Source organism: Acidimicrobiia bacterium (assembly GCA_016650365.1).
GTDB lineage: Bacteria > Actinomycetota > Acidimicrobiia > Spongiisociales > JAENVV01 > JAENVV01.
Genome location: JAENVV010000313.1, coordinates 1 through 55,920, shown reverse-complemented (window position 1 = coordinate 55,920; position 55,920 = coordinate 1). Strand labels below are relative to the sequence as shown.

66 protein-coding genes (1 of these 66 only partly in view) are annotated in these 55,920 nt (G+C 59.8%); 60 read left to right on the top strand and 6 right to left on the bottom strand.

What is annotated here, in order from left to right:
• Both JJE47_17330 and JJE47_17325 read right to left on the bottom strand, forming a co-directional pair.
• Positions 1-734, bottom strand: the 5' portion of a protein-coding gene (locus JJE47_17330) for a zinc-dependent metalloprotease (protein ID MBK5269188.1). The gene continues 358 nt to the left of window position 1, outside the view; 734 of the gene's 1,092 nt are visible here — the first part of the coding sequence; it begins with the start codon at positions 732-734; its stop codon lies beyond the left edge, outside the window.
• Positions 735-740: 6 nt separating this feature from the next.
• Entirely contained in the window at positions 741-1,886 is a 1,146-nt protein-coding gene (locus JJE47_17325) for a trypsin-like peptidase domain-containing protein (protein MBK5269187.1), read from the bottom strand.
• An 11-nt stretch (positions 1,887-1,897) separates the two neighbouring features.
• On the opposite strand from JJE47_17325, the gene JJE47_17320 reads away from it, so the two are divergent.
• The 7 genes from JJE47_17320 to JJE47_17290 all read left to right on the top strand — a co-directional run bounded on the left by JJE47_17320 (position 1,898) and on the right by JJE47_17290 (position 9,359).
• On the top strand, positions 1,898-2,332 hold the full coding sequence (locus JJE47_17320; GenBank protein MBK5269186.1) for a molybdenum cofactor biosynthesis protein MoaE: 435 nt from the start codon (positions 1,898-1,900) through the stop codon (positions 2,330-2,332).
• A 115-nt stretch (positions 2,333-2,447) separates the two neighbouring features.
• Positions 2,448-3,236, top strand: a complete 789-nt coding sequence (locus JJE47_17315; GenBank protein ID MBK5269185.1) for an ABC transporter ATP-binding protein — start codon at positions 2,448-2,450, stop codon at positions 3,234-3,236.
• Complete coding sequence (locus JJE47_17310; protein ID MBK5269184.1) at positions 3,224-4,051, top strand: ABC transporter ATP-binding protein; 828 nt, start codon at positions 3,224-3,226, stop codon at positions 4,049-4,051. Before JJE47_17315 ends, JJE47_17310 begins: the two co-directional genes overlap by 13 nt.
• A gap of 38 nt (positions 4,052-4,089) precedes the next feature.
• Positions 4,090-5,898 carry an AMP-binding protein gene (locus JJE47_17305; GenBank protein MBK5269183.1) on the top strand — a complete coding sequence of 603 codons (1,809 nt, stop codon included), beginning with the start codon at positions 4,090-4,092 and terminating at the stop codon, positions 5,896-5,898.
• Positions 5,898-6,794, top strand: coding sequence for a branched-chain amino acid ABC transporter permease (locus tag JJE47_17300; protein MBK5269182.1), 897 nt, complete (start codon positions 5,898-5,900; stop codon positions 6,792-6,794). The genes JJE47_17305 and JJE47_17300 overlap by 1 nt, the downstream gene beginning before the upstream one ends.
• Positions 6,791-7,900, top strand: a complete 1,110-nt coding sequence (locus JJE47_17295; protein ID MBK5269181.1) for a branched-chain amino acid ABC transporter permease — start codon at positions 6,791-6,793, stop codon at positions 7,898-7,900. The genes JJE47_17300 and JJE47_17295 overlap by 4 nt, the downstream gene beginning before the upstream one ends.
• A 52-nt stretch (positions 7,901-7,952) precedes the next feature.
• A complete protein-coding gene (locus JJE47_17290) occupies positions 7,953-9,359 on the top strand; it encodes an ABC transporter substrate-binding protein (protein MBK5269180.1) in 1,407 nt (468 codons plus the stop codon).
• A gap of 92 nt (positions 9,360-9,451) precedes the next feature.
• Here the strand turns inward: JJE47_17290 and JJE47_17285 are convergent, their stop codons facing one another.
• Complete coding sequence (locus JJE47_17285; protein MBK5269179.1) at positions 9,452-10,030, bottom strand: biotin transporter BioY; 579 nt, start codon at positions 10,028-10,030, stop codon at positions 9,452-9,454.
• A gap of 312 nt (positions 10,031-10,342) precedes the next feature.
• Between JJE47_17285 and rpoB the strand changes: the two genes are divergently transcribed.
• Positions 10,343-13,720 carry a DNA-directed RNA polymerase subunit beta gene (rpoB, locus tag JJE47_17280; protein MBK5269178.1) on the top strand — a complete coding sequence of 1,126 codons (3,378 nt, stop codon included), beginning with the start codon at positions 10,343-10,345 and terminating at the stop codon, positions 13,718-13,720.
• Positions 13,721-13,737: 17 nt separating this feature from the next.
• The gene (locus JJE47_17275) at positions 13,738-17,646 is read left to right on the top strand and encodes a DNA-directed RNA polymerase subunit beta' (GenBank protein MBK5269177.1); all 3,909 of its coding nucleotides are present in this window, start codon (positions 13,738-13,740) and stop codon (positions 17,644-17,646) included.
• Positions 17,647-17,767: 121 nt separating this feature from the next.
• Here the strand turns inward: JJE47_17275 and JJE47_17270 are convergent, their stop codons facing one another.
• Complete coding sequence (locus JJE47_17270; GenBank protein ID MBK5269176.1) at positions 17,768-19,087, bottom strand: amidohydrolase family protein; 1,320 nt, start codon at positions 19,085-19,087, stop codon at positions 17,768-17,770.
• Positions 19,088-19,139: 52 nt separating this feature from the next.
• Positions 19,140-19,736, bottom strand: coding sequence for a hypothetical protein (locus JJE47_17265; GenBank protein MBK5269175.1), 597 nt, complete (start codon positions 19,734-19,736; stop codon positions 19,140-19,142).
• 631 nt (positions 19,737-20,367) lie between these two features.
• Here JJE47_17265 and JJE47_17260 point away from each other — a divergent pair.
• The 51 genes from JJE47_17260 (at position 20,368) to tsaD (ending at position 54,710) form a co-directional block, all read left to right on the top strand.
• Positions 20,368-20,736: a 30S ribosomal protein S12 gene (locus JJE47_17260; protein ID MBK5269174.1), complete on the top strand. Its 369-nt coding sequence runs from the start codon at positions 20,368-20,370 to the stop codon at positions 20,734-20,736.
• Positions 20,737-20,738: 2 nt separating this feature from the next.
• Positions 20,739-21,209 carry a 30S ribosomal protein S7 gene (rpsG, locus tag JJE47_17255; GenBank protein MBK5269173.1) on the top strand — a complete coding sequence of 157 codons (471 nt, stop codon included), beginning with the start codon at positions 20,739-20,741 and terminating at the stop codon, positions 21,207-21,209.
• A 145-nt stretch (positions 21,210-21,354) separates the two neighbouring features.
• Positions 21,355-23,445, top strand: a complete 2,091-nt coding sequence (gene fusA / locus JJE47_17250; protein MBK5269172.1) for an elongation factor G — start codon at positions 21,355-21,357, stop codon at positions 23,443-23,445.
• A 122-nt stretch (positions 23,446-23,567) separates the two neighbouring features.
• Positions 23,568-23,984 (top strand): hypothetical protein, encoded by a 417-nt coding sequence (locus tag JJE47_17245; protein ID MBK5269171.1) that lies wholly within the window; start codon positions 23,568-23,570, stop codon positions 23,982-23,984.
• 184 nt (positions 23,985-24,168) lie between these two features.
• Positions 24,169-24,552 (top strand): 30S ribosomal protein S10, encoded by a 384-nt coding sequence (rpsJ, locus tag JJE47_17240; GenBank protein MBK5269170.1) that lies wholly within the window; start codon positions 24,169-24,171, stop codon positions 24,550-24,552.
• Positions 24,549-25,181, top strand: a complete 633-nt coding sequence (gene rplC / locus JJE47_17235; protein MBK5269169.1) for a 50S ribosomal protein L3 — start codon at positions 24,549-24,551, stop codon at positions 25,179-25,181. The genes rpsJ and rplC overlap by 4 nt, the downstream gene beginning before the upstream one ends.
• The gene (rplD, locus tag JJE47_17230; protein MBK5269168.1) at positions 25,181-25,861 is read left to right on the top strand and encodes a 50S ribosomal protein L4; all 681 of its coding nucleotides are present in this window, start codon (positions 25,181-25,183) and stop codon (positions 25,859-25,861) included. Before rplC ends, rplD begins: the two co-directional genes overlap by 1 nt.
• A complete protein-coding gene (gene rplW, locus JJE47_17225; GenBank protein MBK5269167.1) occupies positions 25,858-26,145 on the top strand; it encodes a 50S ribosomal protein L23 in 288 nt (95 codons plus the stop codon). Before rplD ends, rplW begins: the two co-directional genes overlap by 4 nt.
• A 4-nt stretch (positions 26,146-26,149) precedes the next feature.
• On the top strand, positions 26,150-26,986 hold the full coding sequence (gene rplB / locus JJE47_17220; GenBank protein MBK5269166.1) for a 50S ribosomal protein L2: 837 nt from the start codon (positions 26,150-26,152) through the stop codon (positions 26,984-26,986).
• A 96-nt stretch (positions 26,987-27,082) separates the two neighbouring features.
• Positions 27,083-27,361, top strand: coding sequence for a 30S ribosomal protein S19 (gene rpsS, locus JJE47_17215; GenBank protein MBK5269165.1), 279 nt, complete (start codon positions 27,083-27,085; stop codon positions 27,359-27,361).
• Positions 27,358-27,699, top strand: a complete 342-nt coding sequence (gene rplV / locus JJE47_17210; GenBank protein ID MBK5269164.1) for a 50S ribosomal protein L22 — start codon at positions 27,358-27,360, stop codon at positions 27,697-27,699. The genes rpsS and rplV overlap by 4 nt, the downstream gene beginning before the upstream one ends.
• A gap of 2 nt (positions 27,700-27,701) precedes the next feature.
• Positions 27,702-28,811 carry a 30S ribosomal protein S3 gene (gene rpsC / locus JJE47_17205; GenBank protein ID MBK5269163.1) on the top strand — a complete coding sequence of 370 codons (1,110 nt, stop codon included), beginning with the start codon at positions 27,702-27,704 and terminating at the stop codon, positions 28,809-28,811.
• Positions 28,812-28,814: 3 nt separating this feature from the next.
• Positions 28,815-29,228 (top strand): 50S ribosomal protein L16, encoded by a 414-nt coding sequence (rplP, locus tag JJE47_17200; protein ID MBK5269162.1) that lies wholly within the window; start codon positions 28,815-28,817, stop codon positions 29,226-29,228.
• Positions 29,225-29,452, top strand: a complete 228-nt coding sequence (gene rpmC, locus JJE47_17195; GenBank protein ID MBK5269161.1) for a 50S ribosomal protein L29 — start codon at positions 29,225-29,227, stop codon at positions 29,450-29,452. The genes rplP and rpmC overlap by 4 nt, the downstream gene beginning before the upstream one ends.
• Positions 29,452-29,709 carry a 30S ribosomal protein S17 gene (rpsQ, locus tag JJE47_17190; GenBank protein ID MBK5269160.1) on the top strand — a complete coding sequence of 86 codons (258 nt, stop codon included), beginning with the start codon at positions 29,452-29,454 and terminating at the stop codon, positions 29,707-29,709. Before rpmC ends, rpsQ begins: the two co-directional genes overlap by 1 nt.
• Positions 29,706-30,074, top strand: coding sequence for a 50S ribosomal protein L14 (rplN, locus tag JJE47_17185; GenBank protein MBK5269159.1), 369 nt, complete (start codon positions 29,706-29,708; stop codon positions 30,072-30,074). Before rpsQ ends, rplN begins: the two co-directional genes overlap by 4 nt.
• The gene (locus tag JJE47_17180) at positions 30,075-30,380 is read left to right on the top strand and encodes a 50S ribosomal protein L24 (GenBank protein MBK5269158.1); all 306 of its coding nucleotides are present in this window, start codon (positions 30,075-30,077) and stop codon (positions 30,378-30,380) included.
• Entirely contained in the window at positions 30,353-30,934 is a 582-nt protein-coding gene (rplE, locus tag JJE47_17175; protein MBK5269157.1) for a 50S ribosomal protein L5, read from the top strand. Before JJE47_17180 ends, rplE begins: the two co-directional genes overlap by 28 nt.
• A gap of 12 nt (positions 30,935-30,946) precedes the next feature.
• Positions 30,947-31,132 (top strand): type Z 30S ribosomal protein S14, encoded by a 186-nt coding sequence (locus tag JJE47_17170; GenBank protein ID MBK5269156.1) that lies wholly within the window; start codon positions 30,947-30,949, stop codon positions 31,130-31,132.
• Complete coding sequence (rpsH, locus tag JJE47_17165) at positions 31,133-31,531, top strand: 30S ribosomal protein S8 (protein ID MBK5269155.1); 399 nt, start codon at positions 31,133-31,135, stop codon at positions 31,529-31,531.
• A gap of 1 nt (position 31,532) precedes the next feature.
• Positions 31,533-32,075: a 50S ribosomal protein L6 gene (rplF, locus tag JJE47_17160; GenBank protein ID MBK5269154.1), complete on the top strand. Its 543-nt coding sequence runs from the start codon at positions 31,533-31,535 to the stop codon at positions 32,073-32,075.
• On the top strand, positions 32,072-32,431 hold the full coding sequence (gene rplR / locus JJE47_17155; protein MBK5269153.1) for a 50S ribosomal protein L18: 360 nt from the start codon (positions 32,072-32,074) through the stop codon (positions 32,429-32,431). The genes rplF and rplR overlap by 4 nt, the downstream gene beginning before the upstream one ends.
• A 2-nt stretch (positions 32,432-32,433) precedes the next feature.
• On the top strand, positions 32,434-32,985 hold the full coding sequence (rpsE, locus tag JJE47_17150) for a 30S ribosomal protein S5 (protein MBK5269152.1): 552 nt from the start codon (positions 32,434-32,436) through the stop codon (positions 32,983-32,985).
• Positions 32,986-32,988: 3 nt separating this feature from the next.
• Positions 32,989-33,171: a 50S ribosomal protein L30 gene (rpmD, locus tag JJE47_17145; GenBank protein ID MBK5269151.1), complete on the top strand. Its 183-nt coding sequence runs from the start codon at positions 32,989-32,991 to the stop codon at positions 33,169-33,171.
• Between the two features lie 8 nt (positions 33,172-33,179).
• On the top strand, positions 33,180-33,626 hold the full coding sequence (rplO, locus tag JJE47_17140; GenBank protein MBK5269150.1) for a 50S ribosomal protein L15: 447 nt from the start codon (positions 33,180-33,182) through the stop codon (positions 33,624-33,626).
• A 47-nt stretch (positions 33,627-33,673) separates the two neighbouring features.
• On the top strand, positions 33,674-35,002 hold the full coding sequence (gene secY, locus JJE47_17135) for a preprotein translocase subunit SecY (protein MBK5269149.1): 1,329 nt from the start codon (positions 33,674-33,676) through the stop codon (positions 35,000-35,002).
• Complete coding sequence (locus JJE47_17130; protein MBK5269148.1) at positions 35,002-35,640, top strand: adenylate kinase; 639 nt, start codon at positions 35,002-35,004, stop codon at positions 35,638-35,640. The genes secY and JJE47_17130 overlap by 1 nt, the downstream gene beginning before the upstream one ends.
• Positions 35,640-36,419, top strand: a complete 780-nt coding sequence (gene map / locus JJE47_17125; protein MBK5269147.1) for a type I methionyl aminopeptidase — start codon at positions 35,640-35,642, stop codon at positions 36,417-36,419. The genes JJE47_17130 and map overlap by 1 nt, the downstream gene beginning before the upstream one ends.
• Before the next feature lie 171 nt (positions 36,420-36,590).
• Positions 36,591-36,704, top strand: a complete 114-nt coding sequence (gene rpmJ, locus JJE47_17120; protein ID MBK5269146.1) for a 50S ribosomal protein L36 — start codon at positions 36,591-36,593, stop codon at positions 36,702-36,704.
• A 6-nt stretch (positions 36,705-36,710) separates the two neighbouring features.
• Entirely contained in the window at positions 36,711-37,088 is a 378-nt protein-coding gene (gene rpsM / locus JJE47_17115) for a 30S ribosomal protein S13 (GenBank protein ID MBK5269145.1), read from the top strand.
• Between the two features lie 18 nt (positions 37,089-37,106).
• Positions 37,107-37,496 carry a 30S ribosomal protein S11 gene (gene rpsK / locus JJE47_17110; protein ID MBK5269144.1) on the top strand — a complete coding sequence of 130 codons (390 nt, stop codon included), beginning with the start codon at positions 37,107-37,109 and terminating at the stop codon, positions 37,494-37,496.
• Positions 37,496-38,101, top strand: a complete 606-nt coding sequence (gene rpsD / locus JJE47_17105) for a 30S ribosomal protein S4 (GenBank protein MBK5269143.1) — start codon at positions 37,496-37,498, stop codon at positions 38,099-38,101. Before rpsK ends, rpsD begins: the two co-directional genes overlap by 1 nt.
• Before the next feature lie 12 nt (positions 38,102-38,113).
• On the top strand, positions 38,114-39,061 hold the full coding sequence (locus JJE47_17100) for a DNA-directed RNA polymerase subunit alpha (protein ID MBK5269142.1): 948 nt from the start codon (positions 38,114-38,116) through the stop codon (positions 39,059-39,061).
• Positions 39,061-39,411: a 50S ribosomal protein L17 gene (gene rplQ / locus JJE47_17095; protein ID MBK5269141.1), complete on the top strand. Its 351-nt coding sequence runs from the start codon at positions 39,061-39,063 to the stop codon at positions 39,409-39,411. Before JJE47_17100 ends, rplQ begins: the two co-directional genes overlap by 1 nt.
• 135 nt (positions 39,412-39,546) lie before the next feature.
• Positions 39,547-40,461 (top strand): type I pantothenate kinase, encoded by a 915-nt coding sequence (locus JJE47_17090; GenBank protein ID MBK5269140.1) that lies wholly within the window; start codon positions 39,547-39,549, stop codon positions 40,459-40,461.
• Positions 40,462-40,523: 62 nt separating this feature from the next.
• On the top strand, positions 40,524-41,006 hold the full coding sequence (locus JJE47_17085) for an NUDIX hydrolase (protein MBK5269139.1): 483 nt from the start codon (positions 40,524-40,526) through the stop codon (positions 41,004-41,006).
• On the top strand, positions 41,007-41,732 hold the full coding sequence (gene truA / locus JJE47_17080; GenBank protein ID MBK5269138.1) for a tRNA pseudouridine(38-40) synthase TruA: 726 nt from the start codon (positions 41,007-41,009) through the stop codon (positions 41,730-41,732).
• A gap of 84 nt (positions 41,733-41,816) precedes the next feature.
• Entirely contained in the window at positions 41,817-43,766 is a 1,950-nt protein-coding gene (gene acs / locus JJE47_17075) for an acetate--CoA ligase (GenBank protein MBK5269137.1), read from the top strand.
• Positions 43,767-43,791: 25 nt separating this feature from the next.
• A complete protein-coding gene (locus JJE47_17070; protein MBK5269136.1) occupies positions 43,792-44,466 on the top strand; it encodes an LppX_LprAFG lipoprotein in 675 nt (224 codons plus the stop codon).
• Positions 44,463-45,884, top strand: a complete 1,422-nt coding sequence (locus JJE47_17065) for an MFS transporter (GenBank protein MBK5269135.1) — start codon at positions 44,463-44,465, stop codon at positions 45,882-45,884. The genes JJE47_17070 and JJE47_17065 overlap by 4 nt, the downstream gene beginning before the upstream one ends.
• A gap of 24 nt (positions 45,885-45,908) precedes the next feature.
• On the top strand, positions 45,909-46,442 hold the full coding sequence (gene rplM / locus JJE47_17060) for a 50S ribosomal protein L13 (GenBank protein ID MBK5269134.1): 534 nt from the start codon (positions 45,909-45,911) through the stop codon (positions 46,440-46,442).
• Positions 46,442-46,840, top strand: coding sequence for a 30S ribosomal protein S9 (gene rpsI / locus JJE47_17055; GenBank protein ID MBK5269133.1), 399 nt, complete (start codon positions 46,442-46,444; stop codon positions 46,838-46,840). The genes rplM and rpsI overlap by 1 nt, the downstream gene beginning before the upstream one ends.
• Positions 46,841-46,846: 6 nt before the next feature.
• Positions 46,847-48,178: a phosphoglucosamine mutase gene (gene glmM / locus JJE47_17050; protein ID MBK5269132.1), complete on the top strand. Its 1,332-nt coding sequence runs from the start codon at positions 46,847-46,849 to the stop codon at positions 48,176-48,178.
• A gap of 21 nt (positions 48,179-48,199) precedes the next feature.
• On the top strand, positions 48,200-48,574 hold the full coding sequence (locus tag JJE47_17045) for a holo-ACP synthase (protein MBK5269131.1): 375 nt from the start codon (positions 48,200-48,202) through the stop codon (positions 48,572-48,574).
• A 61-nt stretch (positions 48,575-48,635) separates the two neighbouring features.
• Positions 48,636-50,057: an NAD(P)H-hydrate dehydratase gene (locus JJE47_17040; GenBank protein MBK5269130.1), complete on the top strand. Its 1,422-nt coding sequence runs from the start codon at positions 48,636-48,638 to the stop codon at positions 50,055-50,057.
• Positions 50,054-51,145, top strand: a complete 1,092-nt coding sequence (gene alr, locus JJE47_17035) for an alanine racemase (GenBank protein MBK5269129.1) — start codon at positions 50,054-50,056, stop codon at positions 51,143-51,145. Before JJE47_17040 ends, alr begins: the two co-directional genes overlap by 4 nt.
• Positions 51,142-52,029: a P1 family peptidase gene (locus JJE47_17030; protein ID MBK5269128.1), complete on the top strand. Its 888-nt coding sequence runs from the start codon at positions 51,142-51,144 to the stop codon at positions 52,027-52,029. The genes alr and JJE47_17030 overlap by 4 nt, the downstream gene beginning before the upstream one ends.
• 30 nt (positions 52,030-52,059) lie before the next feature.
• Positions 52,060-52,521, top strand: coding sequence for a tRNA (adenosine(37)-N6)-threonylcarbamoyltransferase complex ATPase subunit type 1 TsaE (gene tsaE, locus JJE47_17025; GenBank protein ID MBK5269127.1), 462 nt, complete (start codon positions 52,060-52,062; stop codon positions 52,519-52,521).
• Positions 52,518-53,231, top strand: a complete 714-nt coding sequence (tsaB, locus tag JJE47_17020; protein ID MBK5269126.1) for a tRNA (adenosine(37)-N6)-threonylcarbamoyltransferase complex dimerization subunit type 1 TsaB — start codon at positions 52,518-52,520, stop codon at positions 53,229-53,231. The genes tsaE and tsaB overlap by 4 nt, the downstream gene beginning before the upstream one ends.
• A gap of 11 nt (positions 53,232-53,242) precedes the next feature.
• Positions 53,243-53,713, top strand: coding sequence for a ribosomal protein S18-alanine N-acetyltransferase (gene rimI, locus JJE47_17015; protein MBK5269125.1), 471 nt, complete (start codon positions 53,243-53,245; stop codon positions 53,711-53,713).
• On the top strand, positions 53,706-54,710 hold the full coding sequence (tsaD, locus tag JJE47_17010; protein MBK5269124.1) for a tRNA (adenosine(37)-N6)-threonylcarbamoyltransferase complex transferase subunit TsaD: 1,005 nt from the start codon (positions 53,706-53,708) through the stop codon (positions 54,708-54,710). Before rimI ends, tsaD begins: the two co-directional genes overlap by 8 nt.
• A 302-nt stretch (positions 54,711-55,012) precedes the next feature.
• On the opposite strand, the gene JJE47_17005 is transcribed toward tsaD, so the two are convergent.
• Complete coding sequence (locus JJE47_17005) at positions 55,013-55,894, bottom strand: HNH endonuclease (protein MBK5269123.1); 882 nt, start codon at positions 55,892-55,894, stop codon at positions 55,013-55,015.
• Positions 55,895-55,920 lie beyond the last annotated feature (26 nt).

The window sequence follows — 55,920 nt, the reverse complement described above, 5'->3', positions numbered from 1 at the left end:
GAGGTTGGGGAGAGAAAGCCACTGAGGCCATCTGCGTCGGCCATCATCTGCTGGATGTTGTTCGGATCGCTCAGATTTTGCAGCGTCTCCATGAGATGGGATGTGTCGAAGGTGACACCGGCCAGGTGCTCCTCAACCAGGTCGATGACGTATTGCCGTAACCAAGGCCCTGCGAAGGCCGCGTCGTGGATACCGTTTCGCAGGGCCACCCACAATCGGACCTGCCGAGGTTCCAGTTGGTAGTCCGAGGCGAAATCTTCGACGTTGTCGACGATGACATAACGGGCCCCCGCCGGGTTGGCCGGTAGGCCGATATCGAACTGGCCGATCGCCCGGTGTGCAAGGAATCCGATCGTTGACCCGATCTGCATGCCGAGTAGTGCAGGGCCGAGTGGTTTGAGCAACTGACTCATCGGATCCGAACCGCCGCCGAGGTCGTCGTACTGGCTGGCGAGCGGCTCGACGAGGTATGAGAACGCTTGCAGTCGCTGAGTTGCCCAGTCGTGGCGGTCGGTCGGAACGACATCGAGTGAGTCGGGCGCCCGGAGGTGAGTGGCGGCTTGGATCTGAAGTTGGGCGAGTCGGCCCAGTTCGATGTACTCATCAGCCAACCAGGGGTCGATCGGCTCCCGGTCACCGGCTAATTGAACGGCGACCTCCCGGGCCAATTTCCAATTCACCGGGCCCGGCTGGTTGAACAGTTCGATAAGTTGGGAAAAGATGTCATCTGCCATGTGCAATCACGATTCCGGATGGCGGTCAAGGGTCACTTCGATTGCGATCGTTTCGAACTCTCGCAGAATGTCAACTGTGACGTTGTCACCTTCACGATAGGTCCGTAGCAGCGCTACTAGTTCGGCTGTTGACGTAATTTCGTTTGCGTCGATGCCGACGATGACGTCCCCTTCGCGGGCGCCGCCAGCTCGCAGCGGTGAACCGGCGGGTAACGCGAAAACCTCGACACCACCGAGTAAGGAGTCGATGCCTTGCAGTCCCAGGTACCCGTGGGGGACCTGACCACTCGCGATCAGCTCGTCAGCGATGGCGAGGCCGGTCGCTATCGGGATGGCATACCCGGGTCCGTTGACCTCCGCCACGATGGTGAGGACGCCGGCTACCCGTTGGTCAAGGTCGAGAAGAGGTCCGCCGGTCATCTCGGTGGGGAACCCATGATCGAGCTCAATGAGGTCATATAGCCGCCAGGTGTCGTTGATGTTGAGCCTCTGAGCTGTCCCGATCACGGTTGCTCGATCCGAAAAACCCAGAACGGTAGTGACAATCGAGCCGATGGTGAGTGGTTCCTCTGAGGGTTCGCCCATCACAACGAGCGGCGACCCGTCAATCCGAAGTACCGCCAGATTCGTAACAGCATCGGTGCCGACCACGGTCGCCATGTGTCGGTTCTGTTCGTCGTCGATCACATTGATCGACTCGGCGGTCTCGACGACATGAGAGTTGGTGAGAATGTACGTTCCGTCGTTGATGGCGATTCCCGAACCGAATCCGATCTCGTCACTCACGTCGCCAGTGACCTCGATGGTTACCGCGAATGGAGCCGGGACGGCGGCGATGGTGGTTTCCGGAGGCGGCGGGAGTGTCGTAGTTGTAACCGGATTGGCCACCGGGACGGGCGCGCGCAGTTGCGTAAACGCTACTGATGTGCCGATCCCGAGTACCAGGAGAGCGCTCAACCAGCCTGCCCACTTCGGCCAGCGACGGGGTGAACTCGGCTGGCGATGGGTGCTGGCTCCCTGGCCGGGCGGCGGCGTTGGGTCCGGCTCGGACCTCTCTCCGGCTTGGTTGGTGGGCGACGGGGGCGGGGTGTCACCGGACCGACCCGAGAATGGATCGGGCATTGGAAGATCGTCGGACGGCTCATCTGGCATATGATCATTGTATGAACGATGAAACGCTTCGAACCCGTGTTGGTCTTTCTGCCGAGCCACTCGACCCCGCGGCGGTGTACGCCGAGGTGGCTGATGACCGGGCCGGGGCGACCGTTCTGTTCTCCGGGACGGTTCGAAACCATTCACCCGGGAAGAACGACATCGATCGTCTTGAGTACGAAGCCTATGCCGAGCAGGTGGTCGGAAAGATACAGAGGATCGTCGAGGAGGCTCGCCGGGAGTGGGACCTCCTCCATATCGTCGCCGAACACCGAACCGGGGTAGTTGGCGTGCGGGGGGTGTCAGTGCTCGTGGCGGTTTCTTCGGTTCACCGAGGAGAAGCCTTTGACGCGGCGCGTTACATCATTGACGAGCTCAAGAAGCGAGCTCCCATCTGGAAGAAAGAGCACTGGCCGGGGGGAGCCGAATGGGTGGAAGGCGCCTGAGGGAATCGGCTCTAGCCGCGCCAAGCCCGACGTAGAAATTTGACGCTCAACCCTCTGATCGGACAAGTGAGTCGCCTACCATGGCGGGTGCTAGCGATTGACGGAGGAGCCGGGATTGCTTGAAGTCGCGAACTTGGAGGTCGTATATCACGACGTCATTCTCGTGCTGCGCGGCGTTTCATTTCAGGTTCCCGATGGCCAGATCGTGGCTCTCCTCGGCGCCAACGGCGCCGGCAAGACGACCGTCTTGCGAGCAATCTCCGGGCTGCTCGACGTTCACGACGGCGACATCACCAAGGGCGAGATCAGTCTCGACGGCACTCCGATCCACAAGGCATCGGCTGCCGCAATCGTCGGGCGGGGTGTAACACAGGTGTTGGAAGGTCGGCGGGTGTTCGGCGAGTTCACTGTCGAGGAGAACCTCCGGGTCGGGGCCCACACCACCAGGGGTGATCTTTCAGGGCAGATGGATCGGGTTTATGAGTTGTTTCCCATTTTGGCCGATCGGAGGAAATCCACGGCAGGGTACCTCTCGGGTGGCGAGCAACAGATGCTTGCCATGGGCAGGGCGATGATGTCCAACCCTCGCTACCTGATCCTCGATGAGCCCAGCCTGGGCCTCGCACCGATTCTTGTCCAACGAATCCGTGACCTCATCGTCGACATCAACAAACACGGCACCAGCATTCTCCTGGTCGAGCAGAACGCCACGATGGCGCTGTCGATCGCCCAACACGGCTACATCATGGAAACCGGCAAGATCGTCATGGATAAGCCGGCCGCCGAACTCATGAAGGACGAAGACGTCCAGGAGTTCTATCTCGGCCTTCATTCCGGCGGCGAAGAACGAAAGTCGTTCCGGGACGTCAAGCACTACAAACGCCGGAAGCGATGGCTGTCGTGAGCACCCCACTTCTCGTATTCGATGATGTTCGGTTGTCGTTCGCCGGTGTGATCGCCGTGGACGGGGTCAGCTTTGAGGTCAACGAAGGTGAGCTGTTTGCGATCATCGGCCCGAATGGTGCAGGAAAGACGTCGATTTTCAACTGCCTGAACGGGGTCTATCGACCGCAGGAGGGGTCCATTGCCCTCGATGGGACCAGCTTGCTCGCCATGAAACCGGACAAGATCGCCGGACTCGGGGTGGCGCGCATGTTTCAAAACATCGAGCTCTTTTCGAACTTGACCACCCTCGACAATATTCTTCTCGGCCGGAACCTGCATATGCGCGCCGGGATCCTGTCAGCGGCCATCTACGCAGGGAAAGCCAAGCGAGAAGAGACCGTGCATCGCCGACGGGCCGAGGAGATCATCGATTTCTTGGAGATCGCCCAATATCGCAAGAGCCTGGTTGGCATGCTCCCGTACGGCATTCAGAAACGGGTCGAACTCGGTCGAGCCCTGGCGATGGATCCGCGAATCCTGCTCCTCGACGAACCGGTGGCAGGCATGAACCTCGAAGAGACCGAGGACACGGCTCGGTTCATCCTCGACATTCAGGAGGAACTCCAAATCACGATGATTCTCGTTGAGCATGACATGGGCCTCGTGATGGACATCGCCGACCGGGTCATGGTCATCGACTTCGGAAAGAAAATCGCCGAGGGCACCCCTCACGACATCCAGACGAACCCGGATGTCATCCGCGCCTACCTCGGCGAAGAATTCGTTGGGTTGGAGATTGAACAATCTGAGGCGAGCGAAGGGGGACGACTTTGACAGCCACGATTGATCGACCGAGCCGACCGGATGGGTCGATCAGGGTCTCGTCGCTGCCCGGGCGACTTCGTGAATTGGCGAGCCGCCAGCCGGAGAGCATCGCCCTTCGCGAAAAGGAGTTCGGGATCTGGCACGAAACGACCTATGGCGAGTACTGGCACGATGTCCAGGCAGCCGCCATGGCCCTGTGGCAGCTCGGAGTACGTCCAGGAGACAAAGTGGCCGTTCAATCCGAGAATCGGGAAGCCTGGGTGATCACCGACCTCGCCGCCCAGGCGATCCAGGCGGTCTCGGTCGGTCTGTATGCGACGAACCCCACCGCCGAGGTCGCGTATCTGCTCCGCCACTCTGAGTCGAAGGTTCTCATCGCCGAAGATCAGGAGCAGGTCGATAAGGCGCTCGCCGTGCAGGATCTTCCAGACCTCGAGAAGATCGTGTATGTCGAGCCGCGAGGTGTCCGGGACTACACCGATCCGCGACTCATGTCGTGGACCGCGTTTATGGCTGCAGGACGTGCCGCCCTGGGAGAAGACCCGCATCGGGTCAACGGCCTGGTCGACACGATCGACCCAGAATCCACCGCAACCCTCGTCTACACATCGGGAACCACCGGCCCGCCCAAAGGTGCGATGTTGTCGCATCGCAACCTGACGTGGGCCTCGGAATCGGCGGAGGACCTGATCGCCGCAGGTGGGCTTCCCAAAGGTCAGCCGCAGCTGCTTAGCTACCTTCCGCTCTGCCATGTGTTCGGCCGTCTCTATGACGTGTGTGGGGCCCTGGCGATGGGTTCGTGCGTCAATTTCGCCGAGTCGATCGAGACCGTGGTCGCTGATCTCGCCGAGATCCAACCCACCTATTTCCCGGCGCCGCCGCGCATCTGGGAGAAGATGCATGCGTTGGTGAATATCCGGATGTCGGACGCGTCGTTCATCAAGAGGACCCTTTACGCGGTGTTTTTGAAAGTTGGCATGAGGAACGCCGAGCGTCTCCTCGCCACCGGCTCACGGGGGTTTGTTGGGGAGATTCTGCACAAGACTGGTTACGTACTCGTATACCGGTCGTTGCAGCGCAAGCTTGGCATGCAGCGGTGCCGCCAGGCCACCAGCGGGGCTGCCCCGATCGCTCCAGAGGTGATCAAGTTCTTCCTCGCCATCGGCATCCCGCTCTACGAAGGATGGGGCATGACCGAGACGACTGCCCTGGGTACGGGAAACCTCCCGGGCAGCGCCCGACTGGGGACGATCGGCAAAGCTGTCAATGAGGACGTCCTAATCCGATTGGAAGATGACGGTGAGATTCTTATCAAATCACCGGGCATCTTTCAGGGCTATTTCAAGAATCCCGGGGCTACCGCAGAGACGATCGACGCGGACGGGTGGATGCACACCGGTGATGTCGGAGAATGGGACGGCGACTTTCTCCGGATCATCGATCGCAAGAAGGACATCATTATTACTGCCGGAGGCAAGAACGTGTCCCCGTCCGAGATCGAAAACCAGCTCAAGGTGTCACCATTCATCAAAGAAGCCATGGTGATTGGTGATCGAAGGAAGTATCTCACCGCCCTCATCGGTATCGAACTCGACACGACCTCGAACTGGGCCCAACGTAAAGGCATCACGTTCACCACCTATCGGGACCTTTCCGAAAAGTCGGAGGTGATCGCGCTCATCCAGAAACAGGTCGATGCCGCCAACGAGCATTTCGCCAGGGTGGAGACCGTCAAGCGGTTCGTGCTCATTCCCAAGGAACTCGATCACGAAGAGGGAGAACTGACCGCCACTCAAAAGCTGAAGCGGAAAGTACTCGAGGATCGATTCTCAGACCTGATTGAGCAGATGTACTGATGACGACCTTTCTCCAGGCGACCATTGCCGGACTGTCGTTGGCGTCGATCTATGCGCTGTTGGCTCTCGGGTTTGTGATCATCTACAAGGCGATGCAAGTGGTGAGTTTTGCCCACCCCGCCGTGATGCTCTTCGGCGCCTACATGGTTTCATGGTTTGCAGTCGACTTGGGGGTGCCGTTCGTCCTGGCGGTGGTACTCGGCGCTCTGGCCACAGCTCTGCTCGGCTATCTCTCAGAACGAATCGCCATCCGACCCATGATCGGGAAACCGCTCTTCTCGATCGCCATCGTGACCATCGGATTGGATGTTGTCATCCGAACCCCGATCAACAACCTCATTGGCCTTGATATCAGGGGCGTAGGTTCTCCCTGGGGTTTCAACTCGTGGACTGTGGGTGGTGCCAACTTGCCGCACCGGAGTGTCGCGATGATCGTCACGGCTCTCGTCATTACCTTGCTTCTCTTTCTCTTCTTCAGGTACACCCGGGTTGGACTGGCCATGAGGGCGACGGCGATGGACCAGGAAGTTGCCCTGGCCCAAGGGATCAACGTCGGTCGGATCTTTGCGCTTGCCTGGATGATGGCCGGCGCCATGGCCGCCGTGGCTGGCATGTTCGCAGCGTCCGACCTGGCCGGTTTATCGGCGTCCACCTATATCGTTGGCATCAAGGCGTTGCCAGCCATTGTCGTGGGTGGGCTCGACTCCATCAACGGGGCGGTCGTTGGTGCCCTGGTGGTTGGCCTGGCCGAGGCATACACCGCCACCTACCAGAGCAGCGCGGCGCCCTGGCTGGGCAGCAATTTCAGCCAGGTGGTCCCGTACGTGGTGCTGTTGGCGGTGCTCCTTATCCGACCATACGGTCTGTTCGGGTCGGCAGAGGTCGAACGCGTATGAGAGGGCGACCGGCGCTGTTCACCCGGTACGAGTCAGACTCGGCCATGCTCCCAACCACGACACAGCGGGTCTGGCTGCTCGTCGGTCTCCTGGTCGTCGCCGGAGCCGCAGTGTGGCTGCCCCGGGATTGGTTGATCCTCATCGCTACCGCGTTTATTGCTTCGGTCGGGGTGATCGGACTCAACCTGGTGACCGGCTATGCAGGTCAGGTCTCGCTCGGCCATGCCTTCTTCCTTGGTGTCGGGGCATATGCCGGGGCAGCGTTTGGTGGTGAAGCGACCGACAAGCTGGTCGGGTTCGGACTCGACGTTGTCCTGTGGATCCCACTCGCCGGTCTGGTCGCGGCGGTCATCGGGGCCGCCATCGCCCCGATTGCGGTTCGGCTGCGGGGACTGTATCTCGCCTTCTTGACGCTCGGCCTCGTGTTCCTCGGGGAACATGTTTTCCGTGAGTGGGAGTCCGTGACCGGCGGACCCGGCATCGGCCGAAAGCCAGGAGTTCTCAGGTTGGCGGGATGGCGGTTCGATCTCGATGGTGAGATTGCCGGGTACGCGGTTACTCGCGAACAACAGATCTACTGGTTGGCATTGATCGTCTTGATCATCATGGCGTTCGCAGCCAAGAACATTGTTCGGTCGCGGATTGGGCGGGCATTCGCCGCCATTCGCGATCGTGATATCGCTGCCGAAGTAATGGGCATCGACCTCACCCGCTACAAAGTGCTCGCCTTTGCGGTCTCGTCGTTTTATGCGGGGGTGGCGGGATCGATGCTCTTTACGGTGACGGGTTTCGTGAATACGAACTCGTTCAATCTTCTGTTGTCGTTCGCCTACATCGCCATGGTGGTCATTGGTGGGGCGGCCAGCATCACTGGCTCGATCATGGGCGCCACCTTCTTGACGTTGCTCCCGAGGTTGATCGATGGAGCGGGGGGCGTTTTACCCTTTCTCAAGGTGAGCTCGCAGGGGTTACTCAGCACGTCCCAACTCGAACGGATCGTGTTCGGGGCGCTTATCATTGGTTTTCTTATCTTTGAGCCGCGTGGGCTCAACGGGATATGGATGCGGATACGGAATTACTGGAAGGCCTGGCCATTCAGCTACTAGCTCATCAGAATGCTTCCGACCCCCGGTCGGCAGAACCCAATGGAGGAGACATATGAGATCCAGCAATCGAAAGGCCCTGGCATGGGTGGCGGTACTGTCGCTCGTCATGGCTGCGTGCGCGCAGGAGGCGGAGACAACGACTACCGCCGCTCCTGCTACCACAGTAACGACGGCAGCGCCAACCCCGGATACCACCGAGGCAACGCCCGACACAACGATGCCAGACATGACGATCGCCACCGACATCGGGGTGACCGAAGAGCCATGTCCGGGCGGTAATCCGGATCGCGGGTGCATCTATCTCGGTGTCTTGACGGACGAGTCCGGACCATTCCAGGCGGCGGCTCCGGCCCTTTACGGGGGTCAGCAGCTGTTCTGGGCAACGGTGAATGCCGGTGACGGTATTGGTGGGGCTTACGACGTTGCGCTTCCGGAAGAACTGAAGAAGGACACGGCCTATCAGCCGGACAAGTTCGTGGCCGACTACAACCAGATCGCTGGAGAGGTAGCCGCCGTTGCCCAGTCGCTCGGGACGTCGCAGTCCATTGCGGCGATGGCCGATTATGAGCGCGACCATACGGTCGCCGCTCCGATGTCGTGGTGGTCAGGCTGGTCGTTCGAAGACAACATCATTGAGTTCGGAACCAACTACTGCTTCGAGGCGATGAACGCCATCGACTGGGCAGCTGGAGCCTTCCCTGCGCAAAGTCGTGAGCTGACGACGATCGGAATCCTGGCTATTCCCAATGACTACGGTGCCGACTATTCGGCCGGGGTCAAGCTCGCTGCCGAGGCGAATGGCATCGAGATCGCCTGGGAGCAGGCCGTGATCCCGGCGTCGGCCGGTGGCGATGCCACCCAAACCGAAGCCGTAGCCAAGATTGTTGGTGACCCAACAGACCTGGTCATTCTCGTGGTTGGTCCAAGTGAGACCGCAGCCATCGTTGGTGGGGCTGCCGCCCAGATGGGTGCAACGGTTCCGCTGTTCATCGGGGCTGCTCCATCCTGGAACTCGGCGTTGCTGGCTTCGCCAGCCGCCCCGGCTTTCCAGGCGGGCATCTTCTTCCAGTCCTCGTTTGTTCCTGGTTGGGACACGGATTCGGTCGGTCATGGCAAGATGCGTGCGGCCGTTGATTCCATCGGCCAGCCACCCAACGACTTCTGGATCTCAGGTTGGGTCTCGCAGTACGGACTCAAGGCTGCCCTTGAGGGTGCGTACGCGGCTGGTGACTTGACCAAAGCCGGTATCGAAGCAGCCGCCTGGTCGCTCGAAACGGTTGACTACGAGGGCATGATGCCGGAACGCTCGTTCGCTGGTGACGCCAACGACATCACCCCGCGCGAAGCGGTGATCGGTGCTTACTCGGCCGATGCTTCGACGGGCATCGCCACGATTCAGGAATTCTTCGTGGGCCCGACGGCTTCCGCCTACGAGTTCACGGCGGCTTGCGGCGGTTAGTCAAACGGACAGACGAACATCAATAGGTAAATAGAGAGAGGGGCTGGCGCACGGCAGCCCCTCTCTTTGTCTCCGATGCCAACCGAAGCGGGCTAGTTCTTTTCTCCGACCAGCTTCCATATGCCTGGTAGCATCGTGCCGCCGGCGGCGACCTTGATGAGGTCGCCGACCACAAACGGTGTGAATCCCCACTCAAGACCCTGGGCGAGATCGACGTCGAGCGAGAACATGAGCCAGCTGACTCCGAAGAGGTAGATGACGACCGACCCGGCCAGGATGGCAGGGATCGCCGTGAGGACATGACGATCCTGACGGGTCTCGGCCAACTTGCCGATCAGCCAGGCGGCCACCACGAATCCAACCAGGTAGCCGGCAGTTGAGCCCGTGGCAGTTTCCCAACCGGAGCCGCCGCCGGCATAAAACGGAAGGCCTACCGCTCCAAGGATCCAGTACAAGAGCATGCTGGCCGCCCCGTTTCGGCTTCCCAGTGCGGCTCCCGCCAGCACCACTCCCAGCGTCTGGCCGGTGATGGGAACGGGTGTGAATCCCAGCGGGATCTCCCACTGCGCCAGGAAGGCAGTGGCGAATGCGAACCCGATTATGGACGCCACCGCGACAATCTTCGAGCGGGGTAGAACCCGGGTTCCGAGAACGGCGGGATGAGCGAGCATGCGGTTTTCCTCCTGTGATGTGCAACATTGGACCGGGTAGGCGTCATTCACGTTACCCGGCCGAAAACGGCCGGGTCGACACCGGCAGCTTGTCGGGGCGTAGGTGCTTGACGTTCGTATCGATTCACAGGTATATTCCCCCCACTGACAACGAAGTCGGTTCGAGCGGTCTCCAGGACAACTCGGCCACAAAATCGTCGAGCCGTCCCCCCGGGACATTGGCGCATGTTCATCTTTTGCTAGGTGCGCTGGCTTTTGCTAAGCTGCCTATTCGCTTGTCGTCTCACAACCCCTTTTCGAGGAGGAACGCCGTTGGTCTCGCGCGTCGCTGAACGTTTATCGTTCGCAAAGATCCCTGAAGTACTACCCCTGCCTGATCTATTAGCCGTTCAGCACGAATCATTCCGATGGTTTCTTGAGGAAGGTCTTCAGGAGATCTTCGACGAAATTTCGCCGATTGAAGATTTCACCGGCAGCCTCGCCCTCGAACTCGTAGACCATCGTTTCGGCGATCCATCTCGCACCATTGAAGAGGCCAAGGAACGCGACGAGAACTATTCGCGCCCGCTTCATGTGACGGCCCGCTTTGTCAACAAGGAAACCGGCGAGATCAAGGAACAGCAAGTCTTCCTTGGCGATTTCCCGATGATGACCGACAACGGTGTCTTCATCATCAACGGCACCGAACGAGTCGTTGTGTCCCAGTTGGTGCGTTCGCCTGGCGTCTACTTCGATGTCACTCGCGACAAAACCTCTGACGCACTGATCTACGCATCCAAGGTCATCCCCGGCCGGGGAGCCTGGTTGGAGTTCGACACCGACAAGCGTGGAACGATCGGCGTCCGGGTTGACCGCAAACGCCGCCAGTACATCACCGGCTTCCTCAAGGCTCTTGGTATCGCCGAGACCGACGAAGAGATCCTCGGATTGTTCAGGGGTGCCCCGGCGATTCAGGCCACCATTGACAAGGACCCAGCCCAGTCCAAAGAGGAAGCTCTCCTCGATCTGTACCGAAAGCTGCGTCCTGGTGAGCCAACCACGGTCGACTCGGCCCGCGGGTTGATCCAGACGTTGTTCCGCAACACGAAGCGCTACGACCTCACCAGGGTCGGTCGCTACAAGGTGAACACCCGGTTTGGCCACGAGGTCCCGGAGAACTATCGCCTGGAGGGCCAGCAACTGCTCTCCGACGATGACATCCTTGACACCATTCGATATCTCGTTGCCCTTCACGCCGGCGACGCCATGTATATGACAAGTGCCGGGGTGGAAGTCCCGGTCCAGACCGATGACATCGACCACTTCGGTAACCGCCGTATTCGTACGGTCGGCGAACTCATCCAGAACCAGATTCGGGTCGGCTTGACTCGATTGGAGCGGGTGGTTCGGGAGCGGATGACGACGCAGGATCCTGAGGCGATCACGCCGCAGTCCCTCATCAACATCCGGCCGGTCACGGCGGCCATCAAGGAGTTCTTCGGAACCAGCCAGTTGAGCCAGTTCATGGACCAACCGAACCCCCTCGCCGGTCTCACCCATCGTCGTCGTCTTTCGGCGCTCGGCCCTGGCGGTCTGTCACGTGAGCGGGCCGGGTTTGAGGTCCGTGACGTCCATCCGTCTCATTACGGTCGTATGTGCCCGATTGAAACGCCGGAAGGACCCAACATTGGCCTGATCGGTTCTCTATCGTCCTACGCCAGAGTGAACCGGTTTGGATTCATTGAAACGCCTTACCGTAAGGTCGAAATGGGAACGGTGACCACGAAGGTCGATTACCTCACGGCCACCGAGGAAGAGCGATACGTCATCGCTCAGGCCAACGCACCACTGACCGACAAGTTCGCCTTTGCGAATGAGCGTGTTCTGGTCCGTCGTGCTGGCGGCGAGGTCGACTACGTCTTGGCCGAGAACGTCGATTACATGGACGTATCTCCGAAGCAGATGGTTTCGGTTTCCACGGCTCTCATTCCGTTCCTTGAGCACGACGATGCCAACCGGGCCTTGATGGGTTCGAACATGCAGCGTCAGGCGGTTCCACTCCTTCGGGCCGATGCCCCATTGATCGGCACCGGCGTTGAACAGCGGGCTGCCCAGGATTCGGGCGACATGATCGTTTCGCCGGTTGATGGAGAAGTCGTTGAGATCACCGGTGACGAAATCGTCGTCAAGGAAACAGGGACCAACAAAAAGCACACCTTCCCTCTGAAGAAGTTCGAGCGCTCCAACCAGGGCACCTGCGTCAACCAGAAGCCTCTCGCCAAAGAAGGCGACAAGATCACGGTCGGCACCGTTCTGGCCGATGGCCCTTCGACCGATCAGGGCGAACTCGCGCTGGGACGTAACCTGCTTGTAGCGTTCATGCCATGGAAGGGCTACAACTACGAAGACGCCATCATCTTGAGCGAACGTCTGGTCAAAGACGATGTCCTCACCTCGATTCACATCGAGGAGCATGAGGTCGACGCCAGGGACACGAAACTGGGCGCCGAGGAAATCACCCGTGACATTCCGAACGTTGCCGAAGAGGCCCTCATGGACCTTGACGAAAACGGGATCATCCGGGTCGGGGCCGAAGTCGGTCCTGGCGACTATCTGGTCGGCAAGGTCACTCCCAAAGGCGAGACCGAGCTCACGCCTGAAGAGCGTCTCCTGCGAGCTATTTTCGGTGAGAAGGCTCGGGAAGTTCGTGACACATCACTGAAGGTGCCTCACGGTGAAGCCGGCAAGGTCATCGACGTGAAGGTCTTCAAACGCGACGAGGGTTACGACTTGCCTCCCGGGGTCAACGAACTGGTCCGGGTGTACGTCGCCAGCCAGCGCAAGATCTCCGAAGGAGACAAGCTGGCCGGTCGCCACGGCAACAAGGGCGTTATCTCCAAGATCTTGCCTGAAGAAGACATGCCGTTCATGGAAGACGGGACACCGGTCGACATCATTTTGTCGCCGCTCGGTGTGCCGTCCCGAATGAACCTGGGTCAGGTCCTTGAGACGCACCTTGGTTGGGCGGCTGCCGTCGGTTGGGAACCACTCGAAAAGTACATGGACTTCAGTCCTGCCAAGGATGGCGCCGGGCCGTGGACCAAGATTGCGACTCCCGTCTTCGACGGGGCCCGCGAAGGTGAAATTGCCGAGGTCCTGAGCCATTCGAAGGTCAATCGTGACGGTACCCAGCTCATCGGTGAGTCCGGCAAGGCGATGTTGTTCGACGGTCGGACCGGCGAGCAATTCGACACGCCGATCACCGTTGGATACATCTATATCCTCAAGCTGGTCCATCTGGTTGATGAGAAGATTCACGCTCGTTCAACTGGCCCGTACTCGATGATCACCCAGCAGCCGCTCGGTGGTAAAGCACAGTTCGGTGGCCAGAGATTCGGTGAGATGGAAGTGTGGGCCCTCGAAGCATATGGCGCTGCCTATGCGTTGCAGGAAGTACTCACCATCAAATCCGATGATGTGCAGGGCCGTGTCAAGGTCTACGAGGCCATCGTCAAAGGGGAGAACATCCCCGAACCCGGTATACCGGAGTCATTCAAGGTGCTGATCAAAGAAATGCAGAGTCTCTGCTTGAACGTGGAGATGCTCTCGGCCGGTGAGGAAGTGCAGCTTCGTGAACTCGATGAAGACGCGTTCCGCACCGCCGAGTCACTCGGCATTGATCTGTCCCGTCCCGAACGACGCGAGTCATAGCGAGCGCTGGAGGAAACATGCGACAGTTTTTTGATGAGCTAAAGATCAGCCTCGCCACCAGCGAACAGATTCGTTCGTGGTCCTACGGTGAAGTGAAGAAGCCGGAAACCATCAACTATCGGACACTGAAGCCCGAGAAGGATGGTCTCTTCGACGAGCGTATTTTCGGTCCCCAAAAGGACTGGGAGTGCTACTGCGGTAAGTACAAGCGAATCCGTTACAAGGGCATCATCTGTGAGCGTTGTGGCGTTGAAGTCACGCGCGCCAAGGTGCGTCGTGAGCGGATGGGTCACATCGAACTTGCCGCCCCGGTCACCCACATCTGGTTCTTCAAGGGTGTCCCGAGTCGACTCGGCTACCTCCTCGATATGTCTCCGAAAGAGTTGGAGAAGGTTATTTACTTCGCCGCCTACCTGGTGACAGACGTCGACGACGACCGTCGTCACACTGACCTTCCAGAGTTGGAAGAGACGATGACCGCCGAGCTTCAGGTGGTGCGCGAAGAATTCGAGGATTGGCAAGCTGATCGTCTTGAGCGCCTTGAGGCCGAACTCTCTCAAATGGAAGAGGGTGGCGCCAAGCCACAGGAAATCTCAGCTCGTCGCCGCGAGGTGGAGAAGGAAATCAAGGAACGTCACGAACGCTCCGAGATGGAAGTCGACCTCGTGAAAGAGGCTTTCGATCGGTTCTCCGGCATGAAGCGCAAGACGCTCATCGAGTCCGAACAGCTGTGGCGTGAGATCATCGACCGTTACTCCGACTACTTCACCGGTGGAATGGGCGCAGAAGCCGTCAAGGACCTCCTGGGCCGGATCGATCTCGATGCCGAGATGGAAATGCTCGAGGAGAACCTGACAGCCAACTCGGCGCAGAAGCGTCAGCGGGCCACCCAGCGGATGAAGGTCGTCAAGCCATTCTGGGAAGGAAAGAACCACCCACAGTCGCTGGTTCTCGAAACCGTCCCGGTCATTCCGCCGGACCTGCGTCCGATGGTCCAGCTCGACGGTGGCCGGTTTGCCACCTCCGACCTCAATGACCTCTATCGACGCGTGATCAACCGGAACAACCGACTCAAGCGATTGCTTGATCTCGGCGCTCCGGAGATCATCGTCAACAACGAAAAACGAATGCTTCAAGAAGCGGTTGACGCACTGTTTGACAATGGCCGTCGTGGCCGCGCCGTTACGGGTCCGGGTAACCGGCCCCTCAAGTCGCTGTCCGACATGCTCAAAGGCAAGCAGGGTCGTTTCCGTCAGAACTTGCTCGGAAAGCGCGTCGACTATTCGGGCCGTTCGGTCATCGTGGTCGGTCCCTATCTGAAGCTCAATCAGTGTGGTCTTCCCAAGATTATGGCGCTTGAGCTTTTCAAGCCGTTCGTGATGAAGCGTCTGGTCGAACTCGACCTGGCGCAGAACATCAAGTCGGCCAAGCGCATGGTCGAGCGCCGGCGTTCGCAGGTGTGGGATGTGCTCGCCGAGGTCATCCAGGAGCATCCAGTGCTTCTGAACCGTGCCCCGACGTTGCACAGGCTTGGTATCCAAGCGTTCGAACCGATCCTGGTCGAGGGCAAGGCGATCCAGATTCACCCGCTGGTTTGTGAAGCGTTCAACGCCGACTTCGACGGCGACCAGATGGCTGTTCATTTGCCACTGTCTGCCGAGGCTCAGGCCGAAGCGCGTGTGCTCATGATGTCGACTCAGAATGTCCTCTCACCAGCCTCGGGTATGCCGATCGTGACCCCGTCACAGGACATGGTCATCGGAGTGTTCTATCTGGCTGAGAAAGTGGAAGATGGACTCGGTAAGGGCCTGAGCTTTTCCTCGGTCGATGAAGCGGTAATGGCCTATGAGATGGGGGCCATCGGTCTGCATGTTCCGGTCAATATCCGGCTCGGTGTCAACTTGGTCGGTTCGCCAGAACGTCATGCGTCATTCAAGGATGTCTTGAGTGGCCTGGTGACAGAAGCCCCGATCGATGGGACCAAGGCGTATGAGACCACCGTCGGACGGGCGATCCTGAACCGGGTTTTCCCTGAGGACTTCCCGTTCATCGACTCGACCGTCTACAAGGCCGATATCCGCAAGATCATCGAAGAGATCATCGACGTCTACCCGCGTTCGGTGGTTCAGGTGACCCTTGACGGTATCAAGGAGATCGGGTTTGAATACGCCACTCGTTCCGGTCTGACCATCGGACTCGAAGACGTCAAGACGCCGTCCAACAAGGCGGAGATTCTTGAGTCGTTCGAAGCCAGTGCAGAGAAGGTTGAAGGTCTCTTCCAGAAGGGCGTCATTACCGATGACGAGCGCCGCCAGGAACTGATCGACATCTGGACCGAAGCCACCGACCGGGTCAAGGACTCCATGGAAATCACCATGAAGGCCGACCCGTTCAACCCCATCGAGATGATGGTTCGCTCGGGTGCCCGAGGCAACATCATGCAGGTACGTCAGATCGCCGGTATGCGTGGCCTGGTGGCCAACCCCAAGGGTGACATTATCCCGCGGCCGATTATCTCCAACTTCCGTGAGGGTTTGTCCGTTCTCGAGTACTTCATCTCGACGCATGGCGCCCGCAAGGGACTAGCCGATACCGCTCTACGAACCGCCGACTCGGGTTACTTGACCCGTCGTTTGGTCGACGTGTCGCAGGAGCAGATCGTGCGCATGGACGACTGTGAGACCGATCGTGGTATCAAGTTCATCATCCGTGATGCGAATGGCGAGTCCATCCGTAACCTGCGGAGCCGGGCCTACGGCCGGGTATTGGCCGACGATGTCAAGGTCGAGCGCAAGCTGGTCGAAACCCGTGAGGGCGTGAAGCTCAAGGCCGGTGTCGTGCTGGACCGCAAGGCATTGCTGACACTCGCCGATGAAGCCGACGTGCACGAGATCAGGGTTCGTTCCGTACTCACCTGCGACGCCGAGTATGGCGTCTGCAAGGTTTGTTACGGCCGTTCGCTGGCGACGGGCCTGGAGGTCGAGTCGGGTGAAGCGGTCGGCATCATGGCTGCCCAGTCCATCGGTGAGCCGGGAACCCAGCTGACGATGCGTACCTTCCACACCGGTGGTGTGGCTGGTGACGACATTACCCATGGTCTTCCCCGGGTCGTCGAACTCTTCGAAGCTCGTACGCCGAAAGGTAAAGCGGTCCTGGCTGAGGTCGGGGGAACCGTTGCCGTCGTTGACAGCGATGACGGTCGCAAGATCGTGATTTCTGCATCCGAAGGCGACTTCGAGTATCCGATCTCTCGACGAGCACGCCTCCGGGTTTCCGGCGGTGACGTCATCAAGCCAGGTACTCCGCTTACGGAAGGTCCGTTGGACCCGAAAGAGGTTCTTGAGATCCAGGGAGTCCGGGCTGCCCAGCAGTACCTGGTCGACCAGGTGCAAGAGGTGTACCGGTCCCAGGGCGTGGACATCCACGACAAGCACATCGAGATGATTGTTCGTCAGATGCTGCGTCGGGTGAGGATCGTTTCTTCGAACGATTCCGATTTCCTGCCGGCCGGACTGATCGATGAGCGGGTCTTCAGGGACATCAACCGTGAGTTGGTGGCCGAGGGCAAGCGTCCCGCCGAGGGTCGTCCCGAGTTGATGGGAATCACCAAGGCGTCTCTGGCAACCGATTCATGGCTGTCAGCGGCATCGTTCCAGGAGACCACCCGGGTGTTGACGGAAGCGGCTCTGTCGAGCAAATCCGACTACATGCGGGGACTCAAAGAGAACGTCATTATCGGCAAGCTGATCCCGGCCGGTACCGGTGCCACCGAGTACCAGTCGATTCGACCATCGTTGCCGGATGCAGATCCGATCGCCGCGCTTGGTATCTTCGGAGAATTACCGGATAGCGATGATGAGCAGTTACCGGCCAACCCGGCCGAGTGGCTTGCCAGCCTCGGTACCAAAGCCGACGAAGAAGAGTAAGCGAGCCAACTTAGTGGATCAGGGCCCCGCTTCGGCGGGGCCCTGATTTGTTGACCCGTTCCTGGGGCCCCAGCTCCCGTTTTCGGGCGTAGGAACCCAGGGTTCAACCCTGGGTTCGATCTCAGGAGACGGTGTGGCCGTCTTTGAAGACGTGCCAGGCGAGGTTGTTGCCGGGTCTCGCTACGAGGTGGTTGGCGCGCGGGGCATCGAGGACGACAAAGTCGCCAACCGCCCCCCGACCGAGCCAGCCCTTTTCCGGTTCCTGCAACGCCAGGGCACCGCCCCGGGTGGCCGACCACACAGCCTGGGCCGGAGTAAGGCCCATCTCAACACTGGCGAGGGCCACCACGAACTGCATGGACTCGACGGCGGCGCTTTCCGGGCCGCAGTCGGTGCCAAGCGCTACGGTAACACCCGACTCCCACAACATCCTGGCCGGGGCATGGCCCGATCGAATACCAAATGATGAACCCGGCAAAAGAACGGCCACGGTGCCTGACTCAGCGAGCCGGCCGGCCTCGGAGCGGGTCACGTGATCAAGATGATCGGCGCTCACTGCCCGCGCCGATACGGCAACCATGACGCTTTCGTCAGCCCCGAACCGCTGAGCGTGAACCCGGGCGGGTAGACCGTGAGAAGCGGCTGCGTCGAGAATCACCTGGGCCTCCTCAGGTGAAAAACCTGTCTCGTCGCAGTAGACGTCACAGTAGGTGGCCAGGGGGGCGCAGATGGCAAGTGTCTCTTCGGTGATCGTCTGGATATGGTCGGACCGCCCCACATGGCTCGGGATCCCTCGAAAGAAAAGTGTGGGCACAACGTCGATGAGGTGCTGATCGGCCACCCGGTTGAGCACCTCCAAGAGCCTGCGTTCGCCGATCGTCGTCATACCAAAGCCGGACTTGACCTCGACCGTGGTGGTCCCCATGCGCAACATCCGTTCCAGCCGGTCGCTGGTCTCACGAAGAAGGTGGTCGTCACTGGTGGCGCTCGTGGCCCTGACAATGGCGCCGAGATCTGTCATGGGGGGGTCGGCGAACATGGCCAACTGGTCGGCGTAGTCATCGGCTGTGTCACCACCGAAAATGGCGTGGGTGTGGGCGTCGACAAATCCGGGGATGACCGCCCGTCCCTCCACGTCGAGCGTCGGCAAGTCACGCCAGCGTTCAGGGACAGAGTCTGCCGGTCCCGCCCAGGCGACCACCCCATGGACCACGGCTAGCGCGGCGTGTTCGAGGACCCCGAGTAATCCGGGCACGAGCGGGTCGTTGGTTACGAGTTCGCCGATGCCAGAGACGAGGACCCCGCCGGCGAACTCTTCCTTTGTGATGTCACCGAACAAGACCACACACTCATTGCACACGCCTACCCGATCGGGTCCCGCCACGATCTGGCGGACTTCGGATTCAGATTTTCCGCAGAAACTGCATGATGATCGAGGCATGTGACCCTTGTCAGGATAGGCAGGGCGGGATGTGGATATTGGCGAAGGTGCTCTACCGGAGGGTGAGGCGAGGCAGGAAGTAGTGAATCAACGGGCCGATCGAGAACGCGAACACGATCGTACCAACGCCGAAAGTGCCCCCGAGGATGATGCCCATTATGAGCACGGCCACTTCGAGCAGGGACCGAACCAACCGGATTGAGGGGCCACGCTTGGCAATGCCGGTCATCAAGCCGTCGCGTGGTCCCGGTCCGAGATTTGCCCCGATGTACAGGCCGGAGGTTACCCCGATCGCCAGGACACCTCCCAACAGAAACACCCAGGCTGTAGTGAGCGTGTCAGCGACGGGAACCCGGCCAATCGTCAGATCGATCATGGTGCCGATGATGAGGGCATTGAGAATTGTTCCAATTCCAAATGGTTGGCGGAGCGGAATCCACGGGATCATCACGACCAGACCAACCAGGATTGACCAGAGACCGATGGTGCCGCCCAGGTGTTTGGCGAGGCCCTGATGAAGGACGTCCCAGGGAGGCACTCCCAGACCCGACTGGTTCATGAGGCCGATCCCGATACCATAGATCGACAGACCGACCAGCAGGCGGAGCAACCGAACCGTCATCCTGGGCTGGGCGAGGGAAATGAACATCGGCCGGGACGGTAGCAGTGCCTGGTCGCCCGGCAGTCGCCTGCCAGGGCGGCGGACGATATGTCAGTACAGCGGCCGATAGAGCAACAACGGATCGTTTGGATCCGGTGCACCGCATGCCACCCAACCTGACTTGCCATCGAGCTTGATGTCACGTAGTCGATCACAACTCAGGCATCGATCCACCGAGACTCGACCGTCGTACGGGCAGTCGACATGACTACCGTCAACCCGTCGGCGAGAACGGCCATCGTGTGTGAATACCGACCAGACGCTCTGCAACGTGCCGGGCATTATGTCCTTTCTCACTTAGATTCTCGCTCATGGAGGCGCCATCCGGTAGGTCCGAATGGCCTAGCTCTCAATGAGGACGGAGTCCCGGGTTGACCGGAAACGTCAGATGGGCGTACACTTCGCAAACGGTCGGTCGGATTTCGTTCGACTTGGCAGGTGCTGCCGTTTTGGCGCCAGCACCTGGTGGCCATATACTGGCGACTCAGGTTTTTGAAACCTGCCCTCGTATGTCCCTCCTTGGAATACATGGTGGGTGTGGTAGGTCTTGAAAAGGTCCGTTCCAACGGACCGCTATACGCGTAAGCCTCGATTCAGGGGCCTTTGATAAGGGAGCAGAATGCCGACGATTAACCAGTTGGTTCGACAGGGCCGACAGGCAAAGTCGAAGAAGGAAAAGACGCCGGGCCTCAAAGGGGCACCGCAGCGTCGCGGGGTATGCACGCGTGTATACGCCGTCACCCCCAAGAAGCCGAACTCCGCCATTCGTAAGGTTTGCCGTGTGCGCCTCACCTCGGGCGTCGAAGTAACCGCCTATATCCCCGGCGAAGGTCACAACCTCCAGGAGCACAGCATCGTCCTGGTTCGTGGTGGTCGTGTAAAGGACCTTCCTGGTGTTCGCTACAAAGTCATTCGTGGTGCCCTCGATACCGGTTCGGTTCAAGGCCGCAAGCAAGCCCGTTCCCGCTATGGAACGAAGAAGGGTTAACCATGGCACGTCGCGGACCCGCCCAGAAACGTCATATCGAACCAGATCCCGTCTACGGCTCGTTGGCCGTCAGTCAGCTTACGAACAAGGTCTTGCTGGCCGGTAAGAAAGAAACCGCACGAGCCATCGTGTACACGGCGCTTGAAACTGTTGAGCGACGCTCGGGGCAAGACCCCAGTGTGGTGCTCAAACGAGCCATCGACAATCTGAAGCCGCACCTCGAGGTTCGCTCACGTCGTGTCGGTGGATCCACCTACCAGGTGCCGGTTGAGGTTCCCCCCCGTCGCGCCAACACGCTGGCCATTCGCTGGCTCGTCGACTATTCCCGTCGACGAAAAGAAAAAACCATGTCTGAGCGCCTTGCAAACGAAATCATGGACGCCAGCAACCGGACGGGTTCTGCGATGAAGCGCCGTGAAGACATCCACAAGATGGCTGAATCCAACAAGGCATTTGCCCACTACCGCTGGTAGTGGGCATTACCGCTGGTAGCAGCCGCTACCGCTGGTAGGGCCCCTACCGCTGGTAGCCAGACCCCCGGCAAGGCCCGGTTGTCTAACGAGAAAGAATCCGCGATCTCCGGCCTGGTCGGCGGTCATTGACAACGAAGGACATATCGTGGCAACGCGCAGCGAACCACTGAACAAGATCCGCAATATCGGCATCATGGCTCACATCGATGCCGGTAAAACGACGCTCACCGAACGTATTCTCTATTACACCGGCCGTACCTACAAGATCGGCGAGGTCCACGATGGCGGTGCCACCATGGACTGGATGGAGCAGGAGCAAGAACGCGGTATCACCATCACTTCGGCGGCCACGACCTGCAAGTGGGATGGCCACACGATCAACATCATCGACACGCCCGGTCACGTGGACTTCACCGTTGAGGTGGAGCGTTCGTTGCGGGTGCTCGATGGGGCGGTTGCCGTTTTTGATGGGGTCGCCGGTGTAGAGCCACAGTCTGAGACCGTCTGGCGCCAGGCCGACAAATACAACGTGCCGCGCATGTGCTTCATCAACAAACTCGACCGCACCGGTGCCGACTTCTTCGCCGGCGTCGACTCGATCCGCGAGCGCCTCGGAGCCCAGCCAGTCGTCATGCAGCTTCCCATCGGAAAGGAAGCTGGCTTCCATGGCATCGTCGACCTGGTCACGATGGAAGCCCATTTTTGGCTTGATGACGACGGCAAGGAATATACGACCGGTCCAATACCCGATGATATGGCTGCCCAGGCGGCCGAATATCGTCACCTGCTGCTCGAAGCGGTCGCCGAGACCAATGAAACTCTTTTGGACAAATACCTTGAAGACCCTGAGTCACTGACGACCGATGAGATTCACGCGGCGGTTCGCCATGCAGTTATCGAGCAGCTCTTCACGGCCGTGTTCACGGGTTCGGCGTTCAAGAACAAAGGTGTCCAGCTTCTGCTCAATGCCATTGTTCGATATCTCCCGGCCCCGTCTGACTTGCCGCCCGTCGAAGGCTTCCGGCCAGGCAGCGAAGATGTGACCATTGAGCGCAAGGCGACCGATGACGAGCCGTTCTCGGCTCTCGCTTTCAAAATTCAGTCTGATCCGCACGTCGGCAAGTTGACATACTTCCGGGTCTACTCCGGCCACATGTCCCAGGGCGATTCGATCGTGAATACCTCCACCGGGAAGAAGGAACGCCTGGGGCGTTTGCTGCGGATGCATGCCAACGCCCGTGAAGAGATCAGCGATATTTTTACGGGTGACATCGTCGCCGCCGTCGGCCTGAAGCAGACCACGACCGGCGATACCCTGGCCGACCCGAGTTCTCCGATCCAGCTCGAATCGATGACGTTCCCCGAACCGGTTATCTCGGTGGCCATCGAGCCGAAAACCAAGGTTGATTCGGACAAGCTCGGTGACGCCTTACAGCGGTTGGCCGAAGAGGATCCAACCTTCCGGGTGAACACCGACGAAGAAACGGGTCAAACCATCATCGCCGGGATGGGCGAATTGCATCTAGATATTCTGGTTGATCGGCTGGTTCGCGAGTTCCGGGTGGAGGCCAATGTTGGTCGCCCGCAGGTCGCCTACCGCGAAACGATTAAAAAGTCGGTCACGAAGGTGCGCTACACCCATAAGAAGCAGACCGGTGGAAAAGGCCAGTTCGCGGACATCATCATCAGCCTTGAGCCGGCTGAGCCAGGTGGTGGCTACGAATTTGTCGACTCGATCAAGGGTGGCAACGTCCCGAAAGAATATATCCCTTCGGTCGACTTCGGTATCCGTGGCGCCATGGAACAAGGCGTCCTTGCCGGTTATCCGATGGTTGATATTCGGGCCATCCTTACCGACGGTTCGTACCACGACGTTGACTCTTCCGAGATGGCGTTCCGGTTGGCCGGTTCGATGGGTTTCCAGGAAGCCGCCCGCCAGGCCGGCGTGAAGCTGCTTGAACCGATCATGGAAGTCGAAGTGACCACGCCTGAGGATTACATGGGTGATGTCATCGGTGACCTTTCCTCACGTCGCGGCAAGATCGAGGAGATGGGCCATCGTGGGGCAGCCCGGGTGGTTCGGGCGATGGTCCCGCTCGCCGAGATGTTCGGCTACGTATCGGACCTCCGCTCCAAGACGCAGGGTCGCGCCAACTACTCCATGCAGTTCCACTCCTATCAGGATGTTCCAGACGGAATTGCCAAGGAGATCGTTGCCAAGGTTCGCGGCGAGTAGTCGCTATTCGTCTAAGAGTCGTCGTTCGGGCGATGTACGAATGAAGAAGACCCCGGCCTGCCCGGGGTCTTCCAATTAGAACCCGAACCCCGTAATGGTGCCTGTCCGAGTAGTCTTGGCCGGTGCGTCGGAACTCATCGTATCGCCCAATGGCCAGCGCCTTGCTCGTCGTCATTTTGACCGGGTGTGGCCCCGTGTCGACCGCCGGAGCGCCGGAACTGGTTGGCGATGAGGGGTGCGCCGATGTCATCAGGGCCGACGTCGAAACTTCGTACAACGGTACCCACACCTTTACGGTCACGGTGGCCTCGGACGACCACGGCTGGGACAAGTATGCAGATGCGTGGATTGTCCGGGTCGACGGCGTCGAGATAGGTCGGCGAGAACTCACCCACCCTCATGCAGACGAACAGCCGTTTACCCGATCATTGTCGGGCGTGGTTGTTCCCGACGGCGCCACCGTTGCTGTGATCACGGCGAATGATTCGGTATTGGGGGAGTGTGGGAATCCGTTGGAGTTGAGCCTGCTGACCCCGTGAGAGTCCAGCTTTTGACACGCCGGTGATGGCCTCTCTACACTCCCATCGTCGGCTTCCCGTCGACACCTCCAACTAAGAAGTTGCCGGGCACGTTTGCGCGTGCCCGATGTTGCGGCCAGACCCGCGACGTACCCAAGAAACCGTTAGCGGTATCAGACGGGGTACCTCTCGCCAGGTGGTCAGCATGGCGTCTCATACAGACGCTTTCGCTGCCTGCGCGGATGTGCCTCGACGATTTATCAGGAAGGCCAGCGTGGCAGACAACGAGCAGAAGATTCGGATCCGGCTCAAAGCCTACGATCATCACGTGGTTGACGAGTCAGCCCGCAAGATCGCGGAAACGGTCCTTCGCACTCAGGCGAAGATCAAAGGCCCTATTCCGCTCCCTACCCGCATTCACCGCTACTGCGTCATCCGCGGACCGCATGTCGACAAGGACTCGCGTGAGCATTTCGAGTTGCGCATTCACAAGCGCTTGATCGACATTCTCGAGCCGACCCCCAAGACGGTCGACTCGCTCATGCGTCTTGACTTGCCGGCAGGTGTGGAAGTCGAGATCAAGTTATGAAAGCGATTCTTGGAGAGAAGCTTGGGATGACCCAGGTCTTCAATGATGCAGCACAGGCGATTCCCGTCACCGTCATCAAGGCCGGTCCTTGCACCGTGACTCAGCTCAAGACTGTGGAAAAGGACGGCTACTCGGCTATCCAGATCGCCTACAAGGAGCTCCCTTCCCGCAAAGTGAACCAGCCGATGCAGGGCCATTTTGAAGCCGCCGGCGTTGCCCCGAACAAGTACCTCGTCGAACTGCGGGTCGCTGATTCGTCCGAATTCGAACTTGGTCAGAAAATCACCATCGCCGATGTGCTTGCAAAAGGCGACAAGGCCGATGTGAGTGGCGTTTCCAAGGGTAAGGGTTTCCAGGGCGTCATGAAGCGCCACAATTTCAAAGGTATGCCTGCCAGCCACGGCGCCCACAAAGTCCATCGTGCCCCTGGTTCGATCGGGGCTTGCGCGACGCCGGCTCGTGTCTTCAAAGGCACCAAGCTGCCTGGTCGCATGGGCAGTGAAAAGGTGACGGTAATGAACTTAAGTGTCGTCGACATCGACGTCGAGCGTGGCTTGTTGCTGCTTGGCGGTGCCGTCCCCGGTCCCAAAGGATCGGTCATTCTTGTCCGAGAGGCGGTGAAGTCATAATGGCTGGACTCGCAGCACCCTTGTACGCACCTGATGGCAAAGAACAGGGCACGATGCCCCTCGACGAGTTCGTGTTTGGTATTGAGCCGAATCACTCGGTCATGCATCAGGTGGTAACTGCTCAACTCGCTGGTGCTCGCGCCGGCACCCATTCGACCAAGACCAGGGCCGACGTGGCCGGTGGTGGGCGGAAACCATGGAGGCAGAAAGGCCTTGGCCGGGCTCGCCATGGTTCGATCCGTTCCCCACAGTGGAAGGGTGGCGGTGTCGCCTGGGGACCGAAACCGCGGTCGTACGCTCAGCGGACTCCTCGCAAGATGAAAGCGCTAGCTCTTCGTTCTGCGTTGTCGGCCCGGGCCTCGGAATCGGCCGTACGAGTCGTGCAGACCATCGACTGGACCGAGCCCAAAACGAAGTCGGCCAAGTCGCTGCTCCACGCCATGGGGTGTGACGGAAAGACCCTGGTGGTCCTCGGGCGCGGAGATGCCGTAGCTCTCAAGTCCTTCCGTAACTTGTCAAACATCATGATCGCCAATCCGGGTCAACTCACCACGTATGACGTGTTGTGGGCGTCGCGAATCGTATTCACGACGGACACGATTGGCGGAGCGGCCGGGGTGGGTACCCACGCCAAGGCCGATGACGACTTTGTACGTGAGACGGCAGGGGAGGAAGAATGAAATTCGCTGAAGACGTGATTTTCGCTCCGGTCGTATCTGAGAAGACGTACGAACTGATCGAAAGGTCCAACACGTACACCTTTGTGGTTGATCCTCGCGCCAATAAGACCGAGATTCGCCTGGCGGTAGCCGGTCTCTTTGATGTGACCGTACTCAACGTGAATACCGCCAACCGCAAAGGCAAAGTCAAGCGGACCGGCAACGCCCTGGGCAAGCGCAGAAGCACGAAGCGGGCCTACGTTACGTTGGCGGCCGGCGATTCAATAGACATTTTCGGAGTGTGACGAAATGGCTGTGAAAAAACACAAGCCGACCTCGCCAGGTCGCCGATTTCAGACGGTTTCGGATTTTGCGGAACTGACCAAAGGCAAAAAGCCCGAAAAGGCATTGCTCGAGAAGAAGAAGGCTACGGCCGGTCGCAACAGCAAGGGCCGGATCACGTCTCGCCATCGTGGCGGTGGCCACAAGCAGCGTTACCGGGTTGTCGACTTCCGTCGCACCAAGGACGGGATTCCCGCCAAGGTTGCGGCCATCGAATACGATCCGAATCGCAACGCCCGGTTGGCTCTGCTGCATTATGTCGATGGGGAGAAGCGCTACATTCTGGCGCCGCTCGGTGTCAAGGTCGGCGACATGGTCGAATCTGGTCCGCGAGCCGATATCCGGCCAGGGAACGCCCTGCCAATGCGCAATATCCCCGGTGGTACGGTTATTCACGCCATCGAGATGCGTCCCGGCGGCGGTGCCAAGATGGTGCGATCCGCCGGTAACTCGGCCCAGCTCATGTCCAAAGAGAGCGACAAAGCTTTGCTTCGTCTGCCCTCTGGCGAGATGCGCACCGTGTCGCTCGATTGTCGGGCGACGGTTGGCGAAGTTGGTAACCCGGAAGCGGAATTGGTCAAGCTCGGAAAAGCGGGACGTAACCGCTGGAAGGGCGTCCGGCCGCAAAGCCGTGGTGTTGCCATGAACCCGGTCGACCACCCACTCGGTGGTGGTGAGGGCAAGACTTCTGGTGGTCGCCATCCTGTGAGCCCCTGGGGTAAGCCAGAGGCCAGGACCCGCAAGAAGAACAAAGCGAGCAACAAAGAAATCGTGCGTCGCCGCTCCAAGAAGGGACGTCGCTAATGATTCCGTCAGTTGTTGTTACCGGAGGGTCGCTGCAGAAGTTCCGCTTCCATGAAGACCCGAAGATCCGCCGCCTAAAGAAGAAGGGACGCCGCAATGGCTCGTAGTCTCAAAAAGGGCCCATTTGTCGACGATCACCTCATGAAAAAGGTGGATGCGCTCAACGATTCGGGCGACAAGAAAGTCATCCGGACCTGGAGCCGGCGATCAACCGTTTTCCCGGAGATGGTCGGACACACGATTGCCGTCCACGACGGACGCAAGCACGTGCCGGTTTACATCACCGAATCGATGGTGGGACATAAGTTGGGCGAATTTGCGCCGACCCGTACGTTCCGCGGTCACGCAGGTGACAGGGGAGCGAAGAAACGATGAAAGTACGCGCTCAGGCCAAATATATTCGACAGGCCCCGAACAAGGTTCGCTTTGTACTTGATCACGTGCGCGGCCTTCCGGTTATCGAAGCTCAGCAGGTTTTGCAGTTCACGACGCGCCGGGCGGCTGAGCCGATTTCGAAGGTTCTGAACTCCGCCATTGCCAATGCATCCAACAACTTCGGGTTCGATCCCGAAGAGTTGGTGGTTGCCGAGGCGTTCGCCGACGAGGGCCCAACGCTCAAGCGTTTCCGGCCTCGTGCTCGTGGGCGGGCTACTCCGATTCACAAGCGGACGAGCCATATCACGATTGTTTTATCAGCGAACGAGGAGGACTGACCGTGGGTCAGAAAACACATCCTTACGCGTTCCGTCTTGGCATCGTCAACGACTGGAAATCGCGTTGGTATGCCGAGAAGGAATATACGGAACTCGTCAACGAGGACTGGAAGATTCGCGACTACCTATTCGGCGAACTCGAGCGTGGCGCGGTGTCCCGGATCGAACTTGAGCGAAGCCGCGGTCGCGTCGAGATCGAGCTGTTCACGGCTCGTCCTGGCGTCGTTATCGGCCGCAAGGGCGCCGAAGCCGAGCGCTTGCGCGGCGGCCTGGAGAAACTCACCGGTCGTCAGGTCAAACTGAACATCAACGAGATCAAGGATGCCGAAACCGACGCCACGTTGTTGGCTCGGGGGATTGCCGATCAGATCGCCAATCGGGTTGCCTTCCGACGGGCCATGAAAAGGGCCGTGCAGACGGCCATGAAGTCGGGTGCACAGGGCGTCAAGGTTGAATGCAAGGGCCGTCTCGGCGGGGCCGAGATGGGTCGGCGCGAATGGTATCGCGAAGGCCGGGTTCCGTTGCATACGTTGCGCGCCGACATCGACTACGGAATGGCAACTGCCCGGACGACCGTCGGGGCGATCGGTGTAAAGGTTTGGGTCTACAAGGGCGACCTGGTGACCACTCTCAAGGCAACGCGTGAAAAAATTGCCGCCGAGGCGCAGCTCGCCTCTGGTAACCGCGGTCGGGTTGTCCCGGCCAAGGCACGGGCCGAGCTTGCTGCTGGTGGTGAGAAGAAGCCACGTCTCATCGAAGCCGGTGGTGGCAAGCGTCTCATCGAAGCCGGTGGTGGCAAGCGCAAGGAATTTGCCAAAACCGAGGCTGAAGAGCCCCGCAAGATGAGTGCAGATGAAGCCGAATCGGTATACAAGGAAGAGATGTCAGACGTTGACACTCCGATTGTCGACGTCAACGTTGCCGACGGCAATGACGACGAGACAACGGACATGCTTGAAACTGACGTCGTCGTTGCCGAAGCCACCCCCGAGGCAGTTGTCGAAGAGGCAGCAGTTGAGAAAGAGGCCGTCGTTGAAGCCGCCCCGGCAGTTGCTCCAGAAGCAGACGCCGCCGATGCGGCCGCCGATGCGGACACCGAAGGAGATAAGTAGCCCATGTTGATGCCTAAGCGGACCAAGTACCGCAAAGTTCATCGCGGCAAACGCCGTGGCCCGGCCAAGGGAGGCACCAAGGTGTCGTTCGGTGACTACGGGTTGCAGGCGCTGGAGGCCGGCTGGATTACCGCCCGCCAGATCGAGTCTTCTCGTATTGCGATCACTCGAACCATCCGCCGTGGTGGCAAGGTGTGGATCCCGATCTTCCCGGACAAGCCGGTCACCGCGAAGCCTGCTGAAACCCGTATGGGGTCCGGTAAAGGTAGCCCGGAGTTCTGGGTGGCCGTTGTCAAGCCGGGTCGGGTCCTTTTCGAGCTATCGGGCGTACCCGAGGACTTGGCTCGAGAAGCAATGCGCAAGGCCGGACACAAGATGCCCGTCAAGACTCGCTTTGTGACACGGGAGGACTCGTGAACGCCAACAAACTACGGGAACTGTCGGACGAAGAGTTGGATGTCCAGCTCGTCGAAGCGAAGCGTGAGCTGTTCAATCTCCGCTTTCAGCTGGCCACAAACCAGCTCGACAACACTGCCCGTCTCGGACAGGTCAAAAAAGACATCGCTCGCATTCTTAGCGTTGCCCGCGAATCTGAAATCAAAAGGTGGGCTGCCTCACAGCTCGGTAAGGAAGGTGCGTGATGACTGATCGCAACGCTCGCAAGGTGCGGCAGGGCATCGTCGTCAGTGACGCTCGTGACAAGACCGTGACGGTCGAGGTGGTTGACTCTGTTCGACACCCGAAGTATGGAAAAGTCATGCGTCGGTCCAAGAAGTTCCACGTGCACGACGAGACGAACGACGCCCGCAATGGCGATACGGTTCGCATCGTCGAGACCCGTCCGCTTTCGAAGTCGAAGCGCTGGCGGATCGAAGAAGTCGTGGAGCGTGCCCGATGATTCAGCAGGAATCCCGACTCAAGGTCGCCGACAACAGCGGTGCCCGCGAAGTTCTTTGTATCCGGGTACTCGGTGGCTCCAAGCGCCGGTACGCCCGGGTTGGTGACGTGATTGTGGCCAGTGTCAAGGAAGCCCTTCCTGGTGCCAATGTCAAGAAGGGTGACGTCGTAAAAGCCGTTGTCGTTCGGACCGCCAAGGAGAGCCGCCGGTCAGATGGGACGTACATTCGTTTTGACGACAATGCTTGCGTGGTCATCGACGACAATCGCCAGCCCCGCGGCACCCGTATCTTCGGCCCTGTGGGACGTGAACTGCGTGACGCCAAGTTCATGCGAATCGTCTCGCTTGCCCCGGAGGTGATCTAAGTGCGGTTGAGAGTTGGAGACACCGTAAAGGTCATCGCCGGCAAGGATCTCGGCAAAGAGTCAAAGATCGCCAAGGTCTATCCGGACCGCAACAAGATCATCGTTGAAAATGTGGCGACCGCCAAGCGGCACCAAAAGGTCAACCCTCAGGTGCAAAACAGCGGTGGAATCATCGACAAAGACATGCCGATCGATGCCTCCAACGTGATGATCGTATGCAAGAAGTGCGGTCCGACCCGGATCAGCATGAAAGTGACCGGTTCGGTGAAGACCCGGGTATGTCGCAGATGTGGAGCAGCGCTATGACGCCTCGCCTAAAGGTCAAGTACAACGAAGAAGTGGCTCCGGCATTGTTCGAGTCACTCGGCGTTGCGAATCGTATGCTCGTACCGACCTTCAAGAAGATCGTCGTCAACGTGGGATGTGGAGAAGGCTCGGCAGACCGTAAGGTCATTGACGGCGTCATGGAAGACTTGTCGACCATCACGGGTCAGAAGCCGCGCGTGAACCTCGCCCGCAAGTCGATTGCCAATTTCAAGCTTCGAGATGGCCAGTCGGTCGGTGCTTCGGTGACGATGCGTGGAGACCGTATGTGGGAATTTCTTGATCGGTTGATCGCCATCGCCATTCCGAGAATCCGTGACTTCCGCGGGTTGAATCCTCAATCGTTTGATGGTCGCGGCAATTACACCTTCGGGGTAACCGAGCAGTTGATCTTTCCGGAAATCGATTATGACAAAGTCAGTGCCATCCGGGGCATGGACATCACGATTGTGACGTCGGCCCAGACGGACGCACACGGCAAAGCCCTCCTGGACGCATATGGCTTTCCGTTCCGCAAGCAGACGGTTCAGGCGTAGGGGAGAAATCATATGGCAAAAAAATCAATGATCGCAAAGCAGCAACGGAAGCCGAAGTTTGAAGTACGCGGCTACAACCGGTGCCAGCGCTGCGGCCGGCCTCGCGCCTATCTGCGGAAATTCGGTATGTGCCGTATCTGCGTGCGTGAGCTGGCGCTGCGCGGCGAGCTGCCTGGCGTGCGAAAGGCTTCGTGGTAGATCATGATGACTGATCCGATCGCAGACATGCTGACTCGTATTCGCAACGCGAATGCCGTCAGCCAGGAGCAGACGGGTATGCCGTCCTCAAAGCTCAAAGAGACCATCGCTGACCTGCTGGTTGCCGAAGGGTATCTCGATGGTTACGAAGTGAAGCCGGCCGGCCCTGGTCGCGAGCTCAAGGTGATGCTCCGTTATGGAGCAAACCAGGAGCGGGTTATTCAGGGGATCCGACGGATTTCCACTCCAGGTCGACGGGTATATGCGTCGGCCTCGAAACTGCCCCGGGCTCAAGGTGGACTTGGAGTCGTTGTCGTCTCGACCTCACAGGGCCTGATGCCGGACCGTGAAGCACGTCGCCGCAAGCTTGGTGGCGAGCTCATTTGCGAGGTGTGGTGATATGTCACGGGTAGGTAAAGCTCCCATCACGATTCCGTCAGGAGTTGACGTGACCGTCAATGGCTCGACGGTGGCCGTCAAAGGCCCAAGAGGGTCGATGGAGCGAACATTCTCCGACCGCATCGCCATTGTCGTCGAAGCTGATCAGGTGCTGGTCACCCGGGCAACCGATGAGCCGCGTGATCGTGCCCATCATGGACTTGTCCGGGCGCTGACCGCCAATATGGTTGCCGGCGTTTCAGACGGGTTCGTGAAGAACCTGTCGCTGGAGGGCGTTGGCTACCGGGCGGCCATGAAGGGCGAGAGCCTGGAGCTGCAGGTCGGCTTCAGTCATCCGGTTCTTATGGATCCACCCGAGGGAATCACCATCGAAGTTCCTGAGCCAACGAAGATCAATGTTTCCGGAATCGACAAGGAGTTGGTTGGACAAGTTGCGGCTGATATCCGTAGCGTCCGCCCGCCCGAGCCCTACAAAGGCAAGGGTATCCGGTATGTCGGTGAATACGTCCGCCGCAAGGCAGGCAAGGCAGGTGTTGCCCGATGAGTAGACTTAAAACCCGCTCGGCGGCGAGAGTACGCCGGCACCGTCGGGTCCGCAAGAAGTTGCTTGGTACCCCCCAGCGTCCTCGTCTGGCGGTATTCCGATCGAACAAGTTCATCTACGCCCAGGTCATCGACGACAACCAGGGCCACACGTTGGTAGCTGCCTCTTCCAAGGAGTCGGCCGTCGGTGGCAAAGGTTTGACAGTCGAAACCGCCGCAGAGGTAGGGACGTTGCTCGCCACGCGTGCCAAAGAGGCCGGAGTTACGGCCGTCGTGTTTGATCGCGGCGGGTATCCGTATCACGGCCGGGTCAAGGCACTCGCCGACGCAGCTCGCGCCGCAGGATTGGAGTTCTAACCATGGCACGTCAGGAAGATTCATCATTCGACGAACGAGTCGTCGAGATCAACCGGGTTGCCAAGGTCGTCAAGGGTGGCCGCCGGTTCTCCTTCACGGCACTGTGTGTCGTCGGTGACGGCAACGGCAAGGTTGGGATCGGCTACGGGAAAGCCAAGGAAGTCCCGGCTGCGATTCAGAAGGGTATGGAGAATGCTCGTCGAGCCATGATCCTCGTCCCGATGGCCGGTCAGACGCTCATTCACAAAGTGATCGGTGAGCATGGCGCTTCCCGGGTCCTTTTGCAGCCCGCCGCTCCCGGTACCGGTGTCATCGCTGGCGGGTCGGTCCGTCAGATCCTTGAGGCGGCCGGCATCAAGGACGTGCTTGCCAAGTCCCTCGGATCGCCCAGCCATCTCAACACTGCCAAAGCAACCATGCATGGTTTGCTCGGTCAGCGTCGACCCGACGTGATCGCCCGACTCCGTGGCAAGACACCCGAAGAGGTAACGCCTCCCGGGTTGCTCGCCGCCTATCGCTCCACCGAGATGGTGCGAGCCCACGAAGGTAAATAGGACATGGCCAAAGCACTCAAAGTGACCCTCACGAAAAGCACGATCGGCGAAAAGCCGAAGAATCGGGCTACGGTCCGGGGACTCGGCCTACGCCGGATGCATCAGACCGTCGAGCACGACGATTCTCCGGTGATCCGGGGCATGATCCATGCCGTCGCGCACCTCGTGACCGTGGAAGAGAAGTAAGGAACAACATGGGACAACTACAACTTCATCATCTTCGACCCCCGGATGGGTCAAAAAAGACCAAGATCCGTGTCGGTCGTGGCGAGGGTGGCCGACGGGGCAAGACCGCCGGTCGCGGCACCAAGGGCACGAAAGCCCGTAATACGGTCCGGCCCGGCTTTGAGGGTGGACGCGTCCCGTTGCAGCGTCGTATCCCGACGTTGCGTGGATTCAAGAATCCCAATAACGAAACCTTTGCTGTCGTCAACGTCGAGGACCTGAACGTGTTTGCTGCCAACTCGGTGGTCACATCGGCCGGCTTGAAGGCCGCCGGTCTGGCCAAGAAGAAGGGGCGTGTTAAGGTTTTGGGTGACGGCGAGATCGATCGGGCACTCAAGGTGCAGGTCGATGCGGTGTCTGCGGCGGCGAAAGCCAAGATCGAAGCAGCCGGTGGCTCGGTAGAGACCATCGACTAACGACGTCTCGGACGTCAAGACCGGCTTGGAGAAGGGCCCTAAGAAATATGCTCGCTGTTTACCGTCACATGTTCACGATCCCGGATCTTCGTAAGAAGATTCTGTTCACCCTGATGGTCTTCGTGATCTATCGCTTCGGTGCAGCCGTTACGGTTCCTGGCGCCGATCTTGCCCAACTGAAAGCCTTCCAAGAGTCGGCCAACGATCTGGGTATCGTCGGGTTGCTAAACCTGTTCTCGGGTGGTGGGCTCCAACAGTTCTCGGTGTTCGCGCTGGGAATTCTCCCCTACATCACGTCAAGCATCATCATGCAGCTGCTTACCGTCGTGATTCCCCGACTCCAGAAGCTTCAGGAGGAAGGTCAGTCAGGGACCAAGGTCATCACGCAGTGGACCCGGTACCTGACGGTCATTCTCGCCCTGCTTCAGTCAACGACGATCTCGTTCTTGTTCAGCCGGGGACAGTTGACGGGCGGCTTTCAACTCGTGTCCGAATGGAACTGGTGGCGAGCGTCGATCATCGTTCTCACCATGACCGCCGGTACAGCCCTCATCATGTGGCTCGGTGAACAGATCACCGCCCGGGGAGTTGGCAACGGTATGTCGTTGCTCATCTTCATCTCGATCATCAGCCAGCTTCCAACTCAGTTCGGCTTCATCTTCACCCAAACCGTTGGGTCGCTGAACAACCCGGCCGCCAGGTGGACCCCCTTCATCCTGATCATGGCCATCTTCGCCATCATGGTCGTGGCGATCTTGTATGTCGACCAGGGTCAGCGTCGTATCCCGATTCAGTTTGCCAAGCGGGTCCGTGGTCGTCGGGTGTACGGCGGAAACTCGACCTACATTCCGTTGAAAGTGAATACGGCAGGGGTGATTCCGGTCATTTTCGCTTCGTCCGTGCTTACCTTCCCTGCCCTGCTCGTAACCTTGATTCCCTCGGACGAGAACCGCATTCTCCTGTCGATACGGGCCTGGGTGGATGAGAACCTGGGACTTCAACGAGGTACGACCTGGTTCTACATCATCTTGCTGTTCTCGCTTGTTGTGTTCTTCACCTACTTCTATACGGCCATTCAGTTCGACCCGAAGAAGCAGGCCGATATCCTTCAGCGACAGGGTGGCTTCGTTCCCGGTGTTCGCCCTGGAACGGCTACGGAGCGGCATCTTGAGCACATCCTCAACCGGATCACCCTGCCAGGAGCGTTGTTCCTCGGTTTCATCACGATCGCCCCGTCTCTCGTCGGACTCGCCTACAACATCACGGTGGCCTTCTCTGGCGTCTCGCTGCTGATTGTCGTCGGTGTCGCTTTGGAGACGATGAAACAGATCGAGTCTCAACTCACGCTCCGCAACTATGAAGGCTTCCTGACCTGATGAAGCTTCTGTTTCTCGGTCCCCCTGGGGCGGGTAAAGGCACGCAAGCCGTTCGGATTGCCGGTCGATTGAACATTCCCCACATCGCGACCGGAAACATGCTTCGCGAAGCTGTGGCCGCCGGAACCGAACTGGGACTCCTCGCCAAAGAAGTTATGGCTCGCGGCGACCTCGTTTCAGATGACCTTGTCATCGCGATGCTTGAGGAACGGATCGAAAAACCGGACGCCGAGAGGGGATTTATTCTCGACGGATTCCCGCGTACGATCGCTCAGGGTGAGGCTCTGGCCGACCGTATGGGCGACAGCGCCCTGGATGGTGCGGTCTACATCGGCGTTGAGGATGATGAGATCGTTCGTCGCATATCGGGTCGCCGTACGTGCCCAAATCAGCATGTCTATCACGTGGACGACAATCCACCTGAGGTATTCGGCGTCTGTGACATCGACAACGAGACTCTTGTACAGCGTGAAGACGACGCCGAAGACGTTGTGCGCAATCGGCTGAGGGTGTATCGAGAACAGACCGAACCCCTCGTGGAGTTCTACACAAGTCGGGGGCTGAGGATTCATCCTGTCAACGGACTCGGAGATCTGGACGAAGTCGAGGCCGCCATCGTGGCTACGCTCGATATCTGATGATCACGATCAAGAAACCGGATCACTTTGCTCGCATGGCCAGGGCAGGCGAAGCGGTCGCCGCGGTACACCGTGCCGTGCGACGGGCCGCCAAACCGGGTGTCACGACCCGGCACCTCGATGATGTCGCCGCGTCGGTACTGCGCGATCACGGATGTATTCCCTCGTTTTTGCACTACCACGGTTTCCCTGCGCACATCTGTACGTCTCCCAACGACGTGATCGTCCACGGCATCCCGAACGACCGTCCATTGCAGGACGGCGACGTGCTTTCGATCGATGCCGGAGCCATCTTCGATCGATATCATGCCGACGCCGCCATCACCTTCGGTGTAGGTGAGATATCTGCCGAGGTCCAAACCTTGATCGACGCAACCGAGGAAGCCATGTGGGCCGGTATCAAAGCGGTCGCTCCAGGGGCCCGGATCGGCGATATTGGCGCGGCGGTTCAGGCAGTGGGAGATCGCCACGGCTATGGAATTGTCCAGGAGTACGTTGGACACGGGATTGGCCTCAACATGCATGAGAAGCCCAACGTTCCCAACTTCGGCAAGGCTGGTTCTGGCATGAAATTGCGCGAAGGTATGGCCATCTGCATTGAGCCAATGTTCAACCTGGGCACGCATGAGACATTTGTCGAGGATGACGAATGGACCGTCAAAACCGCCGATGGTTCTTTGTCAGCCCACTGGGAACACACGGTGGCACTGACCGAAGAAGGGGTCAAGGTCTTGACGGCCCAACCCGAATTACGAGCGGATTTGTGGGGGAGCGACTAAGGCGGCTAACCTCAACGTTCGGTCCTGGACCCCGTTTTTGTTGTGCCTCCATTGATGTGGCGCCCTCTACGAAATCCTGATCGGACCACAGGTCAAGCGCCCTGCCACCATAGCTTCGTACATGACCCGAGGCGTGTGTTTTGGGCGGGCGCCACGGAACTGGAGATTGAAATGAAGGTACGTCCTTCAGCCAAGAAGATGTGTGAAAAGTGTCGGATCATCCGGCGGCGTGGCCGCGTATGGGTGATCTGCCCCAACCCACGCCACAAGCAGCGACAGGGGTAGTGACAGATGGCTCGTATCGCAGGAGTCGACCTTCCGAGGGAGAAACGGCTCGAAATCGCCCTCACCTATATTTTTGGAATCGGACAGACCCGTTCGCTCAAGATGATTGCCGAACTAGGTCTGGATCCTGGCACAAAAGTGCGCGACCTCACTGAGGATGAAATCCTCAAGATCCGCCGCTACATCGATCAGAACTACCGCATCGAAGGCGACCTACGTCGCGAGATAAGCCAGAACATCAAACGCAAGGTTGAGATTGGTTCGTACCAGGGTATCCGGCATCGCCGCGGTCTCCCCGTACACGGTCAGCGCACTCATACCAATGCGCGTACCCGAAAAGGCAAGCGTGTGGCCATTGCCGGTAAGAAGAAGGTAACCAAGTAATGTCGGCGGAGGATTCCTGTGACTGATCAGCAACGACGCGTTCGTCGACGCGAGCGAAAAAACATCGCTCATGGCGTGGCACACGTGAAAGCAAGTTTTAACAACACCATCATCAACATCAGCGACCAGTCGGGTAACACCGTCGTGTGGACGTCTGGCGGTTCTGTCGGTTTCAAGGGTTCTCGTAAGTCGACCCCCTATGCGGCTCAGGTGGCTGCTGAAGAAGCCGCTCGCCGGGCAGGCGAACACGGTATCCGCAAGCTTGATGTCATCGTTTCTGGCTCCGGCTCTGGTCGCGATACTGCCGTGCGCACCCTCCAAAACATGGGGATGGAAGTGACCGGCATCAACGACATCACGCCATCACCGCATAATGGGTGTCGCCTGAAGAAGCGGAGGAGAGGCTAATGGCGCGCTATACAGGACCGCGACACAAGCCCTGCCGCCGCGCAGGTACGCCCCTTTGTCAGTCGAAGAAATGTCCGGTCGACAAGCGTCCGTACCCTCCCGGTGAACATGGCAAGGGTCGTGTCCGCGAGACCGATTACCTGATCCAGCTGCGCGAGAAGCAGAAGCTTCGCATGATGTACGGCATCCTGGAGCGTCAGTTCCGCAACTATTACGAACTGGCGAACAACCAGAAGGGGATTACCGGCGAGAACTTGCTGCGAATCCTCGAGAGCCGTCTCGACAACGTAGTTTGGCGGGCTGGTTTTGCCGCCACCCGCCCCCAGTCCCGGCAGCTGGTCAACCATGGTCATTTCCTTGTCAACGGTAAGAAGGTCGATATTCCTTCCTACCGGGTTCGCAGCGGTGACGTGATCACCATGCGCGAACGAAGCCGCAATTTGCTCATCGTGCAGCATGCGGTGGACACTGGCGATCGGTCCGTTCCCGAATGGATGTCGGTTGACGCCGGCGACCGGAAGGTGTCTATTTCCGACCTGCCAAACCGCGCCCAGATCGACACACAAATCCAAGAACAGCTCATCGTCGAGCTCTACTCGAAGTAACGGGGAACCATCGTGCTTATTGTTCAGCGTCCTCATATCCAAGAAGAGGTTGTCTCAGACACCCGCTCACACTTTATTGTCGAACCTCTCGAACCCGGCTTCGGATACACACTGGGGAACACGCTTCGTCGTGCCCTGCTGTCCCGCGTGCCAGGTGCGGCTGTAACCACCCTCCAGATCGAGGGCATCCAGCACGAGTTCACGACCGTGAAAGGCGTCGTCGAAGACGTCGTCGACATCATTCTCAACGTCAAGCAGATTGTCGTGAGCATGGAAGATTCCGAGGTTCAGACGATGTACCTCTCGGCCAAGGGTCCCGGCGACGTTACGGCCGGATCACTCAAGCTTCCTTCGGGCGTCGAGGTCATCAACAAGGATCTTCACATCGCAACGTTGTCCTCCACCGGACGCCTTGAGATGGAACTTACCGTCGAGCGCGGGGTCGGCTACCGGACTGCGCAGAAGATGCATGGATCCGATGCGATCGGGGTCATTCCGGTCGACGCCATCTATTCGCCGGTGCGCAAAGTTGCCTACCGTGTCGAGCCGACCCAGGTTGGCCAGCGGACCGACTTCGACCGCCTCGTGATCGACGTCGAAACCGACGGATCGATGTCGCCCAGTGAGGCGGTATCGTCAGCCGGGAAGACCCTTCGTGAGCTGCTCGGCTTGTTTGCCGACATGGGCGAAGGCATCGGCCTTGAGCTTGGTGAAGTGAACCAGCCCGAAACCGGTTCACCGGATCTTGACCTTCCCATCGAAGCCCTCGATCTGTCGGAGCGCCCTCGCAACTGTCTGCGACGTGCTCAGGTGAAGACCGTTGGTGAGCTGGTCCAGAAGACCGAAGAGGAACTCCTCAATATCACCAACTTTGGTCAGAAGAGCCTCGAAGAGGTTATCGCCAAGCTGGACGAACTCGGTTTGAGCGTCAGCACCGGCAGCGATCGCGAGGCCGGCTGATGCCTCAGCCCACCAAGGGCAAACGATTCGGAGGGAGCTCGTCCCACCAGAAGGCCATCATGTCGAACTTGGCGGCCGCTCTCATCTGGGACGGGAAGATCACCACGACGATATCGAAGGCGAAAGCCGTTCGCCCATATGCCGAAAAGATCATCACCAAAGCCAAGAGCGGGACGTTGCACGATCGCCGGCAGGTTCTGAGGACGATCACCGATACGGAAATCGTCACGAAGCTGTTTGACGAGGTAGGTCCCCGCTATGCCGAGCGTCCAGGTGGCTACACCAGGATCACTCGCCTCGGCCCCCGTCGTGGCGACGGCACAGAGATGGCTGTCATCGAACTGGTGTGACCAGGTAGCAATTGTCAAGTCAGATGAACCGACCGCAGGGTCGGTTCATCTGTTTGCGGGGCGGGTCGGCGGAGGAGTCCCTCGGGGAGGGGTTTGTCCAGATACCCGAATTGTGAGCGCTAGCCTGGCCGCCGTATGAACGACCGTTTCCTGTCCTTTACCCATGACGAATGGGCTTCGCTGCGCGCCAACACTCCCATGACGCTCGACGAAGGAGATGTCGAGAAGCTGCGAGGCATCAACGAGCGGATTTCGCTCGAAGAAGTCGCCATTGTGTATTTGCCGCTCTCCAGGCTCCTCAACCTCTATGTGACGGCCTCACAGGGCCTCTACACGGTCACCGACACGTTTCTAGGGCGACCGGCGGCCAAAGTGCCATACATCATAGGAGTTGCCGGTTCGGTGGCCGTAGGCAAGAGCACGACATCCAGGGTGCTCCAAGCGCTCTTGTCTCGATGGCCGGCCCACCCCCAGGTGGACATAGTGACGACCGACGGATTCCTGTACCCGAATTCGGTGCTCGAGGAACGAGGGATTCTTGACCGGAAGGGATTCCCGGAGAGCTACGACCAGCGAGCGTTGCTGGATTTTGTGGCAGCTGTGAAATCGGGTCATCCTGAGGTCGAAGCGCCGGTGTATTCGCATGAAGCCTATGACATCATTCCCGGGGCGACCACCATGGTGGCTCAGCCTGACATTGTCATCGTGGAGGGCCTCAACGTTCTCCAGACCGGTGAGGGACGGGTGGTCGTGTCCGATTTCTTTGATTTCTCGGTGTACGTCGACGCAGAGGAGGCGGACATCCGCCGCTGGTACGTTGATCGGTTCATGACGCTTCGTGAAACCCTGTTTCGTGACCCTGAGTCGTACTTCCACCGATATTCCGACCTGTCCGACTCGGCGGCCTACGAGGTGGCGACCACCATTTGGGATACGATCAACGGGTTGAACCTCAAAGAGAACATACTTCCCACCAGAGAGCGGGCTCATCTGATTGTCGCCAAGGACGCCGATCACTCCGTCCGGCAAGTCCGCCTCCGACGAATATGAAGCTCGATCGGGCCGACCTGAGTCGGCACTTGGGTTCTATCCAAGGAGCGGATCGCTCGTATGTGCCGGAGTTTCTCGCGCTATTGGATCTGCCGGGGGATGTGACATCGTTCGATCACTTTGTTCCCGGCCATGTCACGGCGAGCGGTTTTGTCACCTCTCCGACGCAGGATTCGGTGGCGTTGATCCATCATCGCAAGCTTCAAAGATGGCTCCAGCCTGGTGGCCACTTGGAGCCAGGGGACGCCGACCTTGAAGCGGCGGCACGCCGGGAGGTCGCCGAGGAGATCGGCCTGTCCAACCTGTCTTGCCTAGGCCTCTTCGACATCGATATTCATAGGTTCCCCGAGCGGCCCGGGACACCAGAGCATCTTCACTACGATCTCCGATTCGCATTCAGGAGTGAGACAGAACAACTGTCCGCCCTCGATGGGGTCACGGACGCCCGATGGGTACCGTTCGGTGACCTGGATGAGTATGGGGTCGATGGGAGTGTTGCCCGGCCGGTTGCCAAGCTCGTCGGACTGCTGTCTTCGGGAGGGTAGATGGCCCGGCTGGAGATTTCTTACGACGGAACCGACTACTTCGGATATGCCCGTCAGCCTGATGTGCGCACCGTCCAGGGTGAGCTCGAGAAGGCGCTGGCGGTGGTATTCCAGATGCCTATTGAAACGGCTGTGGCCGGCCGCACCGATGCCGGTGTGCACGCTCGACGCCAGGTTGTCAGCTTCGATGCCCCGGTACCGATTCTTGAGCGCCGGGTGGTCGGCAGGTTGAACCGCATCCTGGACCCGGACATGGTCGTCCTGTCGGCGTCCGACACCGAGCCGGATTTTCACGCCAGGTTTTCGGCGAAGAGCCGGACTTACCGATATCGGATCTGGAACAGCCCATTGCGGGACCCGCTCTTGCGCAGGACCTACTGGCACGTGCCTACGCCGCTCGACGTCGGGGCTATGAACGAAGCCGTTGGCCATCTCATCGGGCAGCATGACTTCACGTCGTTCTGTCGCAAAGCTGAGGATAAGACCAGAGAGCGGACCGTTCTTGAGGCGGAGTGGGAACGGATCGACCAGGTGGTGCAGCTATCGATCACCGCCAAAGCCTTCTGCCATCAAATGGTTCGGTCGATAGTGGCCCTGTGCGTCGATGTTGGCATCGGAAAGAAGGCGGCCAACGATGCACCAACGATCCTGGCTGCCCGCGATCGAAATGTTGCCAGTGGCGCGGCTCCTCCTGAAGGCTTGACCCTGTGGGGCGTCGACTACTGACAATGCCCGCGGCCCCGTTGGTCAAGGAATGCCGCGAGCTGATAGCGTGGGTGATGGTTTTGATCATTGCTTCAGGAGGCCACCATGTCAGAGACCCTTGAGAACCTGCTTCAGGAAGACCGCCGCTTTGCGCCGTCCCCTGCCTTTGTAGCCCAGGCCAATGCTCAAGCCGGGATTCACGCCGAAGCAGAAGCGGATCCCGAAGCTTTTTGGATGACCCAGGCCAAGGATCGGATCACCTGGTTCAAAGAACCAACCGTTGGACTGGACGAGTCCAACGCTCCGTTCTACACGTGGTTTGCCGATGGGGAGTTGAATCTCTCATACAACTGCCTCGATCGACATCTGGCTGATTCGGCTGATAAGGTCGCCTATCACTGGGTGGGTGAGCCAGGCGATACCCGGACCATCACCTTTCAGGACTTGCACGACGCCGTGTGCCGGTTTGCCAACGCCCTCTCCGGTCTGGGGGTGGTCAAGGGTGATCGGGTAGCCATCTACATGGGCATGATCCCGGAGCTTCCGATCGCCATGCTGGCCTGTGCCCGAATCGGGGCAGTTCACTCGGTGGTCTTCGGAGGATTCAGCTCCGACGCACTGGCCGATCGGATCCTCGATGCCGATGCCAAAGTCGTCATCACTCAGGACGCCGCCTGGCGGCGCGGTGACATCGTTCCCCTCAAAGCCAGCACGGATGTGGCGGTCGCTCGAACCCCCGGAGTTTCTTCGGTTGTGGTCGTCAACCGGGTTGGCAACGATGTTCTCATGGTCGAAGGTCGCGACCACTGGTATCACGACCTCGTCGCTGATCAGCCAACCTCCTTCGAGCCGGCCGTCCTCAACGCAGAGGACCCGTTGTACATTTTGTATACGTCCGGTACGACCGGAAAACCGAAGGGCATCGTTCATAGTCAGGGCGGTTACCTGACGGGGGCGGTGACCACGCACAGCTATGTGTTCGATCTCAAGCCAGATGTGGATGTGTATTGGTGCGCGGCCGACATTGGATGGGTCACCGGCCATACCTACATCGTGTACGGGCCACTTGCCAATCGCACGACTTCGGTGATGTACGAAGGTGCCCCCAATCATCCGGACCTGGATCGGCTTTGGTCGATCATCGCCGAGTACGGGGTCAGTATTTTCTACACTGCCCCGACGGCGATCCGGGCGTTCATGAAGTGGGGAGACGAGTACCCCCAGAGGCATGACTTGTCGTCGATTCGTCTGTTGGGAACGGTTGGCGAACCTATCAATCCGGAGGCGTGGATGTGGTATCGGGAACACATCGGTCCCCAGGCAGCCCCGATTGTTGATACGTGGTGGCAAACCGAAACGGGCGGAATCATGATTACGCCATTGCCGGGCGTCATCGAGACCAAACCTGGTTCTGCCACGTTGCCGTTCCCCGGCATCGGGGCAGATGTGGTTGACGCGGACGGCGAATCGGTGCCGCTCGGCGGGGGAGGCTTCCTGGTACTTACGCGACCTTGGCCGTCCATGGCCCGGACTATATGGGGCGATCCGGACCGGTTTGTCGACACCTACTGGTCACGATTCCCTGGCAGGTACTTCCCTGGCGATGGCGCCAAACGAGATACTGACGGCTACTACTGGCTGTTAGGCAGGGTCGATGACATCATGCTGATCTCCGGCCACAACATCTCGACCACCGAGGTTGAATCAGCTCTTGTTTCTCACCCGGCGGTGGCCGAGGCGGCAGTTGTCGGGCGCAAGGACCCGATTACCGGTCAGGCAATTGCGGCGTTCGTGACACTTCGGGGTACGGTCGAAGGTGACGATGCGTTGATCGAGGAACTCCGGGACCACGTCGCCAATGTGATCGGTCCAATTGCCAAGCCGAAGTCGATTGTGTTTACGCCCGATCTCCCGAAGACCCGTTCTGGAAAGATCATGCGCCGCCTTCTCCAGGATATCTCCGAGCAGCGCCAGCTTGGTGATGTCACGACCCTCGCCAACGCTGACATCGTGCATGAGATACAAGCCAAGGCGGATGGCGGTTCCGACGAATAGTGCATCACTCTCATAGACTGTGACGATGCGAAAAATTCTCTGGCTGACGTTGGCCGTCGTCCTGGTGGCATGTTCGGGAGACGAGCCGGCCGAACGCACCCCTGAAGAGGCAATGAATGCCGCTTCGGCTGCGGTGTTGTCAGCTCCGTCGTTTTCGTTTCGGGTGGCCTATGTCGGCGAAGTCGTGGAAGTCCAACCCGGACTCATATTGGACCGGGTGGAAGGAGTGTTTGAGGCGCCAACCCGGTCGAGGGCCGATGTCCGGGTCAAGACGCTCGGTCTGACAGCCATCCTGGAAGTCGTCACTGAGGGAGATCGTCTCTGGCAGAGAGTCCCGTTTGCGGAGGACTTTGAGGAGGTGGTCGGTGGAAACCTCATCACCGGAACGGACATATTCGCCGAGGATGGTCTCGGCGCGCTTCTTCGTGAGGACTTGAGCGGTCTGACCTGGGGCCAGGATGCGGAACTCGAGGACTTTCCCGGTGAGTCGTTCAAAGTCATCACGGGTGCCGTTTTCGGTGAGCGCCTCAAAACACTCACCCTGGGATATTTGCAAGGCGAAGGTGCCGATGTGACCATCTATCTGACGGGTGACGAGGTGCGGCGGATCGTCGTTGTCGAATCCGAGGTTGAATCAGCCCGGACGTGGACCATCGATATCTGGGCCTACGGCCAACCTGTCGATATCGTCATTCCGTGACGGAGCGCCAACTCCAGATCGCCATCGGGCTGCCGGTCTTACTGGGAGCCCTCGATCTGACGGTGATTTCGGCGATTCTTCCGTCGGTGGTTTCTGAACTTGATCTGCCCGTGCCGGGCGGAATCCGACAGGCCTCCTGGCTGGTCACGGGATACCTCGTTGCCTATGCGATTGGAATTCTGGCGGCCGGCCGTCTGTCCGATCGTCATGGTGCGGGACCGGTGCTTCGATGGGGTCTGGTTCTTTTTGCGCTCGGGTCCGTGGCTGTGGCGGTATCGGGTCCGTGGTCAACCCGCCTGGTTCAACAAGTTGCCTATCGATCGCTCGAGGCTCGTCCGGCCGCAGAGTTCGTTGGCCTGTGGGTACTGGTGGCCAGCCGAAGCGTCCAAGCACTGGCCGCCGGTGCCATCGTTCCCGCAGGAATGTCTTATGGATGGAAGCAGCTGGGGTCGTCGCGGTGGCTGGGGTTTGTGGCCGCGGTCGATCTGGCCGGCTGGACTTTGGGTCATCTCTATGGAGGCATCATCGTTCGTTTGGCCGATTGGCGATTGGCCTTTTGGATCAACCTGCCCTTCGTTGCGTTGTCGCTATTTATGTTGAGGTCGATGCAGTCCAGCCCCTCACGCCAGGTCGTAATGCCGTGGACGAGGGTGGCCCTGATTGGATTTGGTATCGCCGCGACGATGGTCGGCATCGGTGGCGTCGAAGGTTCCGTAACCGCCGTTCAGCCGGTCTGGCTGGTGGTCGGAGTCGTCGCCACGGTGGCCGGGTTCGTCGGCGATGTCAATGGGCTGGTTCCACTTCGCACGTCGCTGCGAAACCCGGCGGTACTCCTGGCCAATGTCACGCTCGGATTTGTTGTGTTTCTCGTTCTGGCCCTGGTGCCGTTGTTCGTCTCGGTGTTGATCGAAGCCGACACTGAACGAGCGGGCTGGCTGTCCGGATGGATGTTGTCCGCGTTCACGGTCCCCATGGCGGTCATGGCCTGGTGGAGCTCCCGTGCCCAGCGGCGCAGCCTGCAATGGGTGGCCGCGATCGGTGGGGTTGTTGGGTTCGTGATGGCGAGCCGGTGGGAACCTCGATTGGCCGGACTGGTTCCCGGATTGTTGGTTCTGGGTGTGTCGCTCGGGGTCTGGTTCGGTCCACTGGCCGAACGGGTGTTACAGGCTGTGCCGGCCGAGTCCAGTGGCGGTGGATCGGCGGTCGTGATTCTCAGTCGTCTTGTCGGCATGGCGATCGGCACGGCCACGCTTACGAATTTTGTGCTTTCGAAGGTGCCGGCCGTGACCACCGCCGACGCATTGATCGCTGATCTGCTCACCGTTTTTCACGATGCTGCCCTGCTGGGAGTGGCTGGATGTGTGCTTCTGGCCGGTCTCGCCCTGCGTTCCGGACGACAGCCGGTTCCCTCGCTTTGACGGCCCTCTAGCCGATCGCCTAGCATGGTCCAGCCCACGTACGTGGACTGCGTTCGTGGCGCGTCGATCTTTTTTTCGAAATACCGCAAAGGTTTCACCGTGAAGTTCCAAAAAACACATTCGACCCGGCCTGCCAACGTCAAGCGTGAGTGGTTCGTCGTTGATGCGACTGGCTTGCCGCTCGGTCGGCTTTCGTCCGAAGTTGCCCGAATTTTGCGCGGCAAGCACAAACCAGAATTTGCTCCGCACCTCGACGTCGGTGATCACGTAGTGGTCATCAATGCCGAGAAGGTTGCTGTGACCTCGAACAAGTCGGAATCCAAGATCTACTACCGGCACTCCGGTTTTCCCGGTGGTTTACGTGAACAGTCATTTGCGGAGCTTATGGAGAAGTACCCCGAACGTATTGTCGAAAAGGCCATCAATGGCATGCTTCCCAAGAACCGACTTGGTCGCCAAATGGGAAGCAAGCTCAAGGTCTATGCCGGCCCTGACCATCCGCACCAGGCTCAACAGCCTCGTGATCTAGTTCTTGATATTCGAAAGGTGGAAGCCTGATGGCAAAAGCACAGCCTCTGGCTATCGCAACCGGCCGACGTAAGAGTTCCGTTGCGCGTGTTCGTCTCTATCCCGGCACCGGTGAGGTCACTCTCAACGGCAAGCCGCTATCCAAGTACTTCAGCACTCCCGGTCAGCAGAATCGTGTCACCACCCCGTTGAAGGTCGTCGACCTCGCCGAGAGGTACGACGTAATTGCTTCAGTCGAGGGTGGGGGCACCACCGGGCAAGCCGATGCGATTCGGCTGGGTATCGCTCGGGCCATCATCTTGCTCGACCCCGAATTGCGACCCGCGTTGAAGAAGGAAGGTCTTCTGACTCGCGACAGCCGCAAGGTCGAGCGCAAGAAGTACGGTCTTCGCAAGGCTCGTCGGGCACCGCAGTACACCAAGCGCTAAACCGGCATGCTCCGGGAAGGGCACCGGCTTTTTGGTACGGACGGTATCCGTGGCGTCGCCAACACGGCACTAACTCCTGAATTTGCTCTCGCGCTCGGTCGCGCCTCCGGCGAACTTCTGGACTTTGGGCCGGTCGTGGTTGGGCGTGACACGCGTCGGTCGGGCGAAATGCTTTCTACCGCCCTCCAGGCAGGCTTCCATGCGGTGGGCATTGACACCCTCGACGCTGGAGTGTTGCCTTCGCCGGCGATTGCGCACGCCACCGCCCACTCCGGGGCGATGATGGGCGTTGTGATCTCGGCGTCGCACAATCCGGCTCCCGACAACGGAATAAAACTACTTGGGGCGGCCGGGTTCAAATTGACCGATGCCGAGGAGGACCGGGTTGAGGCGCGGCTTCGACGGGGGGCACCCTGGCGGACTCCGGTCGGCCCTGGCGTAGGGACCCGGTTCGTTCATGCCGACGCGGCAGAGGCGTACGTTCAGTCAGTGGTTCAAGCCGCCGACCATACGTTCCAGGGCATGGAGTTCGTCCTCGATACTGCCAATGGGGCGGCCTTCAAGACCGCCCCTGAGATCTTTCGCCGACTCAAAGCATCGGTCGACGTGACAGCGGCCGACCCCGACGGTACCAATATCAATGACGGAGTCGGGGCCACTCATCCAGAGGCTCTGGCCAGGTCCGCTCGCGGCCGGGTTGGATTCGCCTTTGACGGCGACGCCGACCGATTGATAGCCATTGACGAGAACGGGATACCGGCCAACGGCGATGTCGTGATGGCGATCCTCGCCCGGTATATGAAAGAGCGAAACGTACTCGCGAACAACCTCGTCGTGACGACTGTCATGGCCAACCTGGGGTTCCACAAGGCCATGCGCGATCTTGGTATCGGCGTTATCTCGACTGCCGTTGGCGACCGATATGTTCTCGAATCGATGAAGGAACACGGGGCGGTCCTGGGCGGCGAACAATCCGGCCACATGATCTTTCTTGACACGTCTACCACCGGCGACGGCACGCTCAGTGCGGTGAAGCTGGCCGACGTGATGGCATCTACCGGCAAGGAGTTGCGAGAACTCAGAGCCGAGGTCATCACAGAATTCCCTCAGATATTGCGAAACGTCCGGGTCGCTGACGCGTCGGGTCTGGCCGGGGCTGATTTGTTGTGGGCTGCGGTAGCTGATGTCGAACGCGAACTGGGAGACAACGGCCGGGTGTTGGTGCGTGCATCCGGTACCGAGCCGGTCGTCAGGGTGATGGTGGAAGCTGCCGAAAAGTCGGTCGCTCTGTCGAAAACCGAGGAACTGATTGCGGTAGTCAGGGCTACGTTCGCATAGACGGGTCGTTAGGCTGGCCGGATGCAAATTATCGGGGTTGGCGTTGACTTGGCAGATATCTCTCGGGTGGGCGACCTTCTCACACGATATCCCCGTTTCGCCCAGCGTTGTTTCACCGAGCATGAGCAGGACTACGCATTTCGTTTTGCGAATCCGGCCCGACGATTGGCGGCCCGATTCGCAGGCAAAGAGGCTGTGATGAAATCGATGGGGACCGGTTGGCGCCGGATCAGGTGGACCGATGTCGAGATCACCGGAGGCGGAAAGCCCACAGTGAATGTCTTCGGCACCGCGGCCGCCCGGGCGGCCATGATCGGGGTCGTCGGGTTTGAGGTCTCCATAACGCACACGGACGATCAGGCGATGGTGTTCGCCATTGCCATAGGTAATCACTAACCGGCGTTGATCAACTTCGTCACAGGTGCTATTTCTGTGATGAGTCACTAGCGTTGGCGCTATGCGGCCCGTTCACACTGCTGCCACCTCGGCCCAGCTCGACAAGGCATCCACGACCCCACTTGAAGTGCTCATGGACCGGGCCGGTCTGGCTGTCGCATTGGCGGCGGCCGAGATGGGCATCGCCTACGGCCACCGGGTGGCGGTACTCGCCGGGTCAGGCAACAACGGTGGTGACGGGTACATCGCCGCCCACTACCTGGCTCGCCGGGGAGTAGATGTCACGATCTTCGAGTTTGCCCAGCCCGCCGGCCAGCTCGCCAGGTGGGCGGCCGACCGAGCGGTCAGGTCAGGCGTCAAAGTCCAGCCATGGTCCGAACAGGTCATTCCTGCGGATCTGGTCATCGATGCGTTGTTCGGCGGGGGGTTCCACGGGCGGCTCCACGATCGAATAGTTCCATGGACCCGATCGAACCTCCCGGTTCTGGCCATTGATATCCCCTCCGGGGTCGATGCTTCGACTGGGGTAGTCGATGGCCCGGCGTTTCGGGCGGTTAGGACCGTTACGTTCCATGCCCTAAAAGTCGGACACCTGGTCGGAGCTGGGGTGGACCTGTGCGGAGAAGTGACGATTGCCGACATCGGTCTCGAAGGCGGCGAGGCGGAGTTCTGGGTGGCCGAGGAGGCTGATGCCATTCGCCCGGAACGCTCGCGGCAAGCCCACAAATGGTCGGTTGGTTCGGTCATGGTGGTTGGCGGATCGGCTGGAATGACCGGCGCTGCGTATCTGGCCGCCGAGGCGGCCCTGCAGTGCGGGGCCGGAGCGGTCGCCATTGCTGTCAACCGCGGTAATGCGGAGGACTATCGGGGGTTTCCAGCGATTCTCCGACCCGAGCTGGGAGGCCGTGAGGTCTGGACGGGCGAAGATGTGCCACGGCTTCTCGATGCGGCTGCACGATTTGGTGTCTTGGTAGTCGGGCCCGGATTAGAAGGGTCCGATGATTTCATCCTGCAGATTCTTGAACGCCGGAAAGGTCCGGTGCTGCTCGATGCCGGGGGTTTGCGGCTTCCCAACCTCATCGACGTTGTCACCCAGCGAGAAGGGGAGACCCTGGTGACTCCCCATTCCGGTGAGTTTCAGGCGATGACCGGGGAGGTCGGGACGTATGGCTCGGCCGGACGGTTGGCCAAGGAGACCGGCGCGACGGTTCTGCTCAAGGGTTCGCCTACGTTCGTCGCCGAATCGGGGCGTGCAGGATCGAAGATCGTTGCGGTGACCACCCCGGGGCCAGAGCTGGCCACCATCGGGACGGGGGATGTTTTGGCGGGAATGATTGCCGCCCGCTGGGCCGGTGGGCACTCCGCCCTGTCAGCGGCGGTGTCGGCCGCGTATTGGCACGGCGTGGCAGGCGCCGCGATCTCCGAAGAAACCACAGTGACGGCCGCAAGGTTGGCCTCCGAACTGGGCAGGTGGGGCCGATGAGGCCTTCGCGGGTCACCGTCGACCTTTCAGCTATCACCGCCAATGTCGCAGCATTCGTCAATCACGTGGATGGGGCTCTGGTTTGCCCGGCAGTGAAAGCCGACGGCTACGGACATGGGGATGTGCCCGTTGCCGAAGCCGCCATCGCCGGTGGAGCGCAACGCCTGTGTGTCGCAACGGTCGATGAAGGTATTCGCCTACGGGAAGCGGGGATCTCGGTGCCGATCCTGCTGCTTTCGGAACCAATCGCCGGGATGGTCAAGGCCGTCGTGGATTGGGACTTGATGCCGACGGTATACAGCCCCTGGTTTGTCGAAGCACTGGCATCGGTGACCACCTTGCCAAAGTCGGTCCATCTCAAGGTCGATACGGGCATGCACCGGGTCGGTGCGGCGCTCGATCAGGCGGTCGCGATCGCCCTGACGGTTGCCCGACAACCAAACCTCGTGCTTGAAGGAGTGTGGTCACATCTGGCGGTTGCCGATACCGACCCGGACTACACCGCGCTCCAGCGTGACCGGTTTGTAGGCGTTTTGGATGAACTGGCATCGGTCGGTATTGAGCCGCCGCTTCGGCATCTCGCCAACACGGCCGGGATATTCCTCGGCCGTGAGTACTGGTACGACCTGGTGCGACCCGGCATTGGTGTCTATGGCCTTTCACCTCACCCTGAGACGGTCGGGCCGATTGATCTGGTGCCCGCACTGCGGGTCGAGTCGGCCGTTTCGCATGTTCAGCGATTGTCAGCGGGGGAGCGACCTTCGTACGGTCGCCGTCGCCCGCTCAAGGTGGATTCGACCGTTGTTACCGTACCGATCGGCTATGCCGACGGGTATGGGCGAGGGCTGAGCGACGCCGAGGTGCTGATTGGCGGCCAACGATATCCCTTGGCCGGGACCGTCACGATGGATCAAATCATGGTCGACGTCGGTGATGCCGATGTGCGACTGGGCGATGCGGTGGTTCTCCTCGGTCGCCAGGGAGGGGAGGAGATCACCGCCACGGAGTTGGCCGGTCAGCTTGGCACGATCAATTATGAGGTTGTCTGCCGCCTGGGCCCCCGATTGAGAAGGGTGTATGAGACATGAGCCTCACGTCGATTGCCGGAGTCAGGGTGGGTCATTGGACACACGCCACAGCCCAAACCGGTTGCACCGTGATTGTGCCTCCCGTCCCCAACGTGGCGGCGGTTGAAGTCCGAGGAGCCGCCCCGGGGAGCCGGGAACTGGCGCTGCTTGGCGTGGGTATGACGGTCCAGGAGGTTTCGGCGATTGTTCTGACGGGCGGCTCAGCGTTTGGTCTGGCTGCCGCCGACGGGGTTATGGCCGCATGTGAGGATGACGGTCGCGGTCATCCCACCCCGGCCGGGATCGTTCCGATCGTTCCTGCGGCCGTCATCTACGATCTGGCCGTTGGGGACGGTTCCGTCCGTCCGACGGCGGCCAACGGGCGCGCCGCGTACGAGGTGGCGAGCGATAGACCGGTGCTTTCAGGGGCAGTCGGAGCTGGGGCGGGGGCCACCGTTGCCAAATGGAGAGGTCCCGAGGCGACCAGGCCGTCGGGCCTTGGTTCGGGCATCGTGAAAGTTGGAGGTGTCCAGGTGGCCGCTCTTTCAGTGGTCAACGCGCTTGGTGATGTGTACGGACTTGATGGAACCCCGCTGACGGGCGGACCAGGGATGGGCCAGATGCCTCCTGGATCGTTCGGTTCGTCTACCGCACTGACCAACACGACGCTGTCGTGCGTCATCACCGATGCCATGGCTGATCGAGCGACCCTCGCCCGACTGGCGGTCCGAGCGCACGATGCCTTCGGAGCCATGATCTCGCCGGTGCACACTCGATTTGATGGGGACACGGTCTTTCTCGTCTCAACCGGGACAGCCGGTGAATCCCAGGACGAAGCCCTCGGTGAGGCAGTGTTCCTCGCAGTAGCCCGGTCGATCAGAGCGGCTGTGGAGAGCAGTGGATGAGAGTCGTAGAGGGCGTAGAGTAGAGGCCACATGTTTGTGATCACTACACAGGATGCTGCCGCGACTATGCAGGTCGGACGGCGGTTGGCGGCTTTGGTTCGCCCTGGTGACGTGATCGCGTTGAGCGGCGCCCTCGGAGCCGGCAAGACCACATTTGCCGCCGGGCTTGGAGAAGGCCTCGGGATTGACGAGCCGGTAACGAGTCCCAGCTTCGTCCTCGTTCGATCGTATCGCTCCGGATTCACACCCCTCGTTCACGTCGACGCCTACCGCCTGTCCAGTCTCGGGGAGTTCGAGGATCTCGACGTCATCGACGAGGCAGCAGACGGTTTGTTGCTCATCGAATGGGGCGACGCAGTGCTCGGCGTAATTCCAAATGATTACCTCCAAATCCACCTGGAAGCCGATCCGGATGATGACGGAACGCGGACGATCACCTTCCACCCGAACGGCGGATGGACGAACCGACCTCTTGAGGAAGTGACCGAATGAAACTTCTGGCGATCGAAACCGCCACCCCCGCGGCGTCGGTAGCGCTCGGCGAGGGGCGCGATGTTGTCGCGTCAGCCCAACGGGTTGATCGGCGGGGCCACGGGTCATTCCTGGTTTCAGCCCTCGACTTCTGTTTCGACCAGGCCGGATGGAACCCTGGAGACCTCGATGCCATTGTTGTCGATGTGGGTCCGGGACTTTATACCGGGATCCGGGTTGGACTGGCGACCGCCCAGGGGCTGGCTGCCGCGCTTGGCATTCCGCTAATCCCCGGTTCTTCGCTTAACGCCATGGCGGTTCGGGCGGCGACCGGGCGGCGTCACATCTGGTCCATTGTGGACGTTCGTCGAGGGGAATTCGCCGTCGCCTCCTACAACCCGGTCCCTGGCGGAGTTGTCCGGGATGGCGCCAGTCAGCTCGTTCGCCCAGATCAGCTCCGGGCGATGATTGACAGCGACGCCAAGGATTCGCTGATGGTCGGCGATGTCGAAGCCCTTCCGGAAAGTTTCTTCAATGGACTGCACCGGACCAGGCGTGGGTTGCCACGGTATCCTGCTGCGGAAGCATTGTTGGAGTTGGCGGTGCCGAGGGTCAACGCAGGAGAGTATCCACATCCATCTGAGCTTCGGCCCTCGTATATGCGTGAGCCTGACGTCAAGATCGGTTGGGAAGAACTACGCAAAGAGGGCCCATGGTTCGAATCGGCCTGACATTTCGCTCAATGACGGTTGACGACATTCCTGCGGTAACCACGCTGGAGCGGGCCACCTATCCGACCCCGTGGTCCGAGCAGGTGTTTCTTGATGAACTTGGCCAGACCAATCGGATCTACTTGATTGCCGAGGACGAGGGAGTTTTGGCTGGCTACGCAGGACTGATGCTGGTTGGTGAAGAGGCCCACGTCACCACCGTGGCGGTTCACGATGCCTGGCGTGGAAAGAAGGTCGGAACGGGTCTCATGATCCGGCTGGTCGATGGGGCGATCCAAAATGGTGCGTTGCATCTCACCCTGGAGGTGCGGGCTTCCAACGTGATCGCCCAAGACCTGTACCGGCGGTTTGGCATGGCTCCGGTCGGTCTCCGAAAGAACTATTACCAAAACGAAGACGCGCTCATCATGTGGGCCCACGACATCGGGAGCGCTGAATACAGCGAACGCCTGGCGACGATCCGGGAGGGTCTCAGTGTTTGAACCGACGGTGCTGGCGTTTGAGACCAGCTGCGATGAAACTGCCGTAGCGGTCGTACGCGGTCGAGAGATATTGTCGAATGTTCTGTCATCGCAGACCGATTTGCATGCACGATTTGGTGGGGTCGTGCCTGAGGTGGCTGCCCGAGCCCATGTTGAGTCGATTCGTTCGCTGACGCACCAGGCGCTCGCTGATGCAATGGTCCATCCGGACGATCTCGACGGAGTAGCTGCCACGCAAGGGCCCGGGTTGGTTGGCGCTCTCCTCGTGGGTTTCTCGTTCGGGAAAGCCACCGCCTGGGCACGTCAATTGCCGTTTGTCGGCGTCGACCACATGGAGGGTCACCTGTTTGCCCCCTTGCTTGATCATGAGGACTTCGAGCCACCTGCCGTGGTGGTCCTTGCCTCTGGCGGACATAGCCAGTTGGTACACGTCAAGGGTTGGGGTGACTATCACGTTCTCGGCCAAACCATCGACGATGCAGCCGGCGAAGCGTTCGACAAGCTGGCCCGCTTCATGGGGCTTGGCTATCCCGGAGGTCCGGCAATCGACCTGGCTTCCGAAGGTGGCGACCCAACGGCGATTACTTTCCCTCGAGCTTTACCTGATAGACCGTTCGAGTTTTCGTTCTCCGGGTTGAAGACGTCCGTGACGACGTATATCCGCAAAGCGCAGGACGCCGGCACGCTGCTTCCGTTGGCCGATGTGGCCGCGTCATTGCAGGAGGCGATTGTCGACGTCCTCGTCGCGAAGACCTTCAACGCGGTAGAAGCAACCGGAGTCGATCTGGTTGGGGCCGGTGGGGGAGTCCTGGCGAATCGTCGTCTGCGTGAGAAGCTGGCGGCTGAGGCCGATCGTAAAGGGATTCGACTCATGCTTCCGACGCCCAAGCTGTGTACCGACAATGCCGCCATGATCGGGGTGGCCGGCGCTCACTGGCTATCCAAGGGCTCGTATTCGGCTTGGGATTCCAACGTCGATGCTTCAATGAAGCTGTAAGTCACTACCCGGGATTGTCCAACGGTTCTTTGTGAGGTCTCGTTTACGGTGGTCGAGCTACCGTAGATTTGCGTGACCGAGAGCCATTGAGTTCACCGTCGCAAGAGGCTTGAGTTGGGCAGCTTCTGCAATTGGCAAAGCGCGCAACCGAGAACACACACGATGAACGATGTGTGGCGGTCGGGATGATTCGAACGCTGTCCCAGGACAGTTGAACGCGCCCAGGGGGGCGTCCACCATGAACTGGATTTTGGCGTCACGAGTGAGAAGGTTTTCTTGGCCGGAGTGGTAAGGCGGAAGGGTTAGCCGGCCCGGGGGTTGGGGGCTCGGGCGGGTGGGTTGGTGAAGCGGAGCCGGTGGGGTGGTGAGGTTGGGTCGATGGTGAAACCTTTCTGATGGATTACCACGTGGTGGTGGTACCAACAGAGGGTGACGAGGTTCTCTGCGTTGGTTGGTCCGCCGTGGGCCCAGTGGGTGCGGTGGTGGACTTGGAGTCGATATCGGCTTGTGCATCCGGCGGCTGAGCAACCGTCGTCCCGCCCGATAACGAACCGACGGAGTCGGGCCGGGATGGTGGGGGTGCGTCGCCCGGTGTTGAGTGGTGTCCCGTCGGCGGTGACGGCGATGGCTTCAACAGTGCCGATGCAGAGGATTTCTTCGAGGGTTCTTCGTCCGATGATCGGCCCGGCGGCGACGGTTCCCAGGACGGGTCCGGGTTGGGTGGCGTTGACGAATACGGTGACACTGGGCTCTTTGGCAAGGGTGCCAGGTGTGGCATCGCTGGTTTCTGGTTGGGTTCCGGTGGTTTGGGTGTCCTGGCAGATGGCCACCAGAGCGTCGGCGGTGGCAGCCGCCCGGGACCCGTCCCTGGCTTCGGCCGGGAATTGGTCGGCTCGGGCGAACAGGGCGTCTTGGACGATGGCCCCGTCGAGGCCGGCGAGTTGCCCCCACAGTTTCCATGATTGGTAGTCGAGGGAGGGTTGGAGGTGGAGGTAGCGGGCTTCGTAGGCGGCGGTTTCATCGGTGGCGGTCAGCCCGGTTTGGCGGGCGACCAGACGGCGTAACTGGTCGATCCCGTAGACCTCATGATCGGTGGTTGCGTTCAGTTTGGTGAGTTGTTGGGCCCGTTCGTAGGTGAGGTGACCGGTGGCAAGTTGCTGGTGGATGTCGGGTCGGTCGACCATCCGTCGGGACGTTCCAACCAGTGTTC

Bases quoted from the DNA above. Each gene is read 5' to 3' on its own strand.
- JJE47_17325 (MBK5269187.1), bottom strand. From the start codon at position 1,886: ATGCCAGATGAGCCGTCCGACGATCTTCCAATGCCCGATCCATTCTCG.
- JJE47_17320 (MBK5269186.1), top strand. From the start codon at position 1,898: ATGAACGATGAAACGCTTCGAACCCGTGTTGGTCTTTCTGCCGAGCCA.
- JJE47_17310 (MBK5269184.1), top strand. From the start codon at position 3,224: ATGGCTGTCGTGAGCACCCCACTTCTCGTATTCGATGATGTTCGGTTG.
- JJE47_17300 (MBK5269182.1), top strand. From the start codon at position 5,898: ATGACGACCTTTCTCCAGGCGACCATTGCCGGACTGTCGTTGGCGTCG.
- JJE47_17295 (MBK5269181.1), top strand. From the start codon at position 6,791: ATGAGAGGGCGACCGGCGCTGTTCACCCGGTACGAGTCAGACTCGGCC.
- JJE47_17290 (MBK5269180.1), top strand. From the start codon at position 7,953: ATGAGATCCAGCAATCGAAAGGCCCTGGCATGGGTGGCGGTACTGTCG.
- JJE47_17285 (MBK5269179.1), bottom strand. From the start codon at position 10,030: ATGCTCGCTCATCCCGCCGTTCTCGGAACCCGGGTTCTACCCCGCTCG.
- JJE47_17275 (MBK5269177.1), top strand. From the start codon at position 13,738: ATGCGACAGTTTTTTGATGAGCTAAAGATCAGCCTCGCCACCAGCGAA.
- JJE47_17270 (MBK5269176.1), bottom strand. From the start codon at position 19,087: ATGCCTCGATCATCATGCAGTTTCTGCGGAAAATCTGAATCCGAAGTC.
- JJE47_17265 (MBK5269175.1), bottom strand. From the start codon at position 19,736: ATGTTCATTTCCCTCGCCCAGCCCAGGATGACGGTTCGGTTGCTCCGC.
- JJE47_17260 (MBK5269174.1), top strand. From the start codon at position 20,368: ATGCCGACGATTAACCAGTTGGTTCGACAGGGCCGACAGGCAAAGTCG.
- rpsG (MBK5269173.1), top strand. From the start codon at position 20,739: ATGGCACGTCGCGGACCCGCCCAGAAACGTCATATCGAACCAGATCCC.
- rpsJ (MBK5269170.1), top strand. From the start codon at position 24,169: ATGGCGTCTCATACAGACGCTTTCGCTGCCTGCGCGGATGTGCCTCGA.
- rplC (MBK5269169.1), top strand. From the start codon at position 24,549: ATGAAAGCGATTCTTGGAGAGAAGCTTGGGATGACCCAGGTCTTCAAT.
- rplD (MBK5269168.1), top strand. From the start codon at position 25,181: ATGGCTGGACTCGCAGCACCCTTGTACGCACCTGATGGCAAAGAACAG.
- rplW (MBK5269167.1), top strand. From the start codon at position 25,858: ATGAAATTCGCTGAAGACGTGATTTTCGCTCCGGTCGTATCTGAGAAG.
- rplB (MBK5269166.1), top strand. From the start codon at position 26,150: ATGGCTGTGAAAAAACACAAGCCGACCTCGCCAGGTCGCCGATTTCAG.
- rpsS (MBK5269165.1), top strand. From the start codon at position 27,083: ATGGCTCGTAGTCTCAAAAAGGGCCCATTTGTCGACGATCACCTCATG.
- rplV (MBK5269164.1), top strand. From the start codon at position 27,358: ATGAAAGTACGCGCTCAGGCCAAATATATTCGACAGGCCCCGAACAAG.
- rplP (MBK5269162.1), top strand. From the start codon at position 28,815: ATGTTGATGCCTAAGCGGACCAAGTACCGCAAAGTTCATCGCGGCAAA.
- rpsQ (MBK5269160.1), top strand. From the start codon at position 29,452: ATGACTGATCGCAACGCTCGCAAGGTGCGGCAGGGCATCGTCGTCAGT.
- rplN (MBK5269159.1), top strand. From the start codon at position 29,706: ATGATTCAGCAGGAATCCCGACTCAAGGTCGCCGACAACAGCGGTGCC.
- rplE (MBK5269157.1), top strand. From the start codon at position 30,353: ATGTCGCAGATGTGGAGCAGCGCTATGACGCCTCGCCTAAAGGTCAAG.
- JJE47_17170 (MBK5269156.1), top strand. From the start codon at position 30,947: ATGGCAAAAAAATCAATGATCGCAAAGCAGCAACGGAAGCCGAAGTTT.
- rplF (MBK5269154.1), top strand. From the start codon at position 31,533: ATGTCACGGGTAGGTAAAGCTCCCATCACGATTCCGTCAGGAGTTGAC.
- rplR (MBK5269153.1), top strand. From the start codon at position 32,072: ATGAGTAGACTTAAAACCCGCTCGGCGGCGAGAGTACGCCGGCACCGT.
- rpsE (MBK5269152.1), top strand. From the start codon at position 32,434: ATGGCACGTCAGGAAGATTCATCATTCGACGAACGAGTCGTCGAGATC.
- rpmD (MBK5269151.1), top strand. From the start codon at position 32,989: ATGGCCAAAGCACTCAAAGTGACCCTCACGAAAAGCACGATCGGCGAA.
- rplO (MBK5269150.1), top strand. From the start codon at position 33,180: ATGGGACAACTACAACTTCATCATCTTCGACCCCCGGATGGGTCAAAA.
- secY (MBK5269149.1), top strand. From the start codon at position 33,674: ATGCTCGCTGTTTACCGTCACATGTTCACGATCCCGGATCTTCGTAAG.
- JJE47_17130 (MBK5269148.1), top strand. From the start codon at position 35,002: ATGAAGCTTCTGTTTCTCGGTCCCCCTGGGGCGGGTAAAGGCACGCAA.
- map (MBK5269147.1), top strand. From the start codon at position 35,640: ATGATCACGATCAAGAAACCGGATCACTTTGCTCGCATGGCCAGGGCA.
- rpmJ (MBK5269146.1), top strand. From the start codon at position 36,591: ATGAAGGTACGTCCTTCAGCCAAGAAGATGTGTGAAAAGTGTCGGATC.
- rpsM (MBK5269145.1), top strand. From the start codon at position 36,711: ATGGCTCGTATCGCAGGAGTCGACCTTCCGAGGGAGAAACGGCTCGAA.
- rpsD (MBK5269143.1), top strand. From the start codon at position 37,496: ATGGCGCGCTATACAGGACCGCGACACAAGCCCTGCCGCCGCGCAGGT.
- rplQ (MBK5269141.1), top strand. From the start codon at position 39,061: ATGCCTCAGCCCACCAAGGGCAAACGATTCGGAGGGAGCTCGTCCCAC.
- JJE47_17090 (MBK5269140.1), top strand. From the start codon at position 39,547: ATGAACGACCGTTTCCTGTCCTTTACCCATGACGAATGGGCTTCGCTG.
- truA (MBK5269138.1), top strand. From the start codon at position 41,007: ATGGCCCGGCTGGAGATTTCTTACGACGGAACCGACTACTTCGGATAT.
- acs (MBK5269137.1), top strand. From the start codon at position 41,817: ATGTCAGAGACCCTTGAGAACCTGCTTCAGGAAGACCGCCGCTTTGCG.
- JJE47_17070 (MBK5269136.1), top strand. From the start codon at position 43,792: ATGCGAAAAATTCTCTGGCTGACGTTGGCCGTCGTCCTGGTGGCATGT.
- rplM (MBK5269134.1), top strand. From the start codon at position 45,909: ATGGTCCAGCCCACGTACGTGGACTGCGTTCGTGGCGCGTCGATCTTT.
- rpsI (MBK5269133.1), top strand. From the start codon at position 46,442: ATGGCAAAAGCACAGCCTCTGGCTATCGCAACCGGCCGACGTAAGAGT.
- glmM (MBK5269132.1), top strand. From the start codon at position 46,847: ATGCTCCGGGAAGGGCACCGGCTTTTTGGTACGGACGGTATCCGTGGC.
- JJE47_17045 (MBK5269131.1), top strand. From the start codon at position 48,200: ATGCAAATTATCGGGGTTGGCGTTGACTTGGCAGATATCTCTCGGGTG.
- JJE47_17040 (MBK5269130.1), top strand. From the start codon at position 48,636: ATGCGGCCCGTTCACACTGCTGCCACCTCGGCCCAGCTCGACAAGGCA.
- alr (MBK5269129.1), top strand. From the start codon at position 50,054: ATGAGGCCTTCGCGGGTCACCGTCGACCTTTCAGCTATCACCGCCAAT.
- JJE47_17030 (MBK5269128.1), top strand. From the start codon at position 51,142: ATGAGCCTCACGTCGATTGCCGGAGTCAGGGTGGGTCATTGGACACAC.
- tsaE (MBK5269127.1), top strand. From the start codon at position 52,060: ATGTTTGTGATCACTACACAGGATGCTGCCGCGACTATGCAGGTCGGA.
- tsaB (MBK5269126.1), top strand. From the start codon at position 52,518: ATGAAACTTCTGGCGATCGAAACCGCCACCCCCGCGGCGTCGGTAGCG.
- rimI (MBK5269125.1), top strand. From the start codon at position 53,243: ATGACGGTTGACGACATTCCTGCGGTAACCACGCTGGAGCGGGCCACC.
- JJE47_17005 (MBK5269123.1), bottom strand. From the start codon at position 55,894: ATGGTCGACCGACCCGACATCCACCAGCAACTTGCCACCGGTCACCTC.